Genomic DNA, 57,671 nt, shown 5'->3' on the forward strand with positions numbered 1-57,671 from the left:
GCTCTACGGAGAATGCAACGGTCAAGACCGATTGGAACTCCGGCACGACCGATGTAGCATCTGTCTACGCGGGTGTCGTGACAGCCAAAAAAGAAGGTAAAGCCGTCATTACAGCCACCTATCTTGGAGAGACTGTCATCGTTAACGTAACCGTTACGAAAAAAGTAAAATCGTTAACCACCGACAAACAAGCCCTTGATCTTCGTCTCAATGGAACGAGCCAAGTGCTGATAACAGCTTACTATGATGACGGTACTTCTGCAGATGTAACAAGTAAAGCAGACTACACAGTCGCATCCAGCTCTGTCGCAACGGTGACGAATGGTCTAGTTAAAGGACAAAACCCGGGAAGCACGACCATCACGGTAACTCATATGAATCAATCGATCGTTTTGGATGTCGATGTCGAGGTTGTACGTCGCCTTGATGCAGAAAAATCCAATGTTTCCTTACTACTGAAGGGGACTACCGTGCTTGAATTAACGGCGACATACCCGGATGGCACCAAAGATAACGTAGCAACCAAAGCAGTATGGACATCAGACAAGCCAGAGGTGGCAGATGCCCTTAAAGGAACAATTACCGGATACAGTGTAGGGAAAGCGACGTTAACTGCAACCTACGGTACCAAATCAACGACAATTACGGTTGATGTGGATAGCACGTTGAAACTTGAGTTAGATAAACAAAGTATTTTGTTAAAGAAAAATGGAACAGGTACGTTAAAGCTTAATGCTACCTATCCAACAAGCACGACACCTACGGATATTTCGGATCGTGCAGAATGGACTTCCAGCGATGAGAGTATCGTTTCTGTAACCAAAGGCAAGCTCATCGGTAACGCAATTGGCGAAGCAACGATCACTGCGAAGTATGGGGATAAAACAGTCACAGCCAAAGTTGACGTTGAGGTTCCACGTCGTTTGGTCGTGAGCAGCGAGCTCGTTGTCTTGAAAACAACCGAAACTCAGCAACTCGAGTTATTTGCAACCTATGCCGATGGCACAACAGACAATCTTGTAAAAGATAGAGCCGTATGGAGCGTAGATAATGAAGATATCGCTACGGTAACGAATGGACTTATCAAACCATATAAAGCCGGTGTTGTTAATGTAACTGCTGCCTATGGCGGCAAAACGACGACAACCCGAGTTGAAGTTGACGTCCCTACAAACATCACACTAGACAAGAAAATAGTGAATATGCAAGTCGGAGACTCTACTACGGTCACCATGACTGCGAATTTCAAAGGCCGCACGGATGACGAACTGAATGACAAAACCAAATGGACATCAAGCAACAAAGATGTTGTTGAGGTTCGTGACGGTATCATTACGGGTATTGCTACGGGGGCTGCTACGGTAACTGCCGAATACGGTACGCGTAAAGCAACTGTGCAAGTTTCGGTAGGCGAGTTGAAGACTCTTACGATTAGCCAAGAGAAATTAACCATGAAAAAGGGCGAAACTGCGACCCTTACTGCAGAAGCGGTGTATACCGATGATACCAAGAAACCTGTAACTACGGATGTCATTTGGACAAGCAGCAATGTTAAAGCCGCTACTGTTGACAAAGGTGTCGTAAAAGCCATCGCGTCCGGCGAAACGACAATTACCGCTCAACTGGACAACAAAACAGTTACGATTCCAGTAAAAGTAGATATGGCTAGTGAGTTGAAAGCCAATGTAACTAGCTTGGTTTTTGATTTAAATGAAACAAGATTAATCAAAATTACAGCAACAAATGACGACGGGGAAGATGTTGTCGTTACCACCGATATCGATTGGAAGTCAAGCAATACAGGCATTGCTACCGTATCTAAGGGTCTTGTTACACCCGTTGCCCGCGGTAAAGCAACCATCACAGCAACTTATGGCGGTAAATCAATCTCTGTTCCCGTAGAAATCGGTGTGATTGATAGCTTAACAGCGAATAAATCCTTTTTTGTAACGAAAAGCGGATCTGAAACACAACTGAAATTAACCGCAACTTTGTCCGATGGCTCAACGAAAGACGTCACGGATAGCGCAACATGGAAAGTTTCTTCTTATAAGCTCGGTACTATTGAAAAAGGATTGTTCACAGCAACAGCTTCAGGGAAAACAACCATCACTGGATTCTTTGGAGGTAAAACCGTATCCATTCCTGTGGAAATTGATTCTTTGAAGTATTTGAAGACCAATGTCGTTAAACTTACGCTCAAAGAAGGCGAAACAGCGAAAGTAGAAGCCTTGGCTACGTATACAGATGGATTCGAAGAAGATGTGACCAAGCCAGCCCTCTGGACAACTTCCAACATCATGAATGCAGACGTAAAGGATGGCACGATCAAAGCAACTGGCAAAGGGACTGCACGCATTACCGTTACTTTTGCCAACATGAAAACGACCGTTCAAGTGACGGTCACGAAGTAATCCATGCATACAGAACCGTTGACTCCTAGTTATCTAGGGGCAACGGTTTTTTCTTTGTATAAAGAGTCACACCTACTCCTCCATGCATAACTTCTCATTCGCAGGGGAATATATGCTTACCTACACTGAATGACCCCTATCTACAAAATACCTGGAGGCATGGAATAATGGTTCGCTCTGTCAAATTAGCTTCGATTTCTTTCCTTACTTTTTCGCTTCTGCTCGGTGCACATCAATATCGCCTGCATGCCCACGACCATAATACACAGGTGTCACAGACCGACAATCTGCAGCATCTAAAGAGTGGCTCTGCCACGATGTATCAAACCAATCCCTTTGGTATGCCAGGGGCGGAAACAAGGTTACTCCCATCTAACAACTTGAATGGCTACGCTGCTGCTTATGGAATTACACCGCCAACAGCGTTTAACGTTTCAACCTTACAAACTCAATCCGTCGCCGCTACGCCAAAAAATAAAACGAGACCTTGGTATAGCTACCTCGGTTTATTAGGCCTACTCGGCTTGCTCGGACTAGGTTCACGCTCCAACTCTTCGTATTCGAAATAGTTTTTGTTTGGGCCAAGAAAGAAGCCTAGTTCCTGATGGGGAACGGGCTTTTCGGCATGGAAAAATAAACATTTGTTTATATGATGGACTTTTGTTTAGTTGTGCGCTAAAATAAGGAGAGAAACGACGAAGGAGGGACGCTTTGCATGGATCGTGAACAGCAAATCCTAGCGCTTATCCGTCAAAATCCATTCATTTCCCAGCATGAAATGGCCGGTATCATCGGGATCTCCCGCTCTGCCGTTGCTGGTTATATAGCCTCTTTGACCAAAAAGGGAACGATTCGCGGCAGAGCGTATGTCACTTCGGATGAACATATGATTTACTGCATCGGGGGAGCCAATCTCGACAGTAAAGCCACTAGCAAGCATGCGATCCGCCTAGCTTCCTCTAACCCTGTAACCGTAACCGAGTCTTGTGGCGGCGTTGCTCGCAACATTGCTGATGCTTTGGCCGGATTAGCTTGTCAAACGGCGCTTCTAACTGTGGTTGGCGACGACAAAGCAGGCCAATGGGTGCTGGAGGAAACGAGGCGCCGAGGCGTAGATGTCAGCCAAGCCATCGTATTGAATGGCGAGAATACCGGAACATACACCGCACTTCTCGATACGTCGGKGGAGATGTTTCTCGCTTTTGCCAATATGGACATCTACGATAAATTGTCACCAACGATGCTTCGGGATAAATGGTCCCATATTGCCGCTGCGAAGCTCGTGATTGCTGATACGAATTTACCTAGCGACACACTGGAGGAGCTGATTCGTCGATGTCAGGAGGAGAATATCCCCCTCTTCATTGATCCTGTCTCCTCGGAGAAATCGAAGAAGCTTCCAATCGATCTGTCTGGTGTAACGGCTATTTTCCCGAATTTAGAAGAGGCCATCCAACTCACCCACACACCACTATCCATGAATCAGGACGTCATTGATATGTTCTATGTAGAACCTGATCATGGCAAAATTGCTAATACGATTCGAGACCGCGGCGTGCAGCATGTGTTCATTACACTCGGGAGCCGAGGGGTCTACTATTCTGGAGAAGAAGGCGAACATTTCTTTCCTTCAATTCCAACCCAGGTGGTTGAGGTTACAGGCGCAGGTGATGCCTTCTTAGCGGGTATTGTCTATGGGGTTAGCCATCAACATTCGTTTATGAAATCCTGTGAATTCGGTCTTGCAGCTGCGCACATTACGCTTCAAACTAGTCAATCCACGTCCAGTGAACTGAACGAGGAACGCTTACACCTTACGATTAACACCATGACTAAAGGAGACTAAAAACATGAACTCATATTTAACTTTTACCGATGAAGTGAAGGAAGCTCTCGCGAACAATAAACCGATCGTGGCATTGGAAACGACGATTATTTCTCATGGCATGCCTTACCCGCAAAATATTGAAATGGCGAAAAAAGTGGAGCAAATTATCCGCGATAACGGTGCTGTACCGGCAACAATCGGCATCATGGATGGTAAAATCAAGATTGGCTTAAACGAGCAGGAGCTTGAAGCTTTTGCAACGAATGGCCATGTGGAAAAAGTAAGCCGCCGCGACTTCCCGTACATCCTCTCCTCTGGCAAAATCGGCGCGACCACGGTATCTGCGACGATGATCGGCGCTGCCCTTGCCGGCATCGAAGTGTTCGCTACCGGTGGCATTGGCGGTGTCCACCGCGAGGGAGAAAGCTCCATGGACATCTCCGCTGATTTGACGGAGCTGGCGGCAACCAACGTCGCTGTCGTCTGCGCCGGCGTGAAATCGATCCTCGACATTGGACGCACGCTCGAGTACTTGGAAACCCACGGCGTGCCCGTGGTTGGTTACCAAACGAGCGAGTTCCCGTCCTTCTACGCCCGCGAAAGCGGCTATGGTGTAGACTTCCGCCTCGATGAGGCGGCTGACGTGGCCGCTATGCTCCGCACGAAGTGGGAGCTAGGCCTGAATGGCGGCGCCATCATCGCCAACCCCGTCCCGGCGGAATCCGCCATGGACCATGCTGAAATCGAGGCCGTCATCCAGCAGGCGCTGAATGAGGCCAAAGAGCAGAATGTGACCGGGAAGAAGGTCACGCCGTTCTTGCTAGCGCGGATTAAGCAGCTGACGGAGGGGCGCAGCTTGGAGACGAACATCGCGCTCGTTTATCACAACGCGCAGACCGCCGCAAGGATTGCGGTTGCGCTGAAGAACTAAAGAACGGAAAGAGAGGCTGTCTCAAAGGTCAATTTAGACTTTTTGAGACCGCCTCATTTTTCGTTAATGCCGATGAGTAATAAACCAGCTTCCCGCAATCTAACTGGAATTTCTCCATCTATTTGAAGTGGATTCCTCGAATTCGAAGGATTTACTGTATTTCCTGCAGTTAAATTCATTCGATTTGCTCGATTATTGAAATTCAATACAAATTAGATGTATTTTTTCCATTTAATTGCGAAAACGCTTCAAATTCCAGCAAATTAACTGTAGTTTATACATCTAACCATTTCAAAGGGGAACGTAGATGAGCTATTTGGCCGATATCGGTTGGCAATTAACGCTAAGCGGAACGTGGATACACTATTCTCTTGATTTTCGCGTTTTTTGGCATATTTGAGCTAAATAAGGCACTCTCATTCCCCTTAGATACCTATTCGGTTCATTTTTCCGCAATAGCGTATCCCMATTCCCTTTCCTCAGGGTTATCTTTTGGGACAGCCCTGAGGATCAATCCATATACAACGGATTACTTACAGCCGCGAGAAGCGTCTCTTGAACCTCGGTGAAATAGCGCCATACCTCTGCGCGATAAAAGGTTCTTCCTTCCATTTCACCCAACAGCTCCAGCGATTGCTCATGATATGCAACACACGAGACCTCAACCCCTCGGTCGGAGATCAGTTTCACGTTATCGCCTACCTGCAGCTCATTGACTACAAGCGTAACCTTTCCCTGACGCTCTGGTGCATATGCAGGCACAACATCGCCCATGTGATATGGCCCCGCGTTAAGCTCTAGCGCAGGACCTTCCGGCGAGAAGCTTAGAAACACCCGGCCTGTATCAATCCCATCCAGTACCCCATTGACGGTCCGACTAGCTGCATACACCCAGGTCGTCGGCATACTGTGCCTGACGTAGCCTCCTTGACTATGGAAATCACTTCCGCCTACAGCAACCATGCGTTTGCCGCTGCAAAGCTGCTCATGCCACCAAGTTAACGTCTGTTGATTAGCCTCCCGCCAAGGCCCATTCCAAATTTCTACCCAATCGTAATCGACAGTCCAAGCCCATTCCCACCCACAATTGGGGCAATGGGGATGATTGAGTACAATGCGTGCGCCGTTATTCCTTGCTTCTTGAATTCGTTCCTGTACCTGTTCCGAGCTGACAGAGCGGAAATCTTCGATAGGGCGAACTGCTCCCAGAAAATTGGCATGTCCATGATTCGTGGTTAGCTCCATGCCAGGGATCATGACGACACCCGTCTCCCTCGGATAAGCAAGATTCTGACTGTAGGTGTTATGGTCGGTCATCGCAAGAAAATCACAGCCTAGCTCTGCCATTATTTTCGCATTCTCGGCTACGGTCAATACTCCATCACTATGAACTGTGTGCATATGGAGATCGCCTTTGAGCCAACGACCTTGGTTCATTGTACATGTCACCTCTACACGCACCGTACAACCCGCAGGCGGAATCCGATACGTCCCCAGTAACACAGACCACTCACCCGCCACCAACTCACCAGGGATATAACCAGGGGTTGCTTGTTCTAACTCTATGAAAAATTCAGTGCGTGCGCCCCCGCTCCAGCCTCTTACACGCTCGGCATCCTTAACGCCTAAATCAATGACACAATCCCCGGGTCCATTCGCTTCCACCTCGATACGAACGTGTATGCGTTCCATGCCGCTAGTAACCTGAAAGGGGACCTCCAAATAACGATCCATTTCCTCATTGGTAATCAGACGAGTTATGATCATGCGCTTCACTCCCTTATTCCTTCGTTGCTCCAACCATCAGGCCGGTAACGAAATACTTTTGAACAAACGGATAAATCACGACTAACGGTATAAGGGCCAGCATAACACCAGCCATCCTTACATTAGGTGTCATAAATAAATTACTGCTCGTAGCATCCGATTGAATAACCAGCGCGCGCAGCGCTACTTGCAACGTATATAGTTTCTGATTGGTAATATACAATAGCCCCGGCGTAAGCTGGTTCCATCTGGATACGAATTCGAATAAGGTAATCGTTGCTAGTCCTGGTTTAGCTAGTGGCACATACATGGTGGAGAAAATTCGAAACTCTCCTGCGCCATCGATCTTGGCAGACTCCGCCATTTCATAGGATACAGCGCCAAAGAAATTCCGCATTAATAGAATACTGAAACCAGAGATCAAGCCATACAAAATTAATGCTGATACCGTATTTAATAGACCAAGCTCTTTATTTACCACGTAAAGTGGGATCATAACCGCTTCATTCGGTACCATCATCGTGAGCAGAATAAAGCTCGTCAGCAGCTTCCGTCCAGGTAAGCCCTTATGCAGCAGTACATAGCCTGCCATTGCGCAGAGCAGCACATGCGCGAATGAACCGAGTAACGTGACGAGTACATTCATGCCGAATGGTCTCCACAACTCAACGCGCTGCCACACCGTACGGTATCCTTCCATACTTAGCTCCGATGGCCATAGCTGGAGCCCCGCATGCATAGACGAGATATTAGAAGAGATCGAAATCATAAAGGTATTCCAAATCGGTAGAATCATGGTCGCTACTAGCAGTAGTAAGAAAAGACCATTGGCCAATTGGAAAGGTAAATCCCGTCTAATTAACAATTTATTGCCCATTCGAGCTCACTCCTCGTCGTAACGGATTAGTTTGCGAGTCGCAAACACCAGGATTAGCGTTGTCAACACAACGAGAAAGCCTGCTGCTGAAGCGACGCCCATGTTAAACTCAAGGATTCCCTTTTGGTACGTGTATGTCATCAAAACATCAACCTTCCGAGCAATAACTGGATTACTCAGAATCATTATTTGATCAAACATGCGAAGCATACCAATCATATTCAGAAGTGTAACGACCTTCATGGTCGGAATAAGCTGTGGTAAAGTCACATAACGAATTTGCTGCCAGCGTCCGGCACCGTCCATCCGAGCAGCTTCGTAGAGGGAAGGGGAAATCGAGACGATTGCTGCTAAATAGAGAATGCAAGTAAAGCCCATTTCTTTCCACGTATTCGTCAGTACCATTAAATAACGCGCAAAATCGACCTCTGCAAAAAAGTGAATCGGCTTCGCTGCTCCTAGCAGCTTCAACAGCTCATTGACAAATCCACCGTCTGGCGACAGCATCATGATCCAAATCCCGCCTACAACAACCCAAGAAAATAAGTGAGGTAAGTAAATGATCATTTGCGTCAGCTTTTTGAACCATGTTTGTAGTACTTCATTCAAGGATAAAGCCGTAATAATAGGGGCAAAGAAGCCTAATACGAGCATACCCGCTCCAATCACGAGTGTGTTTTCCAGTACGCGCCAGAAGACCGGATCATGCCAAACCGCTTGGTAATTCTGTAGTCCAACGAAAGGACKATCCCCGATCATACGGAATTTCTGCATCGATATTTGTAGTCCCTTAAACAACGGGAAATATGAGAAAATTGCAAAATAGATCACAATTGGTAGCATCATGACATACAACACACGATAGCGAGCCCACGCCGTCACTAAAAATTCCCCCTTGTCTGTGCATGTAAAGCGGAGGCTGGGGAGTAGCCCCCGCCCCTGCTTCTGCTTCTGCAACTGCTCATTTAGTCAATTAAGTTAACAGCTTTCAGCTCATCATGCATCTTCTTCACAGCATCTGCCGCTGGCATTTTGCCCATCATCGCTTGGAACGCATAGTTCGTCACGATTTTCTCAGCATTAGGCCAATCTTTCGTAGAGTTCTCAATCGTAGCGTTGTTATCAAAAATGACTTGGCGTCCTTCGATCGCACCCGGCAGTGTGCCAATCGGATTTTTAAAGTTTGTGTTGTTCGGGAATGGTGCCCCATGGTCCATCCCATGGCTAACACCATCAGGAGTTAACGTATACTTGCCGTCTTTCACTGTGTAATCTGTGCCTTCAATCCCTAACGTGCTTAGAATATTCCCTTTTTCCGACTGCCAAAACTCCAGGAATTTCATAGCGGTGTCTACATGCTCCGCATTCACTGGAATTCCCCATACGCTCGGGTCTCCACGGCGAAGCATAATTTTCCCGTCTGGACCAACAGCGCCTGGAATTGCTTTTGCGACAAATTTAGGATCATCCGTTTTCTTCATATTGTTAAAGAGTCCTACCCATGCATCCMAGTATGTGACCATACCCACACGGTTGGTTAGGAATAGCTCTCTCATTTTGCCTGAATCATTGGTCGCAAAGTTAGGATCTAGAATGCCTTCCTTGTACAGCTTCGCGAACCATTCAAAGATGGGTACCGCGGCTTCTGTCGCATAAGGAATCGCACGCTTACCATTCGCATCGATCACATATTTATATTTCACAGCTGCTGCGCTCATAAAGCCTTGAATATCATATAAGCCTGCGGTAGACAACCCGTACGTATCATCCTTGCCATTACCATCTGGATCCTTCTCTTTGAAGGCTTTCAATACCTGATAGAAATCATCCAGTGTCTTCGGCTGCTGCAGCTTCAGCTTGTCCATCCAATCTTGACGAACTGTCGGCAGTGTTCCGCCTTCTGATTTATTAAATACACTGTAGATTTTTCCACCATCGTAAGTAATCATGTCCCATTCTTTGGTAGGAATCACCTTCGGGTCCGATAATACTTTGGAAGCTTTAATTTTATCGTTCAACTGTGTTAGCGCTCCTTGGCCAACTAAGACGTCCATATTGCCCTTCCCCATGTAAATGAGGTCATACTTTTCTCCGGCTGCTATGGCTGCGTAAAGCTTCTTATCGTAGTCAGCCGCTGGTTTCTCAATCGTCACCTTAATCCCTGTCAGCCGTTCAACTTCCTTCTCGAATAACGTATTCTCTTCAGGCGTCTTCCCTCCGACAACACCACTGAGGATGCGCAGCGTTTCTTGCTTGGCTGGCTTGGATGTCTCACTAGGTGAGCTTACCTGTGATTCTGTTCCTGTTTTCGTGCTGCATGCGGTCACAAGTAAGCTTGTCGACAACGCAACGGCTGCGATCATTCCTGCTTTTTTATTTAACATGTGTATGGCCTCCTAGTAGTTCTTCTCTATTTGGGTTATTAACTGTTTCTCACTTTGGCGCATGACTCTCTAAAAACGAGGCTCGCTGGAATTAATATGCGTTTGACAATGGGATTCGGTTCTCGCAGCTGTTCAATCAACAACTTGGCTGCTTCACTCCCTAACACTTCTCCATTCAGCCTGACGCCAGTCAGCGGCGGCTTAAATTCAGGAGCGTAAATTGAATCATCGCTAAACGCGAACACAGATAAGTCTTCTGGTATTTGCAGTTTAAGTTCCTCAGCAGCTTGATAAACACCTAAGGCAACTTTATCTGTATCGGTAATAATTGCAGTAATCTGCGGGTAAGAAGTCAGTAATCGTTTGGTCATCTGAAAGCCATAAGCCGTCGATGTTAATTTCCCATCCTTGTAGACGATGAACTTAGGTTCAATCGTCACCTCTGCTTTTTGAAAGGCTCTAATGAAACCTAATTCGCGATCTTGAGCCACTGTTCGTTCCTTCTGTGTGTTCAGAAACGCGATGTGCGTATGGCCTAGTTGCAGCAGATGCTCCGCAACAAGTTGTCCCATACCAATGTTGTCGTTATCTACATAGGACACGCTGGACTCGAACTCTTGATGTGGTCTTCCAATAACGACGAGCGGCAAATTCCGCATGATCCGTTCCGAGATTCGTTCATCATTCTCAGCGGGATCGAGTAGAATATCACCATCAACAGGATCAGTCGCTACATACTCAACTTGCTTGGAGAATTCGGTTGACAGTGAGTTTACAAGCAATCGATAGCCTTGGCTGTAGCACTCTCTTAACACGCCATTAAAAAGGCCAAGATGAAACTGACTAAATTTCACCTGTTCGCCCGGCATATTAAGTCCAATAATACTCGTCCGTTTGTTCGCTAGACTTCGAGCCCAATAATTCGGTCTATAGTTCAAATCCAGAGCAGCATCCAGAACGCGCTTTGACACCTCCTTGCTAATAGGTCTCTTTTTACTAAACACGTTTGAAACGGTGCTTTTGGATACTCTTGCTACTTTCGCAACATCATCTATGTTTGCCATATGGGCTCGCCTCACTTCTCTTTAATAGTAAACCGGTTTTATCAAGGCAGTTTCATGGCTGGTTAAATGAATTGTAAATAAAACAGGCTGTTTAAATAAGATAATCCCAGTAATATCAAGGGTTTTCTAGCATTCACAGTATGCCGAATGAAATAATTCATGAAGCCGGTTCGACGATTTCCGTTTTTTCATTTAACAAAAAGAAAAAGAACCAGCGGCTTCAGTTATCAGCCACTGGTTCTTCTTCCTATGTCGAATTACGAGTATTCCTACAAACAGCGTACCTACCGCCCCTGTTCAGATAATCATATCACTCAAGCATGTTGCCTCTCGGAGTAGTTACTCCGTTACCCATTGCGTTTTTAAGGCAAAAGGGACACGCGCTGCCTTCGTTGGAATGACTTCCGGATAACCAATATAGATAAAGCCGACCATCTCTTCTTTGCCTGAGAGGCCGAAGTTCTCTTGCATTTTCGGATGATACGTGGGATCGCCAGTCCGCCAGATCGTGCCTAATCCCAGGGCATGTGCGGCTAGCATCATATTCTGTACGGCGCAATGAACGGCCGCATATTCCTCTATCACGGGAACGACTGGCTTCTCCGCTGGCGAAACGGCTACTGCAATCACGAGCGGAGCCCGCATGGCTTTTTTCTCATTGTTGCTGCGCAGCTGCTCTTCTTCTTCCTCAGACAGTTCAGCATCTGCGCCTGATCTCGCTTCCGCAATGGCGACTTCGGCATAGCCGCGCCCCAGCAGCTTTCTGCCCTCGCCCGACATCACCCAGAACCGCCAAGGTTCCGTATTCGCGTGATTCGGTGCCCAGACAGCAGCTTCCAATATCTCTTCAATCAGTGCGTGCTCGATGGGATCCTGCTTGAGTTTCCCAATACTGCGCCGCTGGCGAATCGCTTCTTTCACATCCATGCGTTCCACTCCCCATTCCATTCCTATCTAAATCTAATGTACATGTTCCCATGGATATTTTCAATTTTTGATAAGCCTCCATTTAAATAGTCGACATGATGCGTCAATAACCTAGCTAGCTTGTGCGAGTGATAGTTGCAAKGGGGGATGGTGTCCAAGTAGCTAGTGTTTGAACTCCCTCGAGGATAGATGGAAAACGTACAGTTAAATCAGAACGATTTCCCCGATTTAGTGAAATAGCTGGATAACATGTAGGTAATTCCGCCCTTTTTCAGCAAAAATGGCGGATATGCCGAAATTAACTACCCTTTTTCCATCTAATCATGATTTTTACCCGTGGAGTGTGAAATTAGCTGATCTTTTTCCAGTTAAACGAAGAGATCACTCGCTCGCCAAGTCCCTTCAGCGGCTACAACTCGCATACGGTGCAGCACCCGCGGGAAGATTGCTCTCCCAAACTTTTCTCCCCCAAAAAAACGCAAAAAAAAGACCCCAACGAGTCTAACCTCGTCGGAGTCTTTATGCAAATCTTCTATGTGTGCCAAACCTTATTTGTCTTTTTTAGCGTGTGAACCGTCGCAATTGCCCTCGCTGTTCTGTGTGTTTCCGCATGCACATTTACCCATAATCGCTGCCTCCTCCAAATGTAATCTTGTTGGGTTTATTATATCCAACTCACTTACATTTGTAAAGTAGTTAATTAAAAGTTAGTAAATGAGGATAATTATCATTCTCAATGGAGCCCTGCTGCTTCGCGACTAGCTCGTCATATTTAGTTTTTTATCCGTAGGTAGGAAGGCTGCAAACAGTCCTAGCAACGGCAAGTACGCGCAAAGCCGAATCACGAAACCGATACTTGTCGCATCGGCCAACGTCCCCAGCACCGCCGAACCAATGCCACCTAATCCGAACGCCAGTCCGAAGAATAATCCAGATACCGTACCAACCTTGCCAGGCAACAACTCCTGCGCATAGACCACGATTACAGAGAAGCCGGACAACAGAATGAACCCGATGCATGCACATAGAACTGCTGACCAGAACAGGTTTACAAATGGAAGCAGCAAAGAGAACGGCGCGGTTCCCAAGATGGAGAACCAGATCATATTTCGTCTGCCGAATCGGTCCGCCAAAGGGCCGCCCATAAATGTCCCCACAGCCCCAGCTGCCAATAGGGTGAAAATAATGAGCTGCGCTTTCCCTGTCGTGACTCCGAAATGGTCCATTAAATAGAACGCATAGAACCCTGTCATACTCGCCACATAAACGAATTTGGAAAAGAGCAGCATGATCAGAATACCTAGCGCGTAGGCGACTGTTTTCTTTGGCAAAGGCTTCTTCACGGAAGCCGTTTTACGAACAGCGGAACGTGCGACTAGCGCACCTTGGTACCATTTTGCCACAAATATCTGAACTACGATCCCCGCTGCCGCTGCAAAAGTAAACCAAATGATCCCGAACTGACCTAACGGTACGAAAATAAGTGCTGTAAAAATAGGTGCCAACGCCTGGCCAATGTTCCCGCCTGTTTGGAAAATCGACTGCGCCAGCCCTCTACGAGGACCCGCAGCTAAGAAGGCCACCCGCGAAGACTCTGGATGCAGCACGGATGAGCCTAGGCCAACCAGAATTACGGCCATGATCACATGCGAGAATGTTCCCGCATAGGCCAGTACGACAATACCAAATAGCGAGAAAACAACGCCAATTGGCAGTAAATAGGGCTTCGGCTTCGCGTCGGTATACAACCCGATTAAGGGCTGGAACAAGGAAGCTGTCACGTTGAGTGTGAAGGCGATCCAACCAATTTGCGTAAAGCTTAACTGCAAGGAGTCATGCAGAATTGGGAAGATCGCGGGAATAACCGATTGAATCGCATCATTTAATAAATGTACTAAGCTGATCGAAAATAAAATGGCATAGACCGTACGTGCCTGTGTCTGTGCTGAATGTGTAGCAGAAACTGTACCTGTTGCTGTTTGCATGAAAACCACTCCTAATCATCATATCATCTGATGTTTAAAATCATGGGAAAGGCAAGGATGACTCCCGCTCCCATCTTCTTCATAATCTTACTCTTTACTTTTACTCTAATTGTCCTGCTGAAGAAACTTTTTGACCTGCTGAACGGTCCTCTCCAGATTCTGAAGTGTCCAATGCTCCGCAGCGGCAACATCCTTATCTCGGATCGCTTGATACAAATTCACATGAAAAAGATGATGGTGATCGTGAACCTGCTCATCCATTACTAAATTCCTCAGAGCTTCCAACATCACTGCTGAAAATGAGCGATACAAATCGACAACAATGCTATTTTTGCTCGCGACCGCGATTGCCTGATGAAAAACCATGTCAGAAGCTAAATAGGCGTTCGTATCCCCTCTATCCAGCGCCTGCAACCGTTGATCCAATGCTTCACTCATCTGCGCCAAATCGGCTTCGTCGCGACGTTCTGCAGCGAGTCTGGATATTTCGAGCTCGAGCATTTTTCTGACTTCGTAGACTTCCAAAATTTCCGCTCGACGCAGTCGGTGAACTAGCGGTTCTTGCATCGCTGCATCGGAATGCCCCGTTAGAAAGGTGCCAAAGCCTTGCTTCTTCTCCAGCAATCCCGCATGCACAAGAACCCTAACAGCCTCACGAATGGTGGAGCGGCCGACGCCGAACTGTTCCATTAATTCCGGCTCCGTCGGAATCTTGTCGCCCATTTTCAGCTCGCCATCTGAAATTTTCTTCTGCAACTGGGTCACAACATCATCCACAAGCTTGGGACGGCGGAGTGTTTGGAAAGAAACCTTCGCATTCATCTGATCATCTCCTGTATGGCGAGTATATCACAGACTCGAATTGTTTTTCTATTCTTTACTTAAAATCAACATAAATTTAGCACTCTCCTATCGAGACTGCCAGAAATTTGACAATGACGTAGATGATCAGGCAAGCTATAGTTATAGCAACAAGACAAGCACGTGAAATACTAGTCCACTAGATTGCTAGAACACAAAATTCTAATCATGCCAAGGGGGCCATTCCTATATGAAATCAAACAAAAAACTTACACTCATCTCCACGACTGCCATGGCATTTTCATTATTCGCTTCTTTGACACTTGTTCAACCTGCCTCCGCTGCAGTTAAAACAAGCGCTGATTTTACAGATTTGGCTGGAAGCAACGCAGCTTTGAAAACGAAAATCGATCGTATGATCGCTGATGGTATTTTCGAAGGCGTTTCGGGTACAACTTTCGGAATCTCACAAAATATGACGCGTGCGCAATTCGCTAAAGTAGCTACGAAAATCTACAATATTCCGGTTGATCTTACGATTAACGTGTCCAGCTTCACGGATGTTCATGCAGACGACACCGCTAACGGTTGGGCGATCCCTTATATTGAAGCGGCTAAAAAAGCCGGTCTGATCGACGGCGTGACAGATACAACATTCCAGCCTGGCGAATCGGTTACCGCTGCCCAGTTGGATACCGTGCTTCTTAAAGGATTAGGAAAAACAGTTTCGATGGCAAGCTCGCCTTGGTACACGGATGCGGTTAAGCAGGCCACTGCGCTTGGTATTCATCCAACTAGCAAAGCTGGCGATCAAGCCGCTACACGCGAGGATCTCGTAGTTAGCTCGTACGGGGCTCAAGATGCTTTCAACGCTCAGAAGCCGCCAGTCGTAACACCTTCTAACCCAAGTAATGTTTCGGTTGTAGGTGATTACCATTTGGGCAGCGTCATTGATAGTGGATTGACTAGCTCCGCTACAGGTACTATCACCAAAACGATTGCTGAAGATCCTACGCTAAGTAAATTTGCCAAAGAGATCAAAATCAAATTAACAACATCCGCTGGTGAAGATATTGCGACTCCTGGCATTGTACAATCGGTTGTCTCCTTAGACCCTAGCATTGCTAAAGTAGGCCTTACCTCCGATCATCGTGCTTACGTGCTGGGTAACAAACCCGGTACTACGGACGTGAGTCTTATTGTGCAAGTTGGGAATGGAGAAGCTAAACAACTGCATGTCAGCGTAACTGTCGAAAGTACCGCTGTGACTGTGAAGACATTGACGGCGGGGGAAACTTCCATTACTGAACCTATGACAATGAGTGTTGGTGACAATGTGTACAAAGCTAATTTCGACGCATACACAGCCATGGATCTTAAGGCTACAGACAATTATGGAAACACATATGAGAACCTCGATATCCGAAACTATAACTTTGCTCTAGGCACTTTATTTATTACGAATGATGTGCGCGGGGAAACTGGCTCTGCGGTTGGCTCTGTATCGGTTGATGCCGATGGTACCGTGCATGTAACGGGTAATGTAACCAATTTTGAACTTACTGCCGTTTCAGCTTCGGGCGTCAAAGTAACAAGCTACGTCACACTAACAACATCCAGATAAGTTGAACGAAGACATGCAGCTCCCCTTCCGGGGAGCTTTTTTGTATGGGGACGCACACTAGCCCATCTCTTACATATATTGCTAGTGCTCATCATTTTACAGAAAGGGGTCGGTCTCGATGTACAACGACCCAACCTTTTATACCTATCCCCCAGCTCAGTATCATCTATATCCTGCTCACCCCTACCACTATGCACCTTACTGGGCGTGGGACCGCAACTTTCCTCCAGTTAATACCAAAATGCTTTCTAACTCCGTCGTTGCCTCGGAGCACTTGTTAAAAGATGCTTCTATCGTCGTCAAAAAGCTCACAGACCCAGAAATCGCTCGTCAATTAATGACGAATGCTCAGAACGGCAACCAAAAAGAAGTCGATCGTATTGTTAAAACCTTCGGTAGTGATTCTACCATCGAAACGAGCTACTCCCCCAGTACCATACAATTCGTGGTTGGTCCCCGTGTGACCGCAAATCAATGCTGCCGAGTCACGCTCATGCTCAAATGGGGCGAATAAAAAAAGCAACCCACCTCGTTACCGCGAGTAGGGTTGCTCTTCTTTCAACGCACATCTACACTGTTTAGCAGAGGCCACGTAACCGCGAGCCAATAGGATGCTGCAATGAGCATGACCCAGTAGAGGATGTAATATATATCTAACATCGAGTAGGAAGATACATAATAATACGTGCGTTTACGACTCATCGAAAAACGCTTCGCTTCCATCGCCACCGCCGTCCGGTGGGCACGGCGAATGCTTTGAGCCAGCAGCGGAATGGCGATCATCCGCATCGTGGTGTACCACAATGTCAGCGGATTCTGCTGCTGACGCTTGCCCCTAACCTTGAGCGCATAGCGAAGCGTCTGCAGCTCCTCGAGGATGACGGGCAGCATGCGCAGCGCTGCCAGGAAGCTGTACGCGTACTTCGGCGCGACCTTCCACTGCTGCATCATCGCATAGAACAACGCGACAGGCCGCGTGGTCAAGCTGAACAGCAAGCCGACGGAAGCAACCTGGATGCCGCGCAAACCAAGATGGATCCCGCGGTAGAAGCTTTCCTCGGTAATTCTAATGATCCCAAGATGAAACCATTCGGTCTCCCCGATACCGAACATCATCATGCCCGCTGTGGAGGACACGAAAATCAGCAGAAATGGTGACGCATAGAGCAGCAGTCTCTTCGTAGGATGTCCGGATAATAGCGCCAGCGGAAGCAACGCGCCTAACGTCAGGAACAGCATCATATTGAGATTATGAGTGAAGACGACAACGATGAATAGCAGAATCGATAAGACAAGCTTCACACCCGGATTTACCCGATGCAGCCATGTTTCGCGAAAGGGGAACGTTATTTGCATAGCAGCGGCTCTCCTCCCGGGACAGCATAAATAATGGATGCGTGCTCGACTTCCGTCACGCGCCCGGCCTCGACCTGCCAGACGCGCGTTGCCCAGCGCTTGACGATCTCGTGATCGTGTGTCACCATCACGATCACGGTCCCGCTGGCGCGCAGCCGCTCCAGCCCCTCGAGCATGCGCAGCGTGCCGCGCGCATCGAGCCCGAAGGTGGGCTCATCTAGCAGCAGGATGCGTGGCCCGCGAACCATCGCGGACGCCACGCTAAGCCTGCGCTTCTGGCCCAGCGAGAGCTGGAACGGGTGCCGCTCGCGCAGCGCGAGCAGGTCGTATTCCCGGAGCAGCAGCTCAGCCGCTGCCCATTGCTCGTTCCTCGGCTGACCCTCTGGCAAGCCATAGGTCAGCTCTTCCTCCACGGAGTTCGTGACGAACTGGAACTCCGGGTTCTGGAACACAAAGCCGACTTGCTCCGCAAGGTGCTCGACTTTGTTGCCCTTCACGCCCGCGATCACACAGCTTCCGCGGGTTGGGACGAGCCGCATGATCGCGAGGAGGAGCGAGCTTTTGCCTGCACCGTTGGCACCGATAACGGTGATCCATTCCCCTGGATAAACGCTAAAGTTATCCACAGAGGTCCTGATCTGTCCTCCGCGAACACCGACGAAATCCTGGAAGACCATAACGGGTGCTAACGGCACCACACTAGTGGGATGCCCATTCCATAGGTCGTCTCCCCTCACCGCTGCCTGCGGATTCTCCTTGGCATAGTCCTCCCACACCTCAGGATACCAAATGCCATATTCCCTCATTTGCTCTTTGTAAGCTTCAAACATGGCAAGCGGCGGTCCATCGGCCAATACCTTGCCTTCTGGAGTTAAGATGATCAACCGATCGAGCAAATCCAGCATGCCGCTAATTTTGTGCTCGACAATAAGGAGAGTTTTGTCCCCGCTAATGGCTCGAATCGTGTCCCATACCTGCTTCGTACCCTCATCATCCAACAGCGCCGTCGGCTCATCGAGAAAGAGCACCTCTGGCTCAAGCGCCAGTACACTTGCGATCGCTAACCGCTGCTTCATCCCTTGGGACAGCGTACTAATCAACGTATGCGCATCAGGCACATGCACCCCGACCAAATCCAAGTAATACCGGATGCGCGCAGGCATATCTTCCCGCGGCACTTCCTGATTTTCCAACACGAACGCGATTTCTTCATCAATATAAGGCATACAGAACTGTGTATCTGGATCTTGAAACACATACCCCCACCGGCTAGGCCTGCGAATCTCATCCGCTTTGAGCGGCAGCTCAATCATGTCTGGCACAATTCCGCTCAACACCTGAAGCAGGGTCGATTTGCCACAGCCGCTAGGTCCCAGCAGCAGTACCTTCTCACCCCGCTCGATGGAAAAGGAAACCCCCTGAAAGATCAGGGGGGCGTCATCGCCGGGATATTTTAACCGTAGATTCGTAACGCTCATTCCTTCGCTCATCTCGTTACCCCAGTACGTCGTAATCTTTTTTGGAAACTGGACGAATCAGATTCAATACACCTGTGCGGGATAAAGCACCTGTCAAATAGTAGGCGAATACACCCGCGATCAAAGCGCTACCCAGTAACCGTAAACCAATGAATAATAGATAATTCCAGAATGCCAGCTGATCGATATAGCCATAGTACGTATCCACAAAAATGGACATGATCGCGGAAGCGAAAGATGCAAGAATCGTTACTCCCACATTAGTGCGACGATAGCGGAAAGCCGCGAACACCAGCTCTGCACCAAGCCCTTGCAGCAATCCAAAGACGAGCGTCGACACGCCCCAATGGCCGCCATACAAGGCCTCGATCGTTGCGGCTGCAACTTCAGCCAACAGGGCAACGCCTGGTTTGCGAATCACGAGGAACGCGAATGTCGCTGCCATGAACCACATGCCATAGCTCAACTGCTCTGCATGTAAGCCTAGCGGCTTCATAAGATCATAGATCGGTCCCCAAATCCGATAAATCACACCAAACACGGCTGAAATAACAATCGTGATCAAAATATCTGTCAGCTTCAACCCTTTTTTACTTGCTTCCTTTTGCTCCATCTTCTTCTCGACTCCTTTTTCCCCATTCATATTTGTCAATGAGATAAGCGAACACGCCAACCTTGGATACATGGTCTTTTTTGCCCCTTAAGGACAAAAAAAGCCCACCGGAATACCGGCAGGCTTGAACATTTGTGCATAAAAAAGCACATCAGGTCTCTACGCTGGCATTATCCAGATCAGATTAACGGTCAGTGGCATAGGGCCACTATCTCAGCCTGACTTCATCAAGCACCCGTGTTGCTATTCATTTGGCTTAACTGTAGCGGATTATCTGCTCTTTGGCAATCCTTTTTTTCCCAAAGAAACGGAGAAACTTCCCCATGCTCGTCTGCACTGGTAACATGCCAAAATCAGGATAACATTAGAAGTTGACTTCCACCCCTTAGAAAAACTACAATTTGTAGTGTCCTCTTATTTTTCAACAAAGAAACTTATTCAGGGTGGATGATTCCACGATGCAGAAAGGGATTGAAATTGATGACCATATTGTTCTATATCGGACTAGCTCTATTCATTGCAGCTATCATTGGTTATGTACTCGCAGCAAGAATAAACAAAGACAACACCTCGCGGTTGAAAAAGGCTGAAAAGCAAGCCCTAAAAAAGAAACATAAAACATGGCTCCTTCTCTCACATGCCCTGCTCATCATCGCTCTCGGCAGCGTCGGTACTTCACTCATTCAAAGCTCCGCAGGCAAGTACAGCTTAGATAAGCTTAATTTCCATGCCAACATTCAGGTCACAACAGATAAGGATTACGGACGCGATCATAAAGATGGCACCTTGATGTACGAGATGAAAATCCCTACTTCAGGTACGCATAGCCCACATGATTTGAAATTCGGATTCTATAAGGAAAGACCTGGTTACGAGATGCTTGTCCACAACTTGGAGCATGGCGATATCATCATCCATTACCATCCCGATGCACCGAAGGAGCTGCTCGATCGACTTGACTACTTGACCCACTTCAAGACGGCTGGTGCTGGTGTGCTAGCAGTTCCCAATGTCGATGTGCCAGCCGATCAAGAGGTCGTGGTTACGGCTTGGACGAAAACAATGTCACTCGCCAAATTCGATGAAGCTAGTGTTGGAACGTTCATTCACGACTATATCAACAAAGGTCCTGAGCAAATTCCTGCTAACGTGCGGCTCGGCGGCGGAACGATGTAATTACTTGCGAATTACTTGCGAATTATTTCCGAATTATTTCCGAATCGTTTCACGATCTGAAACTAGTTTGGTTGGTACTAAACCTGTCATTCTTCGGAATACACGATAGAAATAAGACGGATCGTTATAGCCAATAAACTCGGCAATTTCGGTGACGGTCAGGGCGGAATGACGCAGCATGTAGACGGCTGTTTTGATTCGCGTGACGTGAACGAATTCACTGATCGTTTGACCCGTGACTTGGCGAAAAAGCGAAGCTGCATAATTCGGCGAGCGGCTGATACAGCTGCCTAACTCGTCCTTGGTGACATGCTCGCGGTAATGATTCTGGATATAGCCCTTCATTTGCTCCACGAGAAGTGCGGTTGTCGAGGTTGTGGCAGCCTGATCCGACTCCCGTTGGAGAAACACAAACAGCTCTTGCAGATGCGCTTCACATAGCGCCATGTAATAGGGCTGTTTGTCTTGCCAGCCGCGATGGATCAAACGCAGCCGATCTGCGATGATGTCGAATTTGCCGGTCTGGCGACAGGTGTAGGACGATTGTTGCAGTAGCGGAAAGATGTCTTGTGCTGCCTGCGCGTCAAATTGCAGCACAAATTTCTCATGTATTTTCGTTGGCACACTCCGGCCATAGAAGGGAGTTTCTCTCGGGACGAGGAGCCATTGCCCTTTCTCTAGCACTTGTTTCTTCTCATTGACCCAGTACACACAGCGGCCATAGATCACGAAAACAAGTGTCCAGTCCGGGCGCATTATGGGCTGTTCCTCGTTCCATGTACTGCTTTTATCATAGTGAATGCCAGTTAGCTGCATAAAATCCTCGCCCCCTTGTATCATACTATATTACATATATCATACTATAGTTCATAGAAAATCACATGGATAAGGCATATAATGAAGCCAACTAATCTCTTACATTCGAAAGGAAGTCCTTCACGATGCGTAGAACAAAAATCATTTGTACAATGGGTCCTGCGTGCGACTCCGTCCCAACCCTGAAAGAATTAATTGGCGCCGGCATGAGCGTCGCGCGTTTAAATATGGCACATGGCGATTTGGATGAGCACCGCGGTCGTATTCAGCGTGTTCGCCAAGCTGCGCAAGAAATGGGCGTTATTATCCCGATTCTTATGGATATCAAAGGTCCAGAAATCCGCATCGGTCAATTGAAAGATGCTTCCTATGACTTGCAAACGGGCGATCGCATCGTCTTGACAACTGAACAAATTATCGGCGATTCCAGCCGTGTATCGGTGAACTACCCAGGTTTGCCGCAGGATGTTAAGCCCGGCAATCTCGTATTGATCGACGATGGCTCCATCGAGCTGCGTGTTGAAATGATCGATGGCGCAGAAGTGACTTGCAGCGTCTTGAACCCCGCTCAGTTGAAGCAACGCAAAGGTGTTAACTTACCAGGCGTACGCACATCCTTGCCGGGTGTGACGGAGCGCGATGTCATGCACATCAAATTCGGCGTTGAGGAAAATATTTCAATCGTCGCGATGTCCTTCGTTCGTAACGGAAATGATGTTCGTGAGGTTCGTGCCCTTCTAGAGCAGTATGGCGCAGGATTGACACCGATCATCTCGAAAATCGAGAACGAAGAAGGCATGACGAACTTCGCTGGTATCCTGGAAGCTTCCGACGGCATCATGGTGGCCCGTGGTGACCTTGGGGTTGAAATTCCGACCGAGGAAGTTCCAATTGCACAAAAAGATATGATACGCGCTTGTAACTTAGCTGGTAAACCGGTTATTACAGCTACGCAAATGCTGGATTCCATGCAGCGCAACCCGCGTCCGACTCGCGCTGAAGTGAGTGACGTGGCGAATGCCGTGCTTGACGGCAGTGACGTTGTGATGCTTTCCGGCGAGACAGCGGCTGGCAAGTATCCAGTCGAGTCCGTGACGATGATGGCAACTATCGCTGAGCGCGTCGAGCAAACCATGGTGCGCAGCTCCTTGGTTGATGCACAGCTGCAATCCAACAACGAGATCACCGAAGTGTTGTGCCAAGCGGTTGTATCCTCCGCGAACAAGCTGCATGCTGCGGCGATTCTAACACCGACAGAGACGGGCTTCACGGCACGAATGATCGCCAAATATCGCCCAGAAGCACCGATCATCGCGGTAACGAACAGCCAGCACGCGATCAGCCAATTGAGCATGGTGCAGGGTGTCATCCCTGTTCTTGGTGAATTCTGCGAATCAACGGATGCGATGATTCGCTCCGCGATCAACCAAGCAGAGACGCTTGGTTATGTGAAGAAAGGCGACCTCACCGTCGTCTCCGCAGGTATTCCGGTTGGGAAGTCCGGTACGACTAACCTATTGAAGGTTGAGCGGGTTTAGCGAAGATAGAGAACCTCCATCTATTTCCGGCAGTTATGGGCTGGCGAAGAGAAATAACGGGAAACCGTGCCTCTCCCCGCCCCACTGAACGATTAGATGGAAAACCTCCATCTAATTCAGGCGATAACGACTCGTGTAGGGAAATAACTGGAAAAACTCACGCTATTTTCGAGTAATAACGAGATAATCGGCGAAATGGTGAGAAATAGATGGATGTTTTCCATCTATTTGCGATTTTCGGCTAATTCCCGGCGAATTAGATGTACTTTTTACAGGTATACTGCCGCGTAGCGCAGACCACTAACCTCCCTTCCACCTTTGTCCAGTGGATTKGGAGGTTTTTTGATGGCATCGCACCAACATCGTTGCAATCAGCAGATACCTTGCCGTAGCCCCCGCTTCCCTGTAGCCTCCTGAATGATTAGATGGAAAACCTCCATCTAATTCAGGCGATAACGACTCGTGTAGCGAAATAACTGGAAAAACTCACGTTATTTTCGAGTAATAACGAGATAATCGGCGAAATAGCAAGAAATAGATGGATGTTTTCCATCTATTTGCGATTTTCGGCTAATTCCCGGCGAATTAGATGTACTTTTTACAGTTATACTGCCTGCGTAGCGCAGACCACTAGCCTCCCCTCCACCTTTGTCCAGTGGATTGGGAGGTTTTTTGATTGTACCTGTGTTGTGGAGTGGGAGGTTAGATGTGTACCTATCCTGTTGAGTGGTGGAGGTTAGATGTGTACCTGTCCTGTTGAATGATGAGGGAGATGTTTACTTGGCCTGTTGGAGTAGAGTGGGAGTTTTTAGAGGTATACCTGTCTAGTGGAGTCGGAGATTTTGKGGTGTCCTAATGGCCACGATGAAAATTTGTTAGAAAGCTAGCTAGAAAAAGGGGTACACTAGAGTAACTATTAACTTTCGAGCAACGGAGGACTAATGTGATTATTCGACTTGGATTCGTATCAACTGCAATGGCTATTTATAATAACACGCCTAGCTCGACGTTCACGTACAAGCTATTCTCCGAGCGGCCATGCGAAGAGGCCATGCAGCGTGCTATCGAAATTGGCCGCAAAAACCTCCAAGCGACGCAGCGAATTCTCTATTATAATGCCGCTCATGGCATTCGTTTGTTTCGACTTTCGTCCGCACTAATCCCTCTGGCCACTCATCCGGATGTGCAGATTGATGTTGCCGGGGAGTATGCTGACGAGCTTCGGAAGCTCGGTGACTTCGCGAAGGCACACGATATGCGGCTCAGCATGCACCCCAATCAATTCACCTTGCTCAACGGAAGCGATAAGGTCGTTGCTGCGGCGATTGAGGATTTGAATTATCATGCGGCCATTCTGGATGGCATGGGGCTGGACGAAGCCGCCATCATTAACATCCATGTTGGCGGTGTGTATGGTGATAAGGAGGCTGCGACGCAGAAGCTTTTCGACAACGCGCCGAAGGTGCCCGAGTCTGCGATGCGGCGGCTGACTTTTGAGAACGATGACAAAACGTACACGCTCGAAGAAACGCTCACCGTAAGTCAGAGGCTGCAGCGCCCGTGCATGCTGGATTTGCATCACGACTGGTGCAATCCGTCCGCCCTTTCTCCCATCGATCTGCTTCCTCAGATTGCCCAAACATGGGGAGAACTGCCTATGAAGATCCACGTCTCCTCGCCCAAGAGCGAGAAGGAATTTCGCTCCCACGCGGACTACATAGAGCCCGAGATGCTTACAGCTTTTCTCAAAAGCTGCAAAGAGATTGGTCTCACCCGCATCGACGTCATGATTGAAGCGAAGGTGAAGGATTTGGCTTTGTTTCGTCTTGCAGAGCAACTTGGCAAAATCCGCGGTGTAAAGCGGTTGGAGGGTGGGGTTTTGAGCTGGTGAGATTATAAACTACAAAAAGAACCGGATCTGATAATCTCAGATTCGGTTCTTTTCCGTCTTATCCAGGGCTGCATTGGCCTGGTGTATATTTTTCACATAACGCAAGGCGTTAATTTCGCCGCCGATAATGATAATGAGCGCTGAGATGTAGAACCAGGTCATCAGCACGATGATCCCGCCAATACTGCCGTACGTCGCGCTGTAGTTGGTGAAGCTGTTGACATAGAAGGAGAACGCTAGCGACGTTCCTTGCCAACCAATGGAGGCGAACAAGGCGCCTGGCAGCACGCTTTTACACGTTAAGCACGTGTTGGGTGCAATATAGTAAATGCCGATGAAGACGACAAAAATGATGACAAAGTTAATAATCCAGCGAAGATTGTTCCACAACTCAATATGGGCACTCGCCACATGTACGTGCTCCGCTAACCAATCCCCAATCCAGTGACCGAACACGCTGAGCAGCAGCGCTGAGATGATCACGACTAACATACCTAACGTAAGCATGATAGCTAAAAAGCGAGAGTGAATGAAGCTTTTACGCTCGGGCAAGCCGTATGCTTTGTTGACAGCCCGAACAATAGCGTTCATTGCCGCGCTGGCGCTCACTAGGGCCAAGATGATCCCGAAGGAGAGTGTTCCGCCTCTTTTGACATTGAGCAGATTACTGAGCGTTTCCTCGAGCCACCCTGCCACAGCACCCGGAATGTACTCCCGAATCAAGCCGACGACATCGTCGGAGGAGAACGGCAAGTAGCCGAGTAAGCTCATTACGAACAGCAATAATGGAAAAAGGGAGAGCAGAAAATAGTATGCGCACTGCGCAGCCAGCCCGGTGGCATCGTGTTCATTGAACTGCCCCCACAATAATTTAACGTAAGATTTAACCATACGGCTATTTTTCCTTTCATACGGCTATAATTGTGGTAAAATAGGTGGTTCAGTCTTGCACGAAACAATGTTATGAAACAGGTGGTCGACACATGAATACCATGCCTATGTATACAACGCCTTTAGGCTTTAAACCAACTACTGAACGCCCGGTCCCTCATGCCCAAATGGCGCTTCTTACCAATAGCACAAAGCTTGTACCCGATGGTGATTCCGATAGTTATTTCTTCCGCGACTTAGAGGAACACGGTATCCTTCTCAATGAAGCTCAGATCAAGGCTGTCAGGCACTTCAAAGGCCCTCTTCTCACGCTAGCTGGCGCAGGTTCAGGGAAAACGACGGTACTTGTGTGCCGCGTCGCCTACTTGCTCCGTGTCCATCAGGTACAGCCTGCGAATCTACTTCTTATTACGTTTTCCAAAAAGGCTGCTGAAGAAATGCGGGAACGTCTCACGACGATGCCTGGTCTTCATGCGAGTATGGCGAACGTGATGCAGGTGCGGACGTTTCATGCTTTTTGCCTGCGATTACTGCGGATGAACGGGCTGCAGCAGGAAATTCTGAGCGATGGCCGCTTTCAGCAAATTGTTTTCAAGCGGATCATGCTTAGTATGGGCTTGCAGGATACGTATCAGCCTGAAGTGCTCATTTCCCTGCTCTCCTCTTACAAAATGCAGCTCATCGAGGTCGAAGATCTCCCGGAAGGCACAGAAGAGGAACGGGAAGCAAAGAAAATTTTCTTGCAGTATGAACAGTGGAAAATGGAGCAACAGAAGATCGATTTCGATGATATTTTGATCAAGGCATACCAACTGCTCCTCCACAATCCCGACATTCTCCGCTCCATGCAACGCAAATTTACATACATCAGTGTCGATGAGTTCCAAGATACGAATACCGTTCAGTATGAAATTATTAAAATGATTGCGGCAGTTCATCAGAATCTGATGGTTGTTGGTGACGATGACCAGACGATTTACTCGTTCAATGGGGCGAGAAATGAGTTTATTTTGCAATTCCATGAGCAGTACCCCACGGCAACAACCGTGACGCTTGATATCAACTATCGCTCGACGTCGAGTATTGTTGGCTTAGGCAATGCGATCATTAAGCATAATGTGCAGCGAAAATCCAAGACACTTCTGGCCACCAAGGAAAGCACACTTAAGCCGCACTATGTGAAGCCTGCGAACAGTGATGACGAGGCGGACTGGTTAATCGACGATCTTCGGCTTAAGGTAGCTGAGGGCGGCAGGCAGTATGGGGATTTCGCGATTTTGTATCGGACGGCGAGTAACAGTCGGGCTATTATTGAGGCGTTAATCCTGCATAACCTCCCTTTTGTCGATTATGGTTCGAATGATTCCTTCTATGAACAGTGGATGGTGAAGCCGATTATTGACCATTTGCGAATTGCGCATGAGCGTCGGAATTTCGAAGCGATCGAAGGGGTCCTCCCCTCATTATATATTGGACGAGACCAAGGCATGCGTATTATTCAAGATCAAGAAGCGATTCAGGCGAAAAAGTGGCCTTTAATCCATCTGCTGGGTCTCCCACAGTTAAAGGAATTTCAGAAAGAAAAGCTGAAAGCCCGCATTCGTCTGATCAAATCCCTCGTCGAGATGACACCGCTCGCAGCCATTCAAGCGATTCGCAAAGATTTCTACGATGCGTTTCTCGAGACGAATAAGCGCAGTAAGCTTACACAGCATCGTGAGATGCTGAAGGAAACGCTGGACGAACTGGAATCCTCTGCGAAGAGGTTCAACACGGTCGAGCAGTTCCTTTATTTTATCCATGAAGTAGCGGAAAAACGCACGGAAATGCGGATGCAAAGCAAAGAACAATTTGCGGATAAAATCTCGCTGATGACGATTCATAAATCGAAGGGACTCGAGTTCCCGATCGTGTACCTGCTCTGTGCGATTGAAGGCAATATGCCGCATTCCTCGGCACTCGATGCAAGCCATTTGGACGATGTCAAAATGGCGGGCGTTGCGGGGCGCGACAAAGGAACTGCCGCGCTTGAGGAAGAACGGCGACTGGCTTATGTCGCCGTGACAAGGGCGAAGGGCGAGCTGCTGATCAGCTCGCCGGCGTTCTACCGCGGGAAGAAGGCGGAGCCTTCCCGCTTCTTGCTGTCCGCGTTCCCTGGCGCGGACGCAGGCATTGTCACCAGCCGCAGCAAGCCGGCTGGCGGGTTCTCGGCCGCTGGCGGAGCTGCGGCCGGGCGTTCAGTCGCTGGCGCAGCCGCGACTGGAAGTGCTGCGACCGCGACCGAGCGGGTCGCGGCGTGGTTGTGCAGCGCGACCGGCTGCAAAGCCTGGTCGCGGATCTCTTCGCCGCAGGAGGCCCGACTCGCGGCGAAGGCGTGCCCGCTGTGCGGCGCGGGCATGGTCAAGGGCAGCCGCGAGATCGCGCTTGCGCGGCGGTAGCGGCTATTTTGATCTTCTCCTTTAGCTTGTGTCGTTCCCGCGAAAACAAATGTTGTACAGCATACAACATTACCCTACTACATGCGCCGTCAAACATTAGAATGTTATATTTTTGTGCGTTAGCGTGCCGCCGCTGACGGGGCTGATGCCCTTGCGCACAGTTTTTGTGCGCTAGCGTGCCGCCGAGGACCGGCCTGATGCCCTTGCGCACAGTTTTTGTGCGCTAGCGTGCACCGCTGGCCGGCATGATACCCTTGCGCACAATTTTTGTGCGCTAGCGTGCACCGCTGGCCGGCATGATGCCCTTGCGCACAATTTTTGTGCGCTAGCGTGCCGCCGAGGACCGGCCTGATGCCCTTGCGCACAGTTTTTGTGCGCTAGTGTGCCGCCGCTGGCCGGCTTGATGCCCTTGCGCACAGTTTTTGTGCGCTAGCGTGCCGCCGCTGGCCGGCATGATGCCCTTGCGCACAGTTATCTCCAACGCTAAAGAGCAGCCATCCCACAAGGGATGACTGCTCTTTTCTTTCATCTCGACATTTTACACAAACGCATTTTACACTAACGCTCTCAACGCCTCCAAAGCTGCCTCATAATCCGGATGGTGACTCATTTCAGTCAAATACTCCACATAGCGAACCGTATCATTCGCATCCACGATGAAGATCGCACGCTGATCCAACTGGATCTCTTTGATAAGCACGCCATATGCTTGACCGAACGAGCGATTTTTGTAATCGGAAAGGGTGACGACTTTATCAATCCCCGCAGCGCCACAGAAACGACTTTGTGCAAATGGCAGATCCACCGATATCGTCAAAATAACGACGTCATCACCAAGTTTGTCAGCTTCCACATTGAACCGGCGCGTCTGAGCGTCACATGTCCCTGTATCGACGGATGGCACAACGGAAATGAGCTTTACTTTGCCCGCATAATCCGCCAGGCTGACTTCGGTCATCAAATCCTTATTCACTTTAAAATCGGGTGCTTGATCCCCTACTTTGATTTCTGGCCCCAGTAAAGTGATGGGGTTACCGCCAAGGGTGGCGATGCCTGTGCGTTCTTGTAGGTGTGTCTGTGTCATATCATAGTCCTCCTAAGGTATATGTGAATGGTTTGTTTTTCCTAGTATTTCGACCTAGCTTAAACCGCTGCAATAACAGCCTTTAACTTCTCTTTGCTTTGCAACCCAACCAACTGATCGACGACTTGCCCATCTTTAAAAACAAGTAAGGTCGGGATGCTCATCACGTTGTATTTCGCAGCGGACTCGGGATTATCATCTACGTTGATTTTAACGATTTTCGCGGAGTCACCGACTTCAGCTGATAGTTCATCTAGGATTGGAGCGATCATTTTACAAGGGCCGCACCATGGCGCCCAGAAATCGACGAGGACGGTACCGGTCCCCGTTTCATTTTGAAAAGTAGCATCTGAAATATGATTAACGGACATAGCTCATTCCTCCTTGTAGTTCGTGCTCTTCATTCACTTGTTGCTCCGAAATAAAGCGTTCGGCATCGAGCGCGGCCATACAGCCGCTTCCTGCTGAAGTAATCGCTTGACGATAGATCCGATCTTGTACATCACCACAAGCGAATACTCCTGGGATCGTGGTTTGGGATGTACCTGGGATTACCTGCAAGTAACCAAGCTCATCGGTTGGCAGCTGCCCGCCTAAGAAACCCGTATTCGGGGTATGCCCGATCGCTAGGAAAATCCCGTCCGCCTCAAGCAACTCTTCTTCACCTGTAGCGTTATTGTGGACCTTCAGTCCTGTCACACCCAGCGGCCCTGCCACCACTTCAAGTGGTGTACGGTTCAAGCTCCAAGCTACTTTGCTATTGCCGCGAGCGTGATCCTGCATGATTTTTGAAGCTTTGAGATCGTCTCTACGATGGACTATACGCACTTCGGAAGCGAATCGAGTTAAAAACTGTGCCTCCTCCATTGCCGTATCACCGCCGCCAATAACGATGATCTTTTTGTTCCGGAAGAAAAATCCGTCACACGTTGCACATGTACTTACCCCTTTGCCGATATTGTCGGCTTCACCAGGTATCCCTAATTTCTTAGCTGTTGCACCTGTTGAAATAATCAGCGAGTCTGCGGTCAATTGCCCGCCATCCTCGAGAAATAAGGTAAATGGACGCCTAGAGAAGTCCACTTCTGTAACGCGCCCCGACTGAATCGTTGCCCCGAAGCGAAGCGCTTGTTTCCGCATATTGTCCATTAGCTCAGGCCCCGTAATCCCATTAGGGAAACCTGGGAAGTTATCGACTTCTGTTGTTGTGGTCAGTTGACCACCTGGCTGTATGCCCTCTATAACTAGCGGTGAGATGTTCGCTCTTGCTAAGTAGATGGCTGCGGTTAGTCCCGCAGGTCCTGTTCCGATAATGATCGCTTTGTGATGCATAGGAATTCCTCCTTTTAACTACCGAAATACTGATGTTCCCGAATTAATATTGTGTACAATTCAATTTGTAGCAAACCTTATGAATGAATCATACCAATCCTATTTTATTTTGTCAACAATTAAATTGTGTACAATTAAATAATGTGTACCTATTATGTATTAAGCTCACGTTCAGCTTCCACTCATACTTCCTTCAGCTTGGTCAGGCATAATGGGATTCAGAACGAGAACGACACCAACAGTCACATCACGAGAGGACGTATATACATGAAATCAAAAAATAATCGCACATGGGTGTGGACATCATCCGCCCTACTGGTCATCTTGATCGCTTATGCTTCGGTTTTCCCACCCGTTTCTAAAAATAGCGATGAGAAAGCTGTTGCCAAGGTCAATGGAGTTGAAATAAGCACGACGAAGCTGTATAACGCGTTGGTAGCAAGTGGCGGAGCACAAACGTTAGACTCGATGATCACAGAAGAACTTATCAGCCAAGAGAGTAAAAAAGCAGGAATTCAGATCACAGATGCCGATGTGACGAACGAGATTCAAACGATTAAAGCAACATATGGCTCTGAGGATGAATTTAACCAAGCACTTGCCAACTATGGCATGACACTGGACGATTTGAAGAAAAACATGCAATCGCAAGTGACGTTGAAAAAGATTTTGGAGCCACAAGTCACGGTCACAGACGATGAAATCAAAAAATATTATGATGAAAATTTAGAATCATTAAAAGTACCTGCGCAAGTGAAAGCTTCTCATATCTCTGTAGCGACGGAAGCTGAGGCTAATGCAATAATAGCGAAGTTGAAAAGCGGCGGAGATTTCGCAACACTTGCAAAGGAAAGTTCCACGGATGCAGCAACCAAGGATAAAGGCGGAGATCTGGGCTATATCTCGGCAGGACAAGGAGATCCCGTGTTTGAAGCCGCGGCATTTGCTTTGGAAACAGGCGGTGTCAGTTCTGCGGTACAAACAGCAACAGGGTACGATGTTATTAAAGTAACGGATCATAAAGCTGCTTCAACACCTACACTTGCAGACAAAACAGCTACAATTAAACAATCATTAGTTGATCAAAAGATTTCAACGCTTTCCCAGACCTGGTTGGAGCAAAAGAAATCCGAAGCTAAGATTGAAAACAATCTTGCCGATTTGACTAAGACAACCTAGTTCAAGCTTAAGTGAGACGTATGTGAATTCGGGCAAGCATCCGGCGGGACTGATGCGGTCGGGTGAATAGCGCGAGAAAAGCCACCTGCGCCCTGTGCAGCGGATGCCCTCGGACTGAAATAACTGTAAAATACGTAGTTAAATTGAGCCTTTTCCACTCGAAATTCGATTTAGATGGAAAACCTCCAGTTATTTCTATCGGATCTCAGCTATCCTTGAAATATGACGCTATTTAGCTACATGAAATCCATCTATTTGGAAAATTCGAGCTAAATTCACGAAAATAGCTGCATAAAATCCAGTTAATCGGTAGGCGGGACAACTGGTGGGATGGGCGAGCACGTTAGGACGGGTAGGGCGTCTGCAGCATGGACAAACGCATTGAGACGGGGCGGCGTCTAATGGCATGATCGATCGCATTGCGACTGGCGAGGCTTCAGTGAGACGGCCCCGCGGGACCCTCACTACCTACACAACACCCAAAACCCCCTTAGCTACAACAGCTAAGGGGGTTTTCCTATCCTTTACGGTGTGCGAAGCTTCATCTCGTCCAGGCTTTTGAACTGGTAGCCCTGCGCCCGCGCAGCGTCAATGATTCTACCCAGCGCTTCCGTATTGTCACTAGACACGGAGTGCAACAGAATGACGGCACCTGGATGCAGCTGGGCCATCACATTTTTGTAGGCATACTCCCAGCCCTTCTGCTTCTTAGGTTCCCAGTCGCGATACGCAACGGACCAGAACACATTCGTGTAGTTAAGCCCATGGCTGACAGCCAGCGAACGGTCATTGAATATGCCCCGCGGAGCGCGCAGATAGTGCATGTCCTTTTGCCCCGTCACCGCGGCGACCTCGTCTTTCACTTGGTTAAGCTCCTTCTGAATGCGCTCCGCCGGAATCTGACTCATATCGGGATGACTCCATGAATGGTTGCCAATCAGATGCCCCTCGGCGGTCATGCGCTTGAGCAGCTCTGGTTCTGTCCGAATATAGTGGCCTGTCACGAAAAATATAGCCGGCACCTGTTTCTCTTTGAGCACATCCAGAATTCGACCTGTGTAGCCTTGTTCATACCCGTTATCGAAGGTTAAGTACAATTCCTTTTGTGACTGATCGCCTGTAAACACAGCGCCGTGCTGCTTCAAGAGGCCCTTAAATCCCTCTTCATCGATCGATGGCGGCTGGCCGTTGACACTCTTTTTGAAACCAAAATGATAGGTTCCATCCGCTGAGACCGTAGTCATTTGCCCCGCCATAAGAGCTAGGGAAAATAGGAGAATGCGCAAGATTTTCATATGGATGTCATGCACTCCTTGCCTTGTGTGATGAGTTGCGGCGAGTTACAGCCAATTGTGACTGTTACTAATATGCCACACCACGGCAGGAGATTATGTGTAAGCCACCTGATTGAATCCCAATATTATATTTCGCATCCTCCGAATTCTGTGATATCCCCCCATTCCACTTGGCTTTCATCTGAATAGAATAGAGTACATGATCTGTAGGGGTGGAGATTCATATTCGTAGACGAGATCCTAAACCAATCAAAGAAGATTTACTGCATGTCCTAAAGCTATCGTCAGAGGAAGACATTTATACAGCACAGGTTAACGGATTTTCTTTAGCCGATATCGCGAGAGCTAACCAGGTTGATGTACAGAAGGTCATTGAACTCCAGTTAGCGGAGCTAACGGAGCAGCTGCAATTGCGACTTTTTAATGGCAGCATCACACCCGAGCAATATCTAGCCCAGCGTGCTGAGTTGCCGGAAATCATTAGTAAAAGTGTGTATGCGATGTAATCGCGCGCGGCACCCAGTTGGGGTGCTTTTTTTGTTAGCGAAAGCTGGTTGCTGCCCTGCTTTTATGTCACTATGAGACTACGACCTAGGCTGCCTAGAAAGGAGTTCATGTGCAGTGAATTTCGATCAAAATGATCCCGCTTATTCCGCTAATTGATCATATTCAGGTGGCTTGTTCCGCCTTAGCTGTTACAAGTTCACCTAGCAAATATCAATTCGTTATCATTCGCCAAGGTCATCTCACGCTACACTTCGCCGGCCATGAACCACGGGAACAACGCTGATGAGCTACTTGTATGCCTTGCGTATTGAGAAAGCCAAGATCATGTTTCTGCAGACAGATCTGTTGGCCAAAGAGATTGCAAGCCGCGTTGGAAAAACTGGAAAACATACAGCTAATTCGTTCCTATTTTGGGGAACCGGGCTAAATCCCGAAAATTAGCTGCAGGAAATACATCTAAACCTTCAAAATCTGTGAAACAGAGCTCAATTAGATGGAGAAAATCCAGTTGTTCTTCTCTTAAGTAACTCCCAGTGCTGCCTATTGTCCGTTTGCGCTTCTTAAGCCCCTATTGTGTCAAACTAGCTAATCTTGAAGAGGCAATCACTTGGGTTGCCTCTTCGGTTGAGGTGGACTCGACTCGGGCGACAGAGTACCTGTGGATAAGTACCCTTTCCCAGCTTTACCTGTAAAAACTACAGTTAATTTTCGCGAATTCGCTTGTTTCTGACAAATAACTGGAAAACATACAGCTAATTCGTTCCGATTTTGGGGAATCGGGCCAAAACCAGGGATTTAACTGTAGGAAATACATTTAATCCCTCGAATACGTGAAACAGAGCTAATTTAGATGGAGAAAATCCAGTTATTCGTGTCTGAAGCGCTGATTGGATGCGGGAGTGGGATTGGAGGAATCGAGTTAGTGTCTGTTAAGCTGATTGGATGGGGAAAGTAGGGACTGGACGGGGATCGGGTGAGTCAAATGTGCAGATTAAAGGGAGAAGTGGAGAGTGGATGGGGTTCGGAGGCGTGTCTGATGCGGATGAACCGGATGAATGGGGAAGTGTGCTTGGACGAGGGATCGAGTTCGATTCTGGCGCGCTGATTTTTTGAAGGATGGGGAGTTTATGTTAGTGCTTATAAGTTCCCACTACCAAAAAGGAGTCCAACCCCTTACCAGGGTTGGACTCCTTTGCTGTTTACTAGTCTAGATCATGCCGCGCAGCCGATCCGCAATGACGCGCATCATGCTGCGCAGTACGTCGATGTTCTGGAAGCAGAAGCTCAGCACAAGGTCACGGTGCAGCTGGAGCAGCACGGCTGGGTCCTTTGCTGTGCAATCCGCTGATCGAGGGCCGCTGTCGATGATGGCCATTTCGCCGAAGAATGCACCTTCGCCTAGCAGCGCGTACTCCTCACTGCCGCGGTGGACACGGATGCTGCCTTCGATGATGCCATACATCGTATCTCCGAAGTCCCCTGCACGGCAGATCGCTTCGCCAGGCTCATACGCAACTTCCTCGACCATTTGAGCCAACCAAATAAAGTCATTTGGGCCCAGATGGGCGAAAAGGTCGATCTTTTGCAAGACGAGGATCCGGCGTAAAATCGCTTCATCCCTCGTCAATTCCGCCACCGTCTGTGGCTCCTGCAATGCCGCAACAGCAGCCTCCGCCTGAGCAAGCACAAGCTCTGACCGTGCAGCTTCTTCATCCCCATCTCGTCCTTGATCTTGATCTTGATCTTGACCTTGACCTTGACCTTTATCTTGTCCTTGATCTTGACCTTGACCTTGACCTTTATCTTGTCCTTGATCTTGACCTTGACCTTGACCTTTATCTTGTCCTTGATCTTGATCTTGTCCTTCTTCGTGACCTTGTTCTCGCACTTGTCCTTGCTCTTGATCTTCTCCTTGACCTTCCACCAGAGCTTGCCCCGGATCTCCAGCCAACTCTTCCCCCTGCTCCGCCGCAGAAGCCTGCGCTTTCCCCTGTCCACGTTCCAACTCGGAGCGCAGTCTGCGCGAAAGCAGCTTCATCATTTCAACAGCAATGCTCGTCTGATCGAACATCATATCGTAGAACACAGATGAGTCCAGACGCCACAGTACCATGTCTTCTTCAGCTTTAATCGTTGCTGTACGCGCACTGTTTGTCAGAATCGCCATCTCACCGAAACAATCGCCCAGATTCAGCTCACCGAGGAGCTGCTTGTTGCGGTAGACACCAGCTCTGCCCTCATCTACCAGCATAAGCGAGTCGCCTGGATCGCCTTCTTTAATAATCGTATCGCCTTGTTCGACGGCCAATTTATGCAGTCGCTTCGCGATAACAGATAAGTCTCTGCTCGTGAGACCCTGGAATAACGAAACACGACGAAGCAACTGCACGCGATGCATGAGATCTGCAAGCTCGACGTTTACCACCGTAACCGACTTCCGAGGCGTATGGTACTGGATCGTTTGAGTCAGCCATTCATCCCCTTGCTTAGCTAGCCAGCTCAAATGCAAATTCAGCTCAACCTTGCTTGCGGCTACCTTGGACAGATTGCGAGAGCCTGCCATGAATTTGGCCATCTCTGTACGCAAAGTCCCTTGAAGCGTCTGATCAATAACCTCTTCGGCATTGGCCTGCTGACGCGAATCTCCTTCCGACCAGTCCAGATACACGGCCTGCATGGTTTGCCCATCTTTTAGAAGCGCCAACAATAAAAACACACGTCTTGTAATGGCCGTACGAATTTCGCCAATCATCTTCTCTATTTCCGCATAGTCATCTTCACCAACAATGCATGCGCCATGCTCAGCAAACTGGGCATACAGCGTAAGCTCTTGGAAAATATACGCCTCCACCTTGCGGCTATCCGGCTGAGGCAATTGCTTACTCATGCGTTGCAATGACTCTAAGATACGGTCCCGCAAGGCGTATGGCGCTTTCTCGTAACAAGCAAACAACATGTCCATCGCACGTTGTGTTCCCATGCTTTCAAACACTGCAGGCAAATATAAGTTAATTTCCTGCTGCTCCAAGTATGGCGCCAGCTGTGGCAGCACATCATCTTCGTCGTACGCGGCGAGCCCGGCGATGGCGTAGCGCCGGGTTTTGCTATCTTTTAACATACCAATAATCGGTACAAGTAACGGAGGCACGTGCAAAATAGCTGCGGACTCCAAAGCCCGAATTCGAACCAACGGACTATTATCCTGCAAAAGGGAGATAAGCGGCTTGTAGAAGTTTTTCACACGGATTTGTCCAAATAATGCGGCCATCGCGATCCGTTCCTCTTCGTGTCCGCTCTCCATCATCTCTTTCAGCTTCCCAACTGCTCGGAACATGCCTTCAATACTATAATATTTGACTAAACCCGCAATCGTTGCTGCTTGAACCTCGACAGAGGGGTCTTCCAAATGCACAGTAATCTCATCGACATAATCTTCTTCCGCATAAGCAGAGAGCGCGATAATCGCCTTAGCTCTGACTTGTACATGTTCAGATGCGATCAGTTCCTGCAAAACAGGCTCAAAACCTTCCGGCACCTTCATCTCCACATACGCCAAGGCTTCTAAGCGAATTTCGGGTATGGCATGACGCAGTAAACCGTCCAAATGCGGCGTTAGATCAAACGAGCTTGTCTCCTTCAAAAGACCGAACGCATACAGCGCTTGCTGCTTGTCCGAACCGTTCAGTGCATCAACCAAGATTTGCCGAGTCACGGAATCCATGAGGTTAAGCTCGACTTTTTGCAGGTCGTCGCCGCCTGTTTTGAGATTGGACAAGAGCGTTGTTAAGTAGGCTTTCTTTACCTTGATGCCCGCAAAAATCCCCACAACGAGCAAAACTAACACGATATAACTCAACTTCTCAGGGGCTACGAATCGAGTAACGAGGAGAAGACAGATGGCTGCAAGTCCTTTGGCACCGTTACGGACAATCCCGTCCAAGAAGCCCTTCGCTTTATTCCGCCATTCCGGAGGAACGGGGAACATCACTAATTGGCTCACAGAGGAGTAGATCGTGTCACCAACGACTTTATCGCTTCCTTTGACCACAACCGCCATAGCCAGGACCGGCAATACGAGGATTCCGAGACTTCCCGCGAAGAGAGCAATCGGGAAAATTAACAGCGCCGTCATCACACCGAATCGCGTAATCACACGCCCTGACACGAATAATTGCACACAGAGGGCAATCAACCCAGAGAAGCCGTAGAAGCTTCCCATGAAGCCGGCTAATGCTTCATTTTGCAAGGTGCCGCGCAGAATGACCTTGAACTGATAATCAATTAAGGTTAGCGAAACGACGAGTGCAGCAGCCAGAATCGCGACATATTTGAGATGAGGCACACTCGCGAAAAGGCCGCCTTTTTGCTGGACAGATGAAGACTTAGACGAGGCTTTGCGACCCTGCACTGGCTTCGAATCACCCTGATCTTTGGTCATGCCCAAGATGACAAGCACAACGACAAGACCAAGTAATTGCAGTCCGGCATATACATAGATTAAATTAGCCGTTCCGACGAGTGGAACAAGAACCTTGAGGCCGAAGCCGCTCAAAATTCCGCCCATAATCCCCCCGCTGCCTACGAGCCCGATCATCTGCTTCGCTTTCCGCCCGTCCATTACCGAAGTTGCGAACTGCCAGAAGCAGACAATCATCAGGAAATTGAACACATCGTATCCGATGTAAATGACAGGAAACACCCAGCGCAGCTCGAGTCCTACACCGAATCTAGAGATCAGCACGAAAGCCGAGATCAGCGGAATCATCAGCTTGAGGAGAGTTTCTAAGCGTACCTTAGGCGAGAAACGTTGGAATACGATACCTGCTGTAATCATAACGAGTGCCTGCGGCAAGTACATCAGGGACAAATAGGAATTGTCGAACCGACTTAGGAAGAGTGTATCCGCCGCCGTTCGTCCGATTGTTGATGCCGATACCACGAAGAACAAATAGGCAAATAACAGAAATACTTTCCTGTATTCCTTCTTATCCTCACTCATTTTATTTAAAAAGGATCGATACGTTTTACTAATACTGCTGCTCACACGGCACCTCATTCTAAAAATTAAACGATCATGACTCTTTCCTAAAATTGTACCAGAAGTCCTAGGAAAAAATAACTACATTTTCAACAAAATGACGTAAGAACATACAAAAAAAGACATCATCCGTAGATGTGTCTTCCGCTAGTAGACATTTTATTAAATTCTAAAATTGTCGCCTCTCCAGCTGCGTACTGCTTTCTTAATCGCATCCGGAGTCATCCGCTCCGCTGCTGCCTTCTTACAAAGTGCAGGAAACTCTTCATCCGATGCAAAACGCAAAGCCGCAATTTGTCCCATCGTTAACTTCTTATCTAGCAGCTTCTGTGTCAGCACAAAGTGCCGAAGGTTCTCTTCTGCTCGAATCGCCCGATCCTGAGCCTTGATTGGGTAGGTACGGATAAGCAAAAAAATCACAACCACAATAACAGCTATGAGGACAAAAATGACTGCTGGCAGTACCTGATCGTTGGCCTTTAAGGCACTAACAAGCTGCATAATGGATAGAACCACTAAGCCTACTGCCAACAACGAAAAGACATAGTGATACAACGGATGCATACGTCGATGATTGACATAATTCTGAACCTTCATCTACTTATTTCCCCACAATCTGAGTAATCTCACTCTCTAATAATAGATAACGGTGCACACTTCGCATGATCGGCACTTTCGTCAAATTGTTTTTGTCCACATATTGCTTCATCTGATCTTTCGACAAACCTAAGATTTTACCCGCTTCCATTACCGTGAGCACCGCTTCATTGCTAGTCGCGTTGAAGGTTGTCTTCACCTTTTGATTCCAGTCTTCAAATGATTGCATGTTTTCGCACCCTTCTCAATCCGATCCTTCTATTATAGCACGAAAACACCCTCATCACCCAATTACCTTCATCTGCCACCTAGGACTCCTCTTCGCTCATGAGCGCCAGCAGTGCTTTCGGCAACGCAAATTTCTGATTGCTTATCATGATTTGATTCAAGGCATCTTCGGCGATATCCGCCTGCTCTTCCTTAATCACACTGATCTCAGCATGCAGCCGTTCCATCTGTGAATCAAGTGCCGCCGCTGAGGCTGCCGCTTGCTTTAATTCTTCTAAGAGACGAGCAGGTACAGCTTGGTTGCCTTCATTGAATTTATAAAATATTTTATGCTCCAGGCTCGCCCAACAGTCCATGGCAATCGTACGAATTTGCACTTCCATACAGACGCGCTCTTCGCGGTCCGACATATGTACTGGCACTTCAATGAGCAAATGTAAGCTTTGGTAGCCATTGGGCTTCGGATTTTTGATATAGTCTTTTTCGCTCAAAATATGAAGGTCATTCTGATTTCTCAGCATCTTGGAAATGACATAAATATCGGACACGAACGAGCATGTAATTCGCAAACCGGCAATGTCCTTCACGCTGCCCTTAATGCCTTCGAAAGAGAGCTCTCCGCCTTTTCTCATCAGCTTTTGAAAAATACCTTCAGGCGATTTCAACCGAGATTTCGTATGTTCAATCGGGTTATATTCATGCAGCATCTCGAATTCTTGAACGAGGATATCGATTCTCGTCTCCATTTCATCCAGCGCAAACTTATAGGTCATCATAAAGCGTGTAATTTCGTGTTTAAACTTTTTCAAATCATTCATCGAAAACTGATTCGTAATCATATTCATACCGAGTCCATCCTTAAATTATCGTTATTTTTCCATTCCTTGCTAGTTTAAATCATGGAGATCGCTCTACGCAAATGCAGCGATGAGAAAAGACACCGCTTGGGTGTCTTTCGTGTCTGTTGTATGAATTAGTGCATTTTATACGTGAAGTAATCGCTTTTTAGAGTGCCCCAGCGATTCAGAATCATGTTGGCATTTTTCGTATCTTCGCTGTGAGACTACAGCAAGATAACATTAAAGTTATCCACAATGACCCCTTCTTTTTCTCAATGCTTGTACATAGAAATGGAGAGAGACACCCGCGAAAGGATGTGCTTTCCCACTATGGCGATGCAGCACTTGCTATCTAATCAAATGGAGCTTTTCCTGCAATATGGACTAGCTATTTTCTGGACCATCACCTATATTCTCATCATTATCCAAGGGTTCAAGGATCGCGCCTGCGGCATGCCACTGGCAGCTATTTGCGCTAATATCACGTGGGAGTTTCTGTTCGCCTTCGTGATGCCATTTCACCCGCTGCAGATGGTCATTTCGCTGGTCTGGTTTCTGCTGGACTGTGTCATTCTTTTTCAAGGTGTCTATTTTGCCAACCGCCAGTTTCCGCCACGCCTGCTCCTGCCAGCGATCTTCTCTTTACTTGTCATTTCTCTGCTGCTCCATGTCGGCATGGTCGTCGAGTTTCATGATCAGGAAGGTAAATACACAGCCTTTGGCATCAATCTGATGATGTCGATCTTGTTTATCAAGTTGCCTTTCACCCAAGGCCTCAAGGGCCAGACGATCTACATCGCCTACTACAAAATGATCGGCACCTTGTGCGCATCTATCCTCTGCTACTCGTTGTACCCGGACTCTTTTCTACTTACCATTATGTGCGTGTTAGTGACGATTGCGGATATTGTCTATATTGCGATTGTTCATCGGGCTTTGCGCATGACGAAAGGTTCGAATGCCCAGTTGGTACCTACCCTCCGTGCCTAGCAAAAAAAGAGGATCCTCCATATGTCCCCCTCGAAAGGGAACGCGGATGTCCTAATTGCGGATAAATAGGAAAAATCATCATCGAAGGGGAACTACAATGCCCTATTTTGCCAAAAAACTCGATAAATAACGAAAATCAGCAAATTAGCGCATCTACGTTCCCCTCGGATTCCGATATCGAGCGATTCCAACCAAATAAGGTTTCTAAGTTCCCCTGCGCAATTTATTAACCATTTGATCATGGAAACTATGGCCATTCTTGCACGCTACAAAAATGAAAAAACTGTCCTATAGTAGAAGAATCTACTTATGGGACAGCCACTTTTCTTTTTATTTCGCTACCCCAAAATCGGCAGACTCACATGGCTCGGATACGTCACCGAGTGATAGATCTTCTGCGTCACCACGACCGGCTGTGGATCCTCATACGGATTCAAGCCGGTATTCGTATTCGGGAACGCGATCATTTTACTAGACGAAGTCACCGTAAATCGTAAGCAGTGCCCGACCGGGAAGGTATGTGCGATATTTTGCATAAAAATCGCAAACTTCTCGACCTTCCCCGGCGTTAGCAGCTCCGGCGCATCCAAGCCGCCACGGTACTTCGCGCGCACGATGTAGTTGGACAGCTTAATGGAGTTCCCCTTCGGGTCCACATCACTTAAGGTCACAACCCAATCCGTGTCCACGCCGCTGCTCGACGCGTACAGCTCGCAAGACAGCTCGCCCGCCACGGTCACGGCCTCCGCCAACACCTCGCTTGTGTACACGAGGATGTCGCTGCGCAGCTCATGCTTCCGCATGTTCTCCGGCTCACGCTCACCGCTGTCCGCGACAGGCTCCTCCGGGTTGTACACGTACGAATCCGACTCAGCCTGCTGCGCTTGAGCCATCTTCAGTGTCAGCACGCCATCGCCAAGGCTCGAGTTGGCTCGTCCGCCGCTGCCCAGATACCACTTCGTGGCCGTCGCCTCGCTCGGCGTCCAATCATCGGAGGTCCGCCACTCGTTGGTGCCGACCACATAATACCTAGCGCGCGGCTCCTGCTCGATGCCATTGGCGATGCCTTTCAAAAACCGATCAAACCAGCGCAGCACGTTCACATCGTAGTTATACACAACAGCATCGTTACTGAAGCTGGTGTCCAGCAGGTCACGTGCACGATTCGGGCCGTGCTCCCAGGGTCCGAGCCAGATTTTGCGGTTAGGCACATCGTGCTTCGTGAGCATCCGCCATGTCTCCGACACGCCCGCACTGTCGCCATCGTACCAGCCCGAGATGACGAACATCGGCGCCTTCACGTGCTCTCCGCGCTCGCTATACGTGCAATTGCGCCAGAAATCATCATACTCCGGATGCTCACTCCAAATATCCCACGGACCTGAAGCCTTCCCGATCATCTGCTGCGGGATCTCGCGAATCGGCCTCGCATCCACAGCCTTCTCAGGGCTGACCGTCCGCCCTCCGAAGATATCAAAATCCGTCCGCGTCCCCACCGACTGCGCTAACGTCCAGCACAGCAAAGGCCACGAACACACGGTACCGCCCTTGCGCACCGTATCCACGAACGGCGAACCGACGTTCACTTCGTTCACGACAGCCTTCAAATTCGGGTGCCCGCTCGTCGCTGCGGCTGTTACTACGTAGCCGAGGTACGACGCTCCCCACATGCCCACGTTCCCGTCGGACCAGTCCTGCGCTACGATCCAATCGATCGTGTCCGAGCTATCCTCCCGCTCATAAAAGAACGGCACAAGCTCCCCCTCGGAATCGGCGCGCCCGCGAACGTCCTGATTGACGACGGCATAGCCTTTGTTCGCCCACCGCATAAAGAACGTCTTCCGCAGATTGCGGTCATAGCATGTACGGATCAGAATCGTCGGCAGCTTCGTACCTGGCACCACGCCCTCCGGCAGATACACATCCGTTGCCAAACGAACGCCATCGCGCATGGGGATTAAATCCGTTCCCAGATCATCCACGCCAAACTCCGGCTTGGACAGCAAAGGATCTGCATACTCCACCAACGGTGTCACGGCCTCATAACCCTCCACGACCAGCACTTCCATGCCATACCGGTTCGGTGCCACGAAAGCGACAATACTGCCATCCACGGTCACGATATCAAGCGCAGTATCCTTACGCAAAGCCCAAACTTGCGCAACGACCTCTCTGCCCGCTACTTCACCCGTGTACTGGACATGCTTCTGATACACATCGCCATTCCCCAGCGTAACAGAATTCCCCTGCCACTCCGCACCCGCATAATGGGACTGATTCACACTAATTTTGTGCAAAGGAAGGATGTAGCCCGCGGACTCCGCAAGAACATTCTCCTGCATCTGCGTCCGCCGACGTGCATCCACTTTGGCATGCATAATGGCACTCTCCGTAAAACGAATCGTCCCCTCATACACGCCCGCCGCATACAGCTTATAAATCGTCGTCCCCATAGTCATCTCCGCCATCTCCTATCCGCACACCGCTTCAAACACGCGCAGCCAGTTTCCACCCATCATTTTGCGAACATCCTCATCCGAGTAACCTCTTGCCACTAAACCACGGGTAAAATTAATAAAATAGCTATATTTCTCAAGCCCTTTCACCGTTTCCGTCGAGGGTCCATCCCCTTTGGCAAACCCAATGCGAGGCGCAATATGTTCTTTAAAATAGACCAACGACCACGCCACATCGCTCATCGGCCAGTCCGTGCCAATGCCGACATGGTCCACGCCGACCAGTCGGACGAGATAATCCATGTGATCGAGCACATGCTCGATTGTTGTATCATTGGGATCCCCGTGGACGAACCACGGCATCGCGAACACGCCAATCACGCCGCCCGTTGCGGCAATGGCTTGGAATTCTTCATCGCTTTTGCAGCGCTTATGATTGTAAATCGCTTCAACACCCGTGTGCGAAGCAATCACTGGCGCTGTTGAAAGTCGGCACGCGTCCAGTGTCGTTTGTTTACCGCAATGACTCGTGTCTACGATGATGCCCAGCTCATTCATTTTGCTAATAAAACGCGTACCAAACTTGCTCACGCCGCCGTTCGCCTCTTCCATACAGCCGGAAGCAATATAATTTTGATTGTTATAGGTAAGCTGCAGCACTCTCAGCCCAAAATTGTACATCGCCTCGAGCAGCTCGAGATTTTTGCCTAAGCCATCTGTTTCCTGTGCCGTTACGATTCCCGCTTTAAGTCCGCTAGCCTTCGCTGCGCGAATCTGCTCTGCCGTCACAGCTTTCACAAGCCAGTCGTTCGCATCAAATTGACGCTGAATATCACCCATGCTGATCAGAATCTTGTCCACACTAGACACATCTAGTTGACGATTCCCTGCCGTGATACCCGAACGGTACCACTCATCTTTGAACTCGGAGATCTCTCCGCGAGCCGCCATGTCGTGAATAATTTTGCTCGGCATCGCGCTGTATGTCCATGTATCCTCTTTATACGGCTCACACGCCTCCCGAATGCTCTCGGACACTGCCTGCGGAATCGCCTTTGGAGATAGCGGTCCCTGGAACAAAAGATCAATAATAATCGAGCTCTCATGCAGCTCCCGTGCCCGTTCTTCTTGCTCTGGTGTAAGGCCCAATGGATATAATCCTTCTGTCGAATTCATCGATGCACACTCCTAGAAGTCAATGTGGGTTCCTTTGTCCGTGCGAATCGCTTCCTTGTAGATATAAGTGGCCGCTGCCAGATCCTCGCAAGCAAGCCCTAATGATTTGAACAGCGTGATAGACGTGGCGGAGCGTCTTCCTTCTTTGGCACCCACCAACAGCTCACCAATTTCAGCTAAAATGTGATCTCCACTGATGGCTCCCTCCTGCAGAGGGATCAGGTAATCACCCGCCTCGTTCACAGCGGATTCTGTGCGGTCCACAAAAAGCTCAGCCCGGCGCACCAGCTCGGTATCGAGCTCGCGGTCCTTCGCTCGGCAGGCGCCGACGGCATTTACATGCGCGCCTGCTTTGATCCATGCGCCCTGCACGATCGGCGTCGTCGACGCCGTCACCGTGCAGATGATATCCGCATCCGCCACAGCCTCCTGTGCGGAGGATGCAATCGAGACGAAGACAGCCGGATACCGGCTTGCCGTCTCGGCTCTCAAACGCTCGGCATGGGCCGGGTTCGGCCCCCATACCATGATCTTCGTGATCGGGCGCACGAGCAGCATCGCCTCGATGTGCGTGCGGGCTTGCTCGCCCGTGCCGATCACGGCAAGAGTAGCGGCCTCGGGCTTCGCCAGCAACTTCGTTGCTGCTGCGCTGACCGCTGCGGTTCGGATGGCTGTGATTCGCGTGCCATCCACAATCGCCTCCAATTGACCATTGGTCGAATTGAACAGTGAGACAAAGCCTTGATGTGAAGGGAAGCCTTTTCCATGATTCCCCGGAAACACGGTGATCACTTTGGCGCCAACCTTTTCATCTCTTTTCAAATATGTCGGCATCAGCCCCATCACATTGCCGCCTTCCAGCAGGACAACAGATCGTAATGCCTGCACGGCATGTCCATTCACCAAATCGGCGAGGACCGCTTCCATGATTTCAATACAGGCTGGCATCGCAAGCAGCTCTTGCACTTCGATTGATTTGATCACTAGTATGGGACATCACCTGCTTATATGTAGTTCTTAACATTATAGCAAAGTCGGAGACAGTGAGGGAATTTTGCGATATGAGAAAGAGCACCCTAGAGGTGCTCCCACATGCTTGTATTTTTAACCAGCGCTAACCTTCCGGTACTTGAGAAAGCTGCCGATACGCCACACGCAAATGTATAAATACGCCATGACCATCGTTAACACAGCGAATTCCGACGGATCCAAGCCTTTGAAATACTGGGACAATATCAAGCGGACCGCGATAACGGCAATGATCACATATTTGAAATTAGGGTTAGGCTTCGAATAGACCAAACCGTCCTCCCGCTTCTCATATCCTGTGTGATACAGCATAATACTGCCTAACGCAACGCCGAGAACGCCTGCACAAAGCAGCTCCCACAGAGCTGGAGTATGAAAAGGTTGATCCGGAATATGGGTCAACGAGCTAATACTAAGCCCGAATACGATGAGAAGTAGAAAAACTGGTATCAGCATATTCCTTCCTTTATTCCGAATTGGCTTTGCTTTCCCTCGCGTTCTTAACCAAATAACTAAAATAATTACAACAGCACCGATTCCATAACCGATGAGTGTTTCAGCGTTCATATTGTAGTGCCCCTTTCGATGACAAGTTCTACAGAAATTATACGGCCACTCATCAGGATTTACCTCCGTCTGGAGACCGACAATATGATTGGACGGTAAAAAGCACCCCGCGGGGTGCCTAGGTTATGTAGCTTTTCCAGATTACGATTGAAACATTTGCTTCACTAACTCTTTATTGCGCTTCTTAAAGGCTTGATTATGCGAAGAGACCATCCCGAACTTCTCTGCTGTCGGCTGAATGTACAGTTTGGCTTTATTCACCGCATTCGCCGCGTCTTGGAAGGCTCCCGCGATCAGATGCACTTTGCCTGGATGATGAAGAATGTCGCCAGCTGCATATAGTCCTGGCACAGAGGATTCGCTGTTCGCATTACCCGCGATATAGTAATTTTCCGCTCTTGCGATCTCGATTTCACTATTTTCTAGCAAGGTCGTGTCACGATCATAGCCATGGTTGATAATCACTTCATCCACCAACACAGATGAAACCTCTCCCGTTTCATGATTCGTCAGTTCCACGCGTTCAATAGATGCGTCCTCGCCAGCTGCAAATAACTTCGTAATTGAGGTATTTAAGTGGCAGATCACGGAGCTGTTCTGTAACTGCTTCACTTGGGCTTCGTGTCCGGTTAGCTGCTCTTTGCGGTAGCTGAGAATGACCTGCTTGGCGACAGGTTCCAATTCATTCGCCCAATCGACAGCAGAGTTACCGCCACCTGAAACAACGACAGTCTTGTTCTTGAAGCGCCCCAGTGACTTCACCGTGTAGTTCAAATTCGAAACTTCATAGCGCTCTGCGCCTTCGATCTCCAGCTTTTTCGGGTTAAGGATGCCAGAGCCGACCGCGACGATCACGGTTTTGGAATAGTGCAACTGACCTGATGTTGTGCGCAGGACGAAGATATCCTCTTTGTTTTTAGCGATAGCTTCCACCTTCTCATTCAACACAACCTCCGGGCTGAACGTAAGTCCTTGCTCGACAAGCTGATTGATCAGCTTCGCTCCTGGTGTCGGTGTGACGCCGCCTACGTCCCAAATCATTTTTTCCGGATACACATGTATTTTGCCGCCGAGATGCGGTTGGAACTCGATAATTTTGGTCTTCATTTCACGAAGCCCACTATAGAAAGCTGAGTACAGACCCGCTGGACCCCCGCCAATAACCGTTACATCAAACAATTCGTTCTCTTCCATGCGCATTTCCCTCCTTAAGTCACCAATTGATATTGAGAATCATTATTAATGAATGATACTGCTTTTTGATGATTTTATCAACTGAAAAAATGCTGAACGCATTGCGATGCCATGGGACGGCAGGGGATTCTGGGCTACTAGCTCCGTTTCACCGGAGTTAGTCGGTTTTGTAGGCTAACTCTGGGATTTTAGCTCTGTTCCTCTAGAGTTAGTCGGTTTTGTAGACTATCTCTTGGACTTCAGCTTCGTTTCACCAGAGTTAGTCGGTTTTGTAGACTAACTCTGGGATTTCCGCTCCGTTCCTCTAGAATTAGTCGGTTTTGTAGACTATCTCTGGGATTTTAGCTCTGTTCCTCTAGAGTTAGTCGGTTTTGTAGACTAACTCTGGGATTTCCGCTCCGTTCCTCTAGAGTTAGTCGGTTTTGTAGACTAACTCTGGGATTTCCGCTCCGTTCCTCTAGAGTTAGTCGGTTTTGTAGACTAACTCTGGGATTTTAGCTCCGTTTCACCAGAGTTAGTCTGTTTTGCCTACACAGGGATCCGCACGCGAAACGTGCTCCCTACCCCCTGCTGACTCTCCACCTGGATCGTCCCTTGCGCGGCATCCACAAGGTTCTTCGCGATGGCTAGTCCAAGCCCATGTCCGCCAACCTGCCGMGTTCTAGCCTTATCCTGCCGGTAAAACCGATCAAAAACACGCGGAAGCGCCTCGGGCGCGATCCCCATTCCGTTATCCCTCACGTCGAGCGTGAGAAATCGGACTCCTTTTTCAACTTTATCCGCAAGGGTAATGTGCACATCTCCACCATCCAGCGTATATTTAATCGCATTATCGATAAGAATCACCAACAATTGCGTCAATTTGCCTCGATCCCACTCCACGGTCAGCTCTTCAGCCACATGCAGCTTCAGCGCCATGCCTTTAGCTTGCGCTGCGGGAAGCAGCTTCTCAATTACGCTTTCGGCAGCTGCTTTCACCTGGAAAGTTGTTCGCTCCAGCTCGAACTCTTCCGCATCCGACCGCGCCAGCTGCAGCAGCTCACTGGTCAGCCTTGTGATGGCGTTGACCTCATCCTTCATACTCTTCAGCACGTTATTCGTGAAGGGATTGTCTTCATCCGCATCGAGCTGCAGCGCCTCGATGGAGGTGAGCATGACGCTGAGCGGGGTACGCAGCTCATGCGAAGCATCGGCAACGAACTCGCGTTGCCGCTCATACGTTTTGGCAATCGGGATGATCGCTCTTCGCGCCATACGATGACTGAACCACAGCGCGAGTACAAAGAAGAGCAGCGCCATTCCTAGCATCAGGATGAGCAATAAGCGAAACAGCTGATGCTGAAAGGTGACCTCCTTCCCCACATATAAGGTACCGATCAACTGTCCTTTCTTCTTAAGTTCCCGACTGGTCACGAGAAACCGGGCATCCTCCCCGTGTTGCGGCCGACCTTGGACGTCCACCGAAGGTTGGTCGAACGTCTGCAAGGTCGTTTGCTGAGTTCGCTCTCCCTTGAACTGCCCCTTCGCGATTAAAGCCATCATCTGCTCTCGCAATTCCGGCTGCGTTTCATCACCTAATTGCACAGCCCCTGTATCGGAAATGAGGTAATAGAACGATTGATCCGCGCTGATCGAGAAGGCATCTTCCACAGAGCGTGGTGGCTGACGTTTCGGATTGGTGTCCCCATCCACCCATTTCTGCAAAACTTGCAGCTCACTATTCGTCAACTCCGTCAGATGAGACCGTTGGTCGCTCCAGATGAACACATATAACAAAGCATACACAATGACAACGAATAACCCGAGAAAGATCATCAACACGCCGCTATATTGCAGCGTAAGTTTATGGCGTGTCTGGTCAAATAAATTCCCTTCAGACATGCGCTTGTTCAGCCAGCTCTTGTTACGCTTCAATTTTATACCCTACGCCTCTCACGCTCTGAATGAGCTCCCGCGCATCGGAAGACTCCAGCTTCTTACGAATTAATTTAACGATCGCATCGATCGATTTTAAATTCACGTCGGCATCTAAGCCCCATACTTTATCTAAAATAACCTCACGCGTAAGCGTCCGCCCTTTATTCTGCAGCAGCAGGTCCAAAATCTGAAACTCACGCGGAGACAACTGAATCTCTTGACCGCCCTGCCGAACTATCTGATTCGTCCGCTGCAGCTCCAACTCTCCCACTCGCACAACGTCATCCTGCAAAGGAGCAAAGCTTCTGCGCATCAGCGCCCGCAAGCGCGCCAACAGCTCGTCCATTTCAAAAGGCTTCACGAGATAATCGTCCGCCCCCGCATCCAGCCCTTCGACCCGATCTCGCAGCCCGTCTTTGGCTGTGAGCATAAGAATAGCTCCTCGATATCCAGCCTGGCGCAGCCTAGCACAGGTGTCGCGCCCATCTCCATCGGGCATCATCCAATCGAGAATGACCACATCATAGCTAAAGGCTGCGGCATAGGCGAAGGCATCGTTCCCCGTTTGCACCCAATCGACGCTGCATCCGGTCTTCTTTTTCAACATATACGTCGTTAGCTCGCCTAATTTCACGTCATCTTCCGCTAATAAAAGCTTCATCGATAAACCACCATCTCTCGTTCGCTCTATTACGATTAAGTATAATCTATCGCCTTCGGGCTTTCACCGTAATTTCACCAAGTGGGGTTAAGATAGGTCTCATGGAACAACCAATCTACGAAAACGAAAGGAAGATCCCCATGAACACAAAAACGAAAATCATCCTCGCAAGCGCATTAACCGTTGTATTAGCAGGCAGTGGTGTTATTGCTTTAGGAGCTAACAGCAAGGCATTAGCAGCACCAGAATCCGAGCAAACAACGACTACAGCCCCAACACAGGATAAGCCAGCAAAACCTAAGCCAAGGCAAGGGGAAGCCGGCAAGCCAGGTGGCCCTCGCGTAAATGGTGAAAATCCACCTCCGCCTAACCACGACGGCTTGGATTGCCCGGGGCAAGGAGAAGGAGGACGAGCAGTAGCACCAGCAAGCCCGCCGGCAAGCTCAAATCCTTCGAATGGGGAAGCAACCAACGGAATTACGAATCCTTCTACTTATTCCGTCGTCATTTCAGGTGGTCTCACAACAGATCCTCAGGATAAAGGACGGCCCGTTGTGCTGATTGCCGCCGCTCTTGGCGTACCTACTGAGGTGTTTCGAACAGCTTTTAGCGGAGTGACGCCATCTGGGTTAGACAGCCAACCAAGTCATGAGCTCGCACAACGAAACAAAGCCGCTTTACTGAAGGTACTTGGGCCTTACGGCATCACCAACGAGCGTCTGGATGAAGTATCTAATTTCTACCGCTACAACGGGAATCGAACGGCAACTTGGCATAAAACCTCCGCAACCGCAACAGCCATCGTCACGGATGGCGTGGTGACTGGCGTTACGATCACGAATCCGGGTGCTGGCTATTCCTCCACGCCAACAGTTAGCATCACTGGACCTACTGGCACCATAACGGCCAAAGCCGTGGTGACATATACGCAAGATTTTAAGACAAATGGCAGTATTGCCTCGATTACCCTCGATTAAATGAAGAGGAGCCTGTCACAGTTCATCTGTGGCAAGCTCCTTTTCCCGTTAATATTTGGTACAACAGGAACCATTCATTCTCCCAGCCGCCTTGTCTCCGCACGAAGATTGGTAGTATGATAGGGAGATACTTAAATTAACCAGAGGTAAATTAAATAATGAAGATCAAAGATTGGGACATTAATTTAAAAATCCGCCTCGGCGGAGAAACCGCTTTTAACGTTATTTTTTGGGCATTCTTTCCGTTCTTATCCATCTATTTCGCCAATTCCTTCGGGAAAGGTTGGACAGGCATTCTTCTCGTCTTATCGCAGGCACTTTCTGTGTTCGGCAATTTGCTCGGTGGGTACAGTGCGGATCGCTTCGGGCGCAAACGAATGATGGTGATCGCCGCTTTGGGACAAGCGCTGGGCTACGGGATCTTCGCTCTAGCCGCTTCTCCATGGCTGGCCATGCCCATTATGAGCTTCATTGGCTTCAGCTTCGCTAGCTTTTGCGGATCGTTGTACTGGCCTGCCAGCCAAGCTATGGTGGCGGATGTCGTGGATGAGGAGCATCGCTCGAGCGTGTTCGCCATCTTCTATACAGCCGCGAACATGGCTGTCGTTGTAGGGCCTTTGCTCGGCTCCCTCCTGTATAAGGACAATCCATATCTCGTGCTGGCCGCGGCTGCTGTCGTTTGCGTGTTACTCGCACTCATGATGGCAAGACGCTTAAACGAAACACTGCCGAAACAGCTAGCGGATCGCCATCGCTCACAAGCTGGCACCCCTTGGTACCATGCCATCGCGGTGCAGCTGCGCGACTACAAAATCATTGCCACAGACCGCGTATTCCTGCTGTTCGTCATCGCTGGTGTGCTGCTTTCGCAGACCTTCATGCAGCTCGACTTGCTTTTTCCCGTCTTCTTGGAAGAAACGATGCCGCTCACGACGATTTTCTCCTACCATGACTGGGATCTCCAGCTCACTGGTAAGCAGCTATTCGGTTTAATCGTCTCCGAAAATGGTTTATTCGTAGCTCTCTTCACCGTCATCGTGACCAAATGGATGCTGGCGTATCGCGATCGCTATGTGTTCATCGGCGGGGCCCTTTTCTACGCGCTCGGCATGGTGATGTTCTGCCAGATGTCCACCTTCTGGGGATTAACTATCGCGATAGCCGTCTTCACGCTTGCCGAGCTCATGTCCGCAGGACCACAGCAAGCCTTCGTGTCCAGACTGGCGCCGGATCATATCCGCGGCCAATATTTTGCTGCTTCTAGCTTGCGTTATACGCTCGGGCGCACCATAGCACCGCTATCTATCCCAATCAGCAGTTGGATCGGCTTTACCTGGACGTTCATCTTGTTGGCGGCACTTGCTGTATTGTCGGCAGCCATCTACAACATGATGTTTAATCAGTATGATAAGCAAACTTCGGTGCAGTAGGCTAAGAATTAGAAAAAGCACCCGTGAGGGTGCTTTTTTTCAACATTTGCAGGGATGCCGTATATGTTGCGGCTGAGACAACTCCCAGTTAGGCTCCACTCATCAAATAACTGGAAAATACGTAGTTAATTTCGACGATTCCCTTCCGCATCTCACTTTAACTGGAAAACATACAGTTGTTTTCGCGCCAATCTCACTTTTCGGCCAAAATGTATGAATTTAGATGTAGGAAATCCATTTATTCATTCCAACTTACCAAAACACTCAAAAATAGCGGGAGAAAATCCATCTAATCCGGTTATCATTACTCACATGCAATACCATCGTTGTCTCCATCTAACTTTGCGCTGTAGCCTGGCTCGCCTTTTTTGATTTTATAAGCACCAGCCGCATTGGCCTCCTTGCAGGAGTTGTAAATCACCGATGGTTTCGATGTCGTTGTTGTCGATGGTTGCGATGTAGTCACAGGTTTCGGAGTTGTCGTTGTGGTTGACTTCGCCGATGGCGTTGCGCCACCCTTCACTACACCCTCATGATACCCATCCTCTTGCGCATAATTTTCTACGCTCCAGATGTTCAATGCCTTCTGCTGAGCCTTCTTCTGAATCTCACGGAACTGATCCACATATTTCACGTTAGGCGGGTAAATATACGCAACTCTGGCGTAGCCATTTTCGAGCAGCAGCTCGTTGAACATGTTATCCCCTATGTAAAGGTAGCACAGTAATCGGCCGTATTTATCCCGCTCCGATACATCCAATTCCAGCTGAACATCTTTGCCTGTGAGCATCGTTTTGGCATAATTGGACGCTTCCAGCGCAAAAGGCTGAACAGGCTTCTCGGGATCCACGCTTTCTGGCGTATCTACAAGCAGCAAACGGATCGTTTCCTCTTTGGCTTTGCCACCCTCGGTAAAGGAAACCTTCATCGTATCACCATCAACGACACGAACTACTTTTGCGGGAATTCGCTTATTTACCGCAGATTTATCCGATCCCTTGACGGTTGCCTTGTTAGACGCGGACGCTGCTGCGGAAGGTGTTGCAATATCAACATCTACTTGTGATGACGAACATGCCGACGTCACCATGATAAGCAGAACGAAAATGCCTGCACGGACAATTTGTTTTTTGACACAAAAGCTTAGGATTGCGTTTACCATTGCGTTGTAACCTCCATATGATGACTGTTCTAGTGGTCTATGATCTCGTATGTACGCTTCCTATTATATCAGATTGCATGGTACACGCTCTGGTCAATTCACAACCAGAAAAAGCACCCCTCAGGGTGCTTTTTTCTATCTACGGCGTTCCGCTTCGAAACGAAAGCGCCAAATCCAGCACATGCTCCGTTTCGTTATAGGAGCCAATATCCAGCTTCTGATTGCCGTCAAAATCAGCGATCATTGCCCGCCGTTCCTTCCCTTGTGCCMAAGGGCCAAATTCATTGTCCAGCGGCTGGAAATGGTTCCCTCCCTCGTTCTGGAATACCCGCCAAATGCCCGTCTCGGCCGTGTAGGCAATTAAATCGCTTCGCCCGTCGCCATTCGTATCGCCGACTAACAGTTGGTCGCTATTTCCAAAGGAAACCCCGCCTGCCGTCTGGGGCTCAGCGAACATCCMTTGCCCTTGATGATACATAATGGATACACGTCTTTCCTTATGTGAGACGCACAGGATATCATCATCTTCATCCGTGTCCTGCATTTGGGCCGTGAAAATCTCTGCATCCGCGGGCAACGTTGTGTTTGTCTCTGTATATGTCAACTGTTGATTCAACAGGTTAACTTGCACAAGTCCCTTGTCTCCTTTGGCAATTAAGCCCATGCCATGACTAGATCGAAGCGCGCGAACATAAGAAAGTCCCATTGGTAAAGCGCCGATTGTGCGGACTGGCAAGAACTGACGCTTATCCGCTATGGCCACCCGCACATTTCCCGTTTCCGTGTTATATGCGAGCAGATCTTGCTTCCCATCGCCATTCACATCGACAAGCAGGAGTGACTCCTCGGGTCCAAACGTTTCTCTTAACCATACTTGTGAAGCTTCCTGCGGGCGATTTCTCGGCATATCATAACTCCCGGGAATAACCAGAACGCGATGCAGCTGACGTACAACGACATCTGCATGTCCACGGCCTGTAACATCGCCAAACATGACATTTTGCAGCTTGGTTCTAGGTGGCAGCATCACGCGATGCGCTGGGGTGAAAGGGACGATATCATGCAGCGACATCCAGCGATAGTCTAGTTTTTTGAAGCCAGTAATCAATTTATGCAGGTAGGAGCCCGTGTCTCCCTCTTTATATTGATAGACGGGAATACCGTCCTTCTCTTCTGGATTTCCATCTGCGGCCATTACAGGCTCTAGGTGCGAGAACTCCAAAAACGGATGGAAGTAAAAGGAGGCTAGTCCGTCATCCTTCGCTGCCTTCTCCAACATCCGGTCAACCGATTCAGCATCACTTATATAGCGATATGGCGCAGGGACATAGACCGAACCCAAACTATCTTGTCCGTACGTATTAATCGTATCATAGGTATTCATATCATCACGGGCATTTTTGGCGTAGAGATCAGGCTGATACATAAGGCCGACGAAGGAACGAAACACCGCCTGTTGCTCATGGGTATCTTTATAGTGGGGAGACTCCCAGAACGCCGGATGTAAACCCGCGCCAGCAAAAGCAGCCAAGCTTTCTTTCATCCGTTCCGCCGCATAAGAGAGCTCTTGCGTTTCCGGTGCATCTTTAATGTTAAATTCTGAGCCTATTCCTGAATTTTGCTCACCATCCGAGCGATACGTCTCGCCATATTGATGCCGGTACCCGTGCATACCCAATACGCCGCCTTGATGCTCTGCCTGTTGAAGAAGCTTAATGAATGCGCTTACTACTTCATCTGGATTCGGATCATCGATCCCTTTTTCCTTCCAGACACCGTCATCTTGCAAACTCATCCTTCTTGGAATCACAGCAACATGAAAAGGCACATGCTCAGACTCGATATAGGTCATGACGGCMCGCAATTTCCCTAGGCCTTCGAGCGTGTTGTAGTCGCCGCCAAGTCCGACATCCTCCAGTCGAATCATAGCATGACGCTTACCCATATTCGGAGAGTCATTCATCTCTGTATTCAAAGGGATATACGCGGCAAGCCCAATGGCTGCAAGAACACCTCCGACGATCCCTATTCCAATTTGCTGCCACAATTTACGTTTCACGCTAGCCTGCTCCCCCATTATGTAAAACGTAGATTATATCTATGATTTCGACATTTTTCTCCTAAATTATATATGAATCTATGATTTCTTACTATAAGAGTTTGAACAGAGGTCAAAATGAATTAAAGCAAGGGTCTGACAAACTTGGAAACGCTTCCGATTTGAGGGTTACTGATGAATTACTCCACCAGAACACTTTAGTCCGAAATTGCCGAATTAATTTCACTGACCGCGCCATTACAACCCAATTAGTCCTAAATAGCCCTACTAAATCGACCAAAACAACACTTACACAGCGGAAATGGGTATTTAATTCGGCAAAATCGAACTATTGGCCTTTTTTGACAAGTAATCCTCGTTTTAGTTCGGGGAAATCCGACTAACACAGCTCACCTGTTTCATCTTGTGAGAGTAGGGTAAGAATAAAAGTAATACAATCTCTTTACTTTCAGCTAATACTGCAATGACATACGCAACGTAAGATGAAGATATCTTATTGTAATGGAGGCATCCGACGATGACAGCCAAAATAGGTTTCGTATTTTTCTGTATAGTGTCCCTATCGGTTCTAGGTGTTGCTGCCAAAGAGAGTCAGCCCAATCAGCTCGTGGATCAACGTATGGAGCAACACATTGTTCCTTCGTACTCACCAGCCCTTTATGACTCCACCGAACAATTCGAGTATGAATTCGAGTGGCAAAACGGGAAAATTATTGCGAATCCACAGTAAGAACACTTCTACATATACGTTAACTTGACTAGTTAACCCAAATAACCCCCCGACTCTCGCAGTCGGGGGGTGTACTAATTAATTTTGTCCAACTCATCTAAAAAAGCAGATCTATTCGGATATTTCAACCGGAAATGTTGAACTAACTCCTCCGCGCGATCAACACCATTCGCTTTGATCATGTGACGGATGAGTTGACACACCTTCTTATACTGATTTCGATTCGTTGCATTAGCTGCTTCCTTCGTAATGTAGGTCACGAACAAATCGTAAACTTCTTCTGCATACTCATCTATTAGGAACTGATAATACTCCACCACATAGCTGTTATTCTTTTGGACATAATGAAGCAGTCTCTGTATCTCCTTCTCTTCTGTAAGCAAACGCCTGTATAAGGCATCTGTTTGCCAACCTCGACTCAATTC

The 57,671-nt window shown here is 48.7% G+C and carries 49 protein-coding genes and 1 riboswitch (2 of these 50 running past the window's edge); of the genes, 18 read left to right on the plus strand and 31 right to left on the minus strand.

The genetic code is table 11. From position 1 onward, the window contains the following. From AC1DLM_RS03895 to AC1DLM_RS03910, 4 genes are all read left to right on the plus strand, one after another. A protein-coding gene (locus AC1DLM_RS03895) for an Ig-like domain-containing protein (RefSeq protein ID WP_477569167.1) crosses the window boundary here: on the plus strand, window positions 1–2,414 show its 3' portion. It extends 187 nt beyond the left edge of the window; only the last 2,414 of its 2,601 coding nucleotides appear in the window; its start codon lies off the left edge, out of view; its stop codon occupies window positions 2,412–2,414. A 167-nt stretch (window positions 2,415–2,581) separates the two neighbouring features. After that, the gene (locus tag AC1DLM_RS03900) at window positions 2,582–2,983 is read left to right on the plus strand and encodes a hypothetical protein (protein WP_477569168.1); all 402 of its coding nucleotides are present in this window, start codon (window positions 2,582–2,584) and stop codon (window positions 2,981–2,983) included. A gap of 146 nt (window positions 2,984–3,129) precedes the next feature. Continuing rightward, on the plus strand, window positions 3,130–4,260 hold the full coding sequence (locus tag AC1DLM_RS03905; RefSeq protein WP_477569169.1) for a carbohydrate kinase: 1,131 nt from the start codon (window positions 3,130–3,132) through the stop codon (window positions 4,258–4,260). 4 nt (window positions 4,261–4,264) lie between these two features. Beyond that, entirely contained in the window at window positions 4,265–5,173 is a 909-nt protein-coding gene (locus AC1DLM_RS03910; protein WP_477569170.1) for a pseudouridine-5'-phosphate glycosidase, read from the plus strand. Between the two features lie 510 nt (window positions 5,174–5,683). Here the strand turns inward: AC1DLM_RS03910 and AC1DLM_RS03915 are convergent. The 8 genes from AC1DLM_RS03915 to AC1DLM_RS03950 form a co-directional block, all read right to left on the minus strand. Then, complete coding sequence (locus AC1DLM_RS03915) at window positions 5,684–6,940, minus strand: CehA/McbA family metallohydrolase (RefSeq protein WP_477569171.1); 1,257 nt, start codon at window positions 6,938–6,940, stop codon at window positions 5,684–5,686. Window positions 6,941–6,953: 13 nt separating this feature from the next. After that, on the minus strand, window positions 6,954–7,817 hold the full coding sequence (locus AC1DLM_RS03920; RefSeq protein WP_441992342.1) for a carbohydrate ABC transporter permease: 864 nt from the start codon (window positions 7,815–7,817) through the stop codon (window positions 6,954–6,956). Between the two features lie 6 nt (window positions 7,818–7,823). Beyond that, window positions 7,824–8,699 (minus strand): ABC transporter permease subunit, encoded by an 876-nt coding sequence (locus AC1DLM_RS03925; protein WP_477569172.1) that lies wholly within the window; start codon window positions 8,697–8,699, stop codon window positions 7,824–7,826. Window positions 8,700–8,782: 83 nt separating this feature from the next. After that, complete coding sequence (locus AC1DLM_RS03930) at window positions 8,783–10,201, minus strand: extracellular solute-binding protein (protein WP_477569173.1); 1,419 nt, start codon at window positions 10,199–10,201, stop codon at window positions 8,783–8,785. A 38-nt stretch (window positions 10,202–10,239) separates the two neighbouring features. Further along, window positions 10,240–11,265: a LacI family DNA-binding transcriptional regulator gene (locus AC1DLM_RS03935; protein WP_477569174.1), complete on the minus strand. Its 1,026-nt coding sequence runs from the start codon at window positions 11,263–11,265 to the stop codon at window positions 10,240–10,242. 339 nt (window positions 11,266–11,604) lie between these two features. Beyond that, entirely contained in the window at window positions 11,605–12,192 is a 588-nt protein-coding gene (locus tag AC1DLM_RS03940; protein ID WP_441992346.1) for a nitroreductase family protein, read from the minus strand. 758 nt (window positions 12,193–12,950) lie between these two features. Further along, window positions 12,951–14,177, minus strand: coding sequence for an MFS transporter (locus AC1DLM_RS03945; RefSeq protein WP_477569175.1), 1,227 nt, complete (start codon window positions 14,175–14,177; stop codon window positions 12,951–12,953). A 105-nt stretch (window positions 14,178–14,282) separates the two neighbouring features. Beyond that, window positions 14,283–14,999, minus strand: a complete 717-nt coding sequence (locus AC1DLM_RS03950) for a FadR/GntR family transcriptional regulator (protein ID WP_441992348.1) — start codon at window positions 14,997–14,999, stop codon at window positions 14,283–14,285. Between the two features lie 229 nt (window positions 15,000–15,228). On the opposite strand from AC1DLM_RS03950, the gene AC1DLM_RS03955 reads away from it, so the two are divergent. Together AC1DLM_RS03955 and AC1DLM_RS03960 are read left to right on the plus strand one after the other, a co-directional pair. Next, on the plus strand, window positions 15,229–16,602 hold the full coding sequence (locus AC1DLM_RS03955) for an S-layer homology domain-containing protein (protein ID WP_477569176.1): 1,374 nt from the start codon (window positions 15,229–15,231) through the stop codon (window positions 16,600–16,602). A gap of 118 nt (window positions 16,603–16,720) precedes the next feature. Further along, a complete protein-coding gene (locus AC1DLM_RS03960; protein WP_477569177.1) occupies window positions 16,721–17,116 on the plus strand; it encodes a YuzC family spore coat inner layer protein in 396 nt (131 codons plus the stop codon). Between the two features lie 44 nt (window positions 17,117–17,160). On the opposite strand, the gene AC1DLM_RS03965 is transcribed toward AC1DLM_RS03960, so the two are convergent. From AC1DLM_RS03965 to AC1DLM_RS03975, 3 genes are read right to left on the minus strand one after another with little or no spacing between them, the layout of a single operon-like run. After that, window positions 17,161–17,958, minus strand: coding sequence for an energy-coupling factor transporter transmembrane component T family protein (locus AC1DLM_RS03965; protein WP_477569178.1), 798 nt, complete (start codon window positions 17,956–17,958; stop codon window positions 17,161–17,163). Continuing rightward, window positions 17,949–19,448, minus strand: coding sequence for an ABC transporter ATP-binding protein (locus tag AC1DLM_RS03970; RefSeq protein WP_441992352.1), 1,500 nt, complete (start codon window positions 19,446–19,448; stop codon window positions 17,949–17,951). Before AC1DLM_RS03970 ends, AC1DLM_RS03965 begins: the two co-directional genes overlap by 10 nt. 4 nt (window positions 19,449–19,452) lie before the next feature. Then, window positions 19,453–20,049: an ECF transporter S component gene (locus AC1DLM_RS03975; RefSeq protein ID WP_477569179.1), complete on the minus strand. Its 597-nt coding sequence runs from the start codon at window positions 20,047–20,049 to the stop codon at window positions 19,453–19,455. Between the two features lie 139 nt (window positions 20,050–20,188). Further along, window positions 20,189–20,298, minus strand: a riboswitch (TPP riboswitch). A 231-nt stretch (window positions 20,299–20,529) separates the two neighbouring features. On the opposite strand from AC1DLM_RS03975, the gene AC1DLM_RS03980 reads away from it, so the two are divergent. Next, window positions 20,530–21,225 (plus strand): DUF3105 domain-containing protein, encoded by a 696-nt coding sequence (locus AC1DLM_RS03980; RefSeq protein ID WP_441992354.1) that lies wholly within the window; start codon window positions 20,530–20,532, stop codon window positions 21,223–21,225. Window positions 21,226–21,258: 33 nt separating this feature from the next. On the opposite strand, the gene AC1DLM_RS03985 is transcribed toward AC1DLM_RS03980, so the two are convergent. After that, on the minus strand, window positions 21,259–22,041 hold the full coding sequence (locus tag AC1DLM_RS03985) for an AraC family transcriptional regulator (RefSeq protein WP_477569180.1): 783 nt from the start codon (window positions 22,039–22,041) through the stop codon (window positions 21,259–21,261). A gap of 125 nt (window positions 22,042–22,166) precedes the next feature. Between AC1DLM_RS03985 and pyk the strand changes: the two genes are divergently transcribed. Both pyk and uvsE read left to right on the plus strand, forming a co-directional pair. Beyond that, entirely contained in the window at window positions 22,167–23,579 is a 1,413-nt protein-coding gene (pyk, locus tag AC1DLM_RS03990; RefSeq protein WP_477569181.1) for a pyruvate kinase, read from the plus strand. A gap of 943 nt (window positions 23,580–24,522) precedes the next feature. Further along, window positions 24,523–25,470: a UV DNA damage repair endonuclease UvsE gene (uvsE, locus tag AC1DLM_RS03995; protein WP_441992357.1), complete on the plus strand. Its 948-nt coding sequence runs from the start codon at window positions 24,523–24,525 to the stop codon at window positions 25,468–25,470. Window positions 25,471–25,506: 36 nt separating this feature from the next. On the opposite strand, the gene AC1DLM_RS04000 is transcribed toward uvsE, so the two are convergent. Further along, window positions 25,507–26,361, minus strand: a complete 855-nt coding sequence (locus tag AC1DLM_RS04000) for a YihY/virulence factor BrkB family protein (protein WP_441992358.1) — start codon at window positions 26,359–26,361, stop codon at window positions 25,507–25,509. Between the two features lie 92 nt (window positions 26,362–26,453). Between AC1DLM_RS04000 and AC1DLM_RS04005 the strand changes: the two genes are divergently transcribed. Then, entirely contained in the window at window positions 26,454–28,799 is a 2,346-nt protein-coding gene (locus AC1DLM_RS04005) for a UvrD-helicase domain-containing protein (RefSeq protein ID WP_477569182.1), read from the plus strand. Between the two features lie 553 nt (window positions 28,800–29,352). On the opposite strand, the gene tpx is transcribed toward AC1DLM_RS04005, so the two are convergent. Genes tpx through trxB form a run of 3 tightly spaced genes read right to left on the minus strand, consistent with a single transcriptional unit; the run spans window position 29,353 to window position 31,215 of the window. Then, window positions 29,353–29,883: a thiol peroxidase gene (gene tpx, locus AC1DLM_RS04010; protein ID WP_477569183.1), complete on the minus strand. Its 531-nt coding sequence runs from the start codon at window positions 29,881–29,883 to the stop codon at window positions 29,353–29,355. Between the two features lie 59 nt (window positions 29,884–29,942). Continuing rightward, entirely contained in the window at window positions 29,943–30,254 is a 312-nt protein-coding gene (gene trxA, locus AC1DLM_RS04015; protein WP_441992360.1) for a thioredoxin, read from the minus strand. Next, window positions 30,244–31,215 carry a thioredoxin-disulfide reductase gene (gene trxB / locus AC1DLM_RS04020; RefSeq protein ID WP_477569184.1) on the minus strand — a complete coding sequence of 324 codons (972 nt, stop codon included), beginning with the start codon at window positions 31,213–31,215 and terminating at the stop codon, window positions 30,244–30,246. The genes trxA and trxB overlap by 11 nt, the downstream gene beginning before the upstream one ends. Window positions 31,216–31,482: 267 nt before the next feature. On the opposite strand from trxB, the gene AC1DLM_RS04025 reads away from it, so the two are divergent. Then, complete coding sequence (locus tag AC1DLM_RS04025) at window positions 31,483–32,394, plus strand: peptidylprolyl isomerase (protein ID WP_477569185.1); 912 nt, start codon at window positions 31,483–31,485, stop codon at window positions 32,392–32,394. A gap of 524 nt (window positions 32,395–32,918) precedes the next feature. Here the strand turns inward: AC1DLM_RS04025 and pdaA are convergent. Continuing rightward, window positions 32,919–33,689 carry a delta-lactam-biosynthetic de-N-acetylase gene (gene pdaA, locus AC1DLM_RS04030; RefSeq protein WP_477569186.1) on the minus strand — a complete coding sequence of 257 codons (771 nt, stop codon included), beginning with the start codon at window positions 33,687–33,689 and terminating at the stop codon, window positions 32,919–32,921. A gap of 212 nt (window positions 33,690–33,901) precedes the next feature. Here pdaA and AC1DLM_RS04035 point away from each other — a divergent pair, with 212 nt between their 5' ends. From AC1DLM_RS04035 to AC1DLM_RS04045, 3 genes are all read left to right on the plus strand, one after another. Next, window positions 33,902–34,195, plus strand: coding sequence for a hypothetical protein (locus tag AC1DLM_RS04035; RefSeq protein ID WP_441992364.1), 294 nt, complete (start codon window positions 33,902–33,904; stop codon window positions 34,193–34,195). Between the two features lie 283 nt (window positions 34,196–34,478). Beyond that, the gene (locus tag AC1DLM_RS04040) at window positions 34,479–34,637 is read left to right on the plus strand and encodes a hypothetical protein (RefSeq protein ID WP_441992365.1); all 159 of its coding nucleotides are present in this window, start codon (window positions 34,479–34,481) and stop codon (window positions 34,635–34,637) included. A gap of 543 nt (window positions 34,638–35,180) precedes the next feature. Beyond that, on the plus strand, window positions 35,181–35,309 hold the full coding sequence (locus AC1DLM_RS04045) for a hypothetical protein (RefSeq protein ID WP_477569187.1): 129 nt from the start codon (window positions 35,181–35,183) through the stop codon (window positions 35,307–35,309). Between the two features lie 94 nt (window positions 35,310–35,403). Here the strand turns inward: AC1DLM_RS04045 and AC1DLM_RS04050 are convergent, their stop codons facing one another. From AC1DLM_RS04050 to AC1DLM_RS04065, 4 genes are all read right to left on the minus strand, one after another. Then, complete coding sequence (locus tag AC1DLM_RS04050; protein WP_477569188.1) at window positions 35,404–39,240, minus strand: Npt1/Npt2 family nucleotide transporter; 3,837 nt, start codon at window positions 39,238–39,240, stop codon at window positions 35,404–35,406. A 156-nt stretch (window positions 39,241–39,396) separates the two neighbouring features. Then, window positions 39,397–39,831: a DUF6526 family protein gene (locus tag AC1DLM_RS04055; protein ID WP_477569189.1), complete on the minus strand. Its 435-nt coding sequence runs from the start codon at window positions 39,829–39,831 to the stop codon at window positions 39,397–39,399. A 4-nt stretch (window positions 39,832–39,835) separates the two neighbouring features. Further along, entirely contained in the window at window positions 39,836–40,060 is a 225-nt protein-coding gene (locus AC1DLM_RS04060; protein ID WP_056611059.1) for a hypothetical protein, read from the minus strand. Between the two features lie 79 nt (window positions 40,061–40,139). Next, complete coding sequence (locus tag AC1DLM_RS04065) at window positions 40,140–40,898, minus strand: GTP pyrophosphokinase (RefSeq protein WP_171629961.1); 759 nt, start codon at window positions 40,896–40,898, stop codon at window positions 40,140–40,142. Between the two features lie 330 nt (window positions 40,899–41,228). Here AC1DLM_RS04065 and AC1DLM_RS04070 point away from each other — a divergent pair, with 330 nt between their 5' ends. After that, complete coding sequence (locus AC1DLM_RS04070; protein ID WP_477569190.1) at window positions 41,229–41,888, plus strand: transmembrane-type terpene cyclase; 660 nt, start codon at window positions 41,229–41,231, stop codon at window positions 41,886–41,888. A gap of 338 nt (window positions 41,889–42,226) precedes the next feature. On the opposite strand, the gene AC1DLM_RS04075 is transcribed toward AC1DLM_RS04070, so the two are convergent. From AC1DLM_RS04075 to AC1DLM_RS04105, 7 genes are all read right to left on the minus strand, one after another. Further along, a complete protein-coding gene (locus AC1DLM_RS04075) occupies window positions 42,227–44,347 on the minus strand; it encodes a CocE/NonD family hydrolase (RefSeq protein WP_477569191.1) in 2,121 nt (706 codons plus the stop codon). Between the two features lie 12 nt (window positions 44,348–44,359). Continuing rightward, the gene (locus tag AC1DLM_RS04080; protein ID WP_477569192.1) at window positions 44,360–45,520 is read right to left on the minus strand and encodes a dipeptidase; all 1,161 of its coding nucleotides are present in this window, start codon (window positions 45,518–45,520) and stop codon (window positions 44,360–44,362) included. Window positions 45,521–45,532: 12 nt separating this feature from the next. Then, window positions 45,533–46,504 carry an ornithine cyclodeaminase family protein gene (locus AC1DLM_RS04085; protein WP_477569193.1) on the minus strand — a complete coding sequence of 324 codons (972 nt, stop codon included), beginning with the start codon at window positions 46,502–46,504 and terminating at the stop codon, window positions 45,533–45,535. A gap of 120 nt (window positions 46,505–46,624) precedes the next feature. Then, the gene (locus AC1DLM_RS04090; protein WP_477569194.1) at window positions 46,625–47,116 is read right to left on the minus strand and encodes a CcdC protein domain-containing protein; all 492 of its coding nucleotides are present in this window, start codon (window positions 47,114–47,116) and stop codon (window positions 46,625–46,627) included. A gap of 141 nt (window positions 47,117–47,257) precedes the next feature. Next, on the minus strand, window positions 47,258–48,310 hold the full coding sequence (locus tag AC1DLM_RS04095; protein WP_477569195.1) for an NAD(P)/FAD-dependent oxidoreductase: 1,053 nt from the start codon (window positions 48,308–48,310) through the stop codon (window positions 47,258–47,260). Window positions 48,311–48,838: 528 nt separating this feature from the next. Further along, on the minus strand, window positions 48,839–50,224 hold the full coding sequence (locus tag AC1DLM_RS04100) for a sensor histidine kinase (RefSeq protein WP_477569196.1): 1,386 nt from the start codon (window positions 50,222–50,224) through the stop codon (window positions 48,839–48,841). Continuing rightward, window positions 50,214–50,888, minus strand: a complete 675-nt coding sequence (locus tag AC1DLM_RS04105) for a response regulator transcription factor (protein ID WP_477569197.1) — start codon at window positions 50,886–50,888, stop codon at window positions 50,214–50,216. Before AC1DLM_RS04105 ends, AC1DLM_RS04100 begins: the two co-directional genes overlap by 11 nt. A 140-nt stretch (window positions 50,889–51,028) precedes the next feature. Between AC1DLM_RS04105 and AC1DLM_RS04110 the strand changes: the two genes are divergently transcribed. Further along, window positions 51,029–51,865, plus strand: coding sequence for a hypothetical protein (locus tag AC1DLM_RS04110; protein ID WP_477569198.1), 837 nt, complete (start codon window positions 51,029–51,031; stop codon window positions 51,863–51,865). 158 nt (window positions 51,866–52,023) lie between these two features. Further along, window positions 52,024–53,295, plus strand: coding sequence for an MDR family MFS transporter (locus AC1DLM_RS04115; RefSeq protein WP_477569199.1), 1,272 nt, complete (start codon window positions 52,024–52,026; stop codon window positions 53,293–53,295). 304 nt (window positions 53,296–53,599) lie between these two features. Here the strand turns inward: AC1DLM_RS04115 and AC1DLM_RS04120 are convergent, their stop codons facing one another. Together AC1DLM_RS04120 and AC1DLM_RS04125 are read right to left on the minus strand one after the other, a co-directional pair. Then, window positions 53,600–54,457, minus strand: a complete 858-nt coding sequence (locus AC1DLM_RS04120) for a thermonuclease family protein (RefSeq protein ID WP_477569200.1) — start codon at window positions 54,455–54,457, stop codon at window positions 53,600–53,602. A 139-nt stretch (window positions 54,458–54,596) separates the two neighbouring features. Then, window positions 54,597–56,516 (minus strand): DUF2334 domain-containing protein, encoded by a 1,920-nt coding sequence (locus AC1DLM_RS04125; protein ID WP_477569201.1) that lies wholly within the window; start codon window positions 56,514–56,516, stop codon window positions 54,597–54,599. 517 nt (window positions 56,517–57,033) lie between these two features. On the opposite strand from AC1DLM_RS04125, the gene AC1DLM_RS04130 reads away from it, so the two are divergent. Beyond that, on the plus strand, window positions 57,034–57,246 hold the full coding sequence (locus AC1DLM_RS04130; protein WP_171629356.1) for a hypothetical protein: 213 nt from the start codon (window positions 57,034–57,036) through the stop codon (window positions 57,244–57,246). 74 nt (window positions 57,247–57,320) lie between these two features. Here the strand turns inward: AC1DLM_RS04130 and AC1DLM_RS04135 are convergent, their stop codons facing one another. After that, window positions 57,321–57,671 carry the end of a hypothetical protein gene (locus tag AC1DLM_RS04135; RefSeq protein ID WP_477569202.1) on the minus strand. 1,056 nt of this gene lie beyond the right edge of the window, so 351 of the gene's 1,407 nt are visible here — the last part of the coding sequence; the start codon falls outside the window, past its right edge — the gene reads right to left on this strand; the stop codon is at window positions 57,321–57,323.

The organism is Paenibacillus sp. 01T442, from assembly GCF_056398345.1.

Excerpts from the sequence above, each read along its gene's own strand:
- AC1DLM_RS03900 (WP_477569168.1), top strand. The coding sequence starts at position 2,582 with ATGGTTCGCTCTGTCAAATTAGCTTCGATTTCTTTCCTTACTTTTTCG.
- AC1DLM_RS03910 (WP_477569170.1), top strand. The coding sequence starts at position 4,265 with ATGAACTCATATTTAACTTTTACCGATGAAGTGAAGGAAGCTCTCGCG.
- AC1DLM_RS03915 (WP_477569171.1), bottom strand. The coding sequence starts at position 6,940 with ATGATCATAACTCGTCTGATTACCAATGAGGAAATGGATCGTTATTTG.
- AC1DLM_RS03920 (WP_441992342.1), bottom strand. The coding sequence starts at position 7,817 with ATGGGCAATAAATTGTTAATTAGACGGGATTTACCTTTCCAATTGGCC.
- AC1DLM_RS03935 (WP_477569174.1), bottom strand. The coding sequence starts at position 11,265 with ATGGCAAACATAGATGATGTTGCGAAAGTAGCAAGAGTATCCAAAAGC.
- AC1DLM_RS03940 (WP_441992346.1), bottom strand. The coding sequence starts at position 12,192 with ATGGATGTGAAAGAAGCGATTCGCCAGCGGCGCAGTATTGGGAAACTC.
- AC1DLM_RS03945 (WP_477569175.1), bottom strand. The coding sequence starts at position 14,177 with ATGCAAACAGCAACAGGTACAGTTTCTGCTACACATTCAGCACAGACA.
- AC1DLM_RS03950 (WP_441992348.1), bottom strand. The coding sequence starts at position 14,999 with ATGAATGCGAAGGTTTCTTTCCAAACACTCCGCCGTCCCAAGCTTGTG.
- AC1DLM_RS03955 (WP_477569176.1), top strand. The coding sequence starts at position 15,229 with ATGAAATCAAACAAAAAACTTACACTCATCTCCACGACTGCCATGGCA.
- AC1DLM_RS03960 (WP_477569177.1), top strand. The coding sequence starts at position 16,721 with ATGTACAACGACCCAACCTTTTATACCTATCCCCCAGCTCAGTATCAT.
- AC1DLM_RS03965 (WP_477569178.1), bottom strand. The coding sequence starts at position 17,958 with ATGCAAATAACGTTCCCCTTTCGCGAAACATGGCTGCATCGGGTAAAT.
- AC1DLM_RS03970 (WP_441992352.1), bottom strand. The coding sequence starts at position 19,448 with ATGAGCGAAGGAATGAGCGTTACGAATCTACGGTTAAAATATCCCGGC.
- AC1DLM_RS03975 (WP_477569179.1), bottom strand. The coding sequence starts at position 20,049 with ATGGAGCAAAAGGAAGCAAGTAAAAAAGGGTTGAAGCTGACAGATATT.
- AC1DLM_RS03980 (WP_441992354.1), top strand. The coding sequence starts at position 20,530 with ATGACCATATTGTTCTATATCGGACTAGCTCTATTCATTGCAGCTATC.
- AC1DLM_RS03985 (WP_477569180.1), bottom strand. The coding sequence starts at position 22,041 with ATGCAGCTAACTGGCATTCACTATGATAAAAGCAGTACATGGAACGAG.
- pyk (WP_477569181.1), top strand. The coding sequence starts at position 22,167 with ATGCGTAGAACAAAAATCATTTGTACAATGGGTCCTGCGTGCGACTCC.
- AC1DLM_RS04000 (WP_441992358.1), bottom strand. The coding sequence starts at position 26,361 with ATGGTTAAATCTTACGTTAAATTATTGTGGGGGCAGTTCAATGAACAC.
- AC1DLM_RS04005 (WP_477569182.1), top strand. The coding sequence starts at position 26,454 with ATGAATACCATGCCTATGTATACAACGCCTTTAGGCTTTAAACCAACT.
- tpx (WP_477569183.1), bottom strand. The coding sequence starts at position 29,883 with ATGACACAGACACACCTACAAGAACGCACAGGCATCGCCACCCTTGGC.
- trxA (WP_441992360.1), bottom strand. The coding sequence starts at position 30,254 with ATGTCCGTTAATCATATTTCAGATGCTACTTTTCAAAATGAAACGGGG.
- trxB (WP_477569184.1), bottom strand. The coding sequence starts at position 31,215 with ATGCATCACAAAGCGATCATTATCGGAACAGGACCTGCGGGACTAACC.
- AC1DLM_RS04025 (WP_477569185.1), top strand. The coding sequence starts at position 31,483 with ATGAAATCAAAAAATAATCGCACATGGGTGTGGACATCATCCGCCCTA.
- pdaA (WP_477569186.1), bottom strand. The coding sequence starts at position 33,689 with ATGAAAATCTTGCGCATTCTCCTATTTTCCCTAGCTCTTATGGCGGGG.
- AC1DLM_RS04040 (WP_441992365.1), top strand. The coding sequence starts at position 34,479 with ATGAGCTACTTGTATGCCTTGCGTATTGAGAAAGCCAAGATCATGTTT.
- AC1DLM_RS04055 (WP_477569189.1), bottom strand. The coding sequence starts at position 39,831 with ATGAAGGTTCAGAATTATGTCAATCATCGACGTATGCATCCGTTGTAT.
- AC1DLM_RS04060 (WP_056611059.1), bottom strand. The coding sequence starts at position 40,060 with ATGCAATCATTTGAAGACTGGAATCAAAAGGTGAAGACAACCTTCAAC.
- AC1DLM_RS04065 (WP_171629961.1), bottom strand. The coding sequence starts at position 40,898 with ATGATTACGAATCAGTTTTCGATGAATGATTTGAAAAAGTTTAAACAC.
- AC1DLM_RS04070 (WP_477569190.1), top strand. The coding sequence starts at position 41,229 with ATGGCGATGCAGCACTTGCTATCTAATCAAATGGAGCTTTTCCTGCAA.
- AC1DLM_RS04075 (WP_477569191.1), bottom strand. The coding sequence starts at position 44,347 with ATGACTATGGGGACGACGATTTATAAGCTGTATGCGGCGGGCGTGTAT.
- AC1DLM_RS04080 (WP_477569192.1), bottom strand. The coding sequence starts at position 45,520 with ATGAATTCGACAGAAGGATTATATCCATTGGGCCTTACACCAGAGCAA.
- AC1DLM_RS04090 (WP_477569194.1), bottom strand. The coding sequence starts at position 47,116 with ATGAACGCTGAAACACTCATCGGTTATGGAATCGGTGCTGTTGTAATT.
- AC1DLM_RS04095 (WP_477569195.1), bottom strand. The coding sequence starts at position 48,310 with ATGGAAGAGAACGAATTGTTTGATGTAACGGTTATTGGCGGGGGTCCA.
- AC1DLM_RS04105 (WP_477569197.1), bottom strand. The coding sequence starts at position 50,888 with ATGAAGCTTTTATTAGCGGAAGATGACGTGAAATTAGGCGAGCTAACG.
- AC1DLM_RS04110 (WP_477569198.1), top strand. The coding sequence starts at position 51,029 with ATGAACACAAAAACGAAAATCATCCTCGCAAGCGCATTAACCGTTGTA.
- AC1DLM_RS04115 (WP_477569199.1), top strand. The coding sequence starts at position 52,024 with ATGAAGATCAAAGATTGGGACATTAATTTAAAAATCCGCCTCGGCGGA.
- AC1DLM_RS04120 (WP_477569200.1), bottom strand. The coding sequence starts at position 54,457 with ATGGTAAACGCAATCCTAAGCTTTTGTGTCAAAAAACAAATTGTCCGT.
- AC1DLM_RS04130 (WP_171629356.1), top strand. The coding sequence starts at position 57,034 with ATGACAGCCAAAATAGGTTTCGTATTTTTCTGTATAGTGTCCCTATCG.